51 protein-coding genes (1 of these 51 only partly in view) are annotated in these 57,671 nt (G+C 35.1%); 34 read left to right on the top strand and 17 right to left on the bottom strand.

All coding sequences use genetic code 11. The annotated features are described in order from the left end of the window. From Q3V31_RS25195 to Q3V31_RS25155, 9 genes are all read left to right on the top strand, one after another. Nucleotides 1–372, top strand: the 3' portion of a protein-coding gene (locus Q3V31_RS25195) for a response regulator transcription factor (RefSeq protein ID WP_001238606.1). Its footprint begins 300 nt before the window's first position; the window shows 372 of its 672 coding nt (coding positions 301–672); its start codon lies beyond the left edge, outside the window; its stop codon occupies nt 370–372. Then, nucleotides 369–1,619 carry a sensor histidine kinase gene (locus Q3V31_RS25190; RefSeq protein WP_080119846.1) on the top strand — a complete coding sequence of 417 codons (1,251 nt, stop codon included), beginning with the start codon at nt 369–371 and terminating at the stop codon, nt 1,617–1,619. Before Q3V31_RS25195 ends, Q3V31_RS25190 begins: the two co-directional genes overlap by 4 nt. Nucleotides 1,620–1,855: 236 nt before the next feature. Next, a complete protein-coding gene (locus Q3V31_RS25185; RefSeq protein ID WP_000728600.1) occupies nt 1,856–2,677 on the top strand; it encodes a hypothetical protein in 822 nt (273 codons plus the stop codon). A 43-nt stretch (nt 2,678–2,720) separates the two neighbouring features. After that, the gene (locus tag Q3V31_RS25180) at nt 2,721–3,449 is read left to right on the top strand and encodes a C39 family peptidase (protein ID WP_000217064.1); all 729 of its coding nucleotides are present in this window, start codon (nt 2,721–2,723) and stop codon (nt 3,447–3,449) included. Between the two features lie 18 nt (nt 3,450–3,467). After that, entirely contained in the window at nt 3,468–3,995 is a 528-nt protein-coding gene (locus Q3V31_RS25175; protein WP_016128658.1) for a GrpB family protein, read from the top strand. 310 nt (nt 3,996–4,305) lie between these two features. Further along, complete coding sequence (locus tag Q3V31_RS25170; RefSeq protein ID WP_033670025.1) at nt 4,306–5,898, top strand: sensor histidine kinase; 1,593 nt, start codon at nt 4,306–4,308, stop codon at nt 5,896–5,898. A gap of 1 nt (nt 5,899) precedes the next feature. Then, complete coding sequence (locus tag Q3V31_RS25165; protein ID WP_000598647.1) at nt 5,900–6,607, top strand: response regulator; 708 nt, start codon at nt 5,900–5,902, stop codon at nt 6,605–6,607. Between the two features lie 122 nt (nt 6,608–6,729). Beyond that, nucleotides 6,730–8,076, top strand: coding sequence for a 2-hydroxycarboxylate transporter family protein (locus tag Q3V31_RS25160; protein ID WP_000512690.1), 1,347 nt, complete (start codon nt 6,730–6,732; stop codon nt 8,074–8,076). Between the two features lie 60 nt (nt 8,077–8,136). Next, nucleotides 8,137–9,339, top strand: a complete 1,203-nt coding sequence (locus Q3V31_RS25155; protein ID WP_000892411.1) for an NAD(P)-dependent malic enzyme — start codon at nt 8,137–8,139, stop codon at nt 9,337–9,339. Nucleotides 9,340–9,633: 294 nt separating this feature from the next. On the opposite strand, the gene Q3V31_RS25150 is transcribed toward Q3V31_RS25155, so the two are convergent. Beyond that, the gene (locus Q3V31_RS25150) at nt 9,634–10,158 is read right to left on the bottom strand and encodes a DUF4871 domain-containing protein (RefSeq protein ID WP_000719661.1); all 525 of its coding nucleotides are present in this window, start codon (nt 10,156–10,158) and stop codon (nt 9,634–9,636) included. 206 nt (nt 10,159–10,364) lie between these two features. Then, nucleotides 10,365–11,291, bottom strand: coding sequence for a DMT family transporter (locus tag Q3V31_RS25145; protein ID WP_001059064.1), 927 nt, complete (start codon nt 11,289–11,291; stop codon nt 10,365–10,367). 120 nt (nt 11,292–11,411) lie between these two features. Between Q3V31_RS25145 and pdxR the strand changes: the two genes are divergently transcribed. After that, entirely contained in the window at nt 11,412–12,812 is a 1,401-nt protein-coding gene (gene pdxR / locus Q3V31_RS25140) for a MocR-like pyridoxine biosynthesis transcription factor PdxR (protein ID WP_000891863.1), read from the top strand. A gap of 33 nt (nt 12,813–12,845) precedes the next feature. Here pdxR and Q3V31_RS25135 read toward each other — a convergent pair whose 3' ends face one another. The 3 genes from Q3V31_RS25135 to Q3V31_RS25125 all read right to left on the bottom strand — a co-directional run bounded on the left by Q3V31_RS25135 (nt 12,846) and on the right by Q3V31_RS25125 (nt 15,705). Beyond that, nucleotides 12,846–13,358 (bottom strand): GNAT family N-acetyltransferase, encoded by a 513-nt coding sequence (locus Q3V31_RS25135; RefSeq protein ID WP_000351210.1) that lies wholly within the window; start codon nt 13,356–13,358, stop codon nt 12,846–12,848. 146 nt (nt 13,359–13,504) lie between these two features. Continuing rightward, nucleotides 13,505–14,968, bottom strand: coding sequence for a HAMP domain-containing sensor histidine kinase (locus Q3V31_RS25130; RefSeq protein ID WP_000041032.1), 1,464 nt, complete (start codon nt 14,966–14,968; stop codon nt 13,505–13,507). 65 nt (nt 14,969–15,033) lie between these two features. Beyond that, nucleotides 15,034–15,705 carry a response regulator transcription factor gene (locus tag Q3V31_RS25125; protein ID WP_000238947.1) on the bottom strand — a complete coding sequence of 224 codons (672 nt, stop codon included), beginning with the start codon at nt 15,703–15,705 and terminating at the stop codon, nt 15,034–15,036. A 329-nt stretch (nt 15,706–16,034) separates the two neighbouring features. On the opposite strand from Q3V31_RS25125, the gene Q3V31_RS25120 reads away from it, so the two are divergent. After that, entirely contained in the window at nt 16,035–16,157 is a 123-nt protein-coding gene (locus Q3V31_RS25120; protein ID WP_001036874.1) for a hypothetical protein, read from the top strand. 362 nt (nt 16,158–16,519) lie between these two features. Here the strand turns inward: Q3V31_RS25120 and Q3V31_RS25115 are convergent, their stop codons facing one another. Both Q3V31_RS25115 and fdhD read right to left on the bottom strand, forming a co-directional pair. After that, entirely contained in the window at nt 16,520–17,026 is a 507-nt protein-coding gene (locus tag Q3V31_RS25115; RefSeq protein WP_000405886.1) for a GNAT family N-acetyltransferase, read from the bottom strand. Between the two features lie 234 nt (nt 17,027–17,260). Then, a complete protein-coding gene (gene fdhD, locus Q3V31_RS25110) occupies nt 17,261–18,067 on the bottom strand; it encodes a formate dehydrogenase accessory sulfurtransferase FdhD (RefSeq protein WP_000529232.1) in 807 nt (268 codons plus the stop codon). Between the two features lie 300 nt (nt 18,068–18,367). On the opposite strand from fdhD, the gene fdhF reads away from it, so the two are divergent. The 8 genes from fdhF to Q3V31_RS25070 all read left to right on the top strand — a co-directional run bounded on the left by fdhF (nt 18,368) and on the right by Q3V31_RS25070 (nt 30,511). Continuing rightward, nucleotides 18,368–21,310 (top strand): formate dehydrogenase subunit alpha, encoded by a 2,943-nt coding sequence (gene fdhF / locus Q3V31_RS25105; RefSeq protein WP_000840690.1) that lies wholly within the window; start codon nt 18,368–18,370, stop codon nt 21,308–21,310. A 12-nt stretch (nt 21,311–21,322) separates the two neighbouring features. After that, a complete protein-coding gene (locus Q3V31_RS25100; protein WP_001040517.1) occupies nt 21,323–21,805 on the top strand; it encodes a helical membrane plugin domain-containing protein in 483 nt (160 codons plus the stop codon). Between the two features lie 154 nt (nt 21,806–21,959). Beyond that, complete coding sequence (locus Q3V31_RS25095) at nt 21,960–23,831, top strand: glycerophosphoryl diester phosphodiesterase membrane domain-containing protein (protein WP_001164738.1); 1,872 nt, start codon at nt 21,960–21,962, stop codon at nt 23,829–23,831. A gap of 369 nt (nt 23,832–24,200) precedes the next feature. Then, nucleotides 24,201–25,334 carry an alanine dehydrogenase gene (gene ald, locus Q3V31_RS25090; protein ID WP_001219748.1) on the top strand — a complete coding sequence of 378 codons (1,134 nt, stop codon included), beginning with the start codon at nt 24,201–24,203 and terminating at the stop codon, nt 25,332–25,334. Nucleotides 25,335–25,437: 103 nt separating this feature from the next. Then, nucleotides 25,438–26,853 carry an amino acid permease gene (locus Q3V31_RS25085; protein ID WP_001284894.1) on the top strand — a complete coding sequence of 472 codons (1,416 nt, stop codon included), beginning with the start codon at nt 25,438–25,440 and terminating at the stop codon, nt 26,851–26,853. 138 nt (nt 26,854–26,991) lie between these two features. Then, a complete protein-coding gene (locus Q3V31_RS25080; RefSeq protein WP_000853267.1) occupies nt 26,992–27,543 on the top strand; it encodes a class I SAM-dependent methyltransferase in 552 nt (183 codons plus the stop codon). 209 nt (nt 27,544–27,752) lie between these two features. Continuing rightward, nucleotides 27,753–28,130, top strand: coding sequence for an ArsR/SmtB family transcription factor (locus tag Q3V31_RS25075; RefSeq protein ID WP_000829683.1), 378 nt, complete (start codon nt 27,753–27,755; stop codon nt 28,128–28,130). A gap of 20 nt (nt 28,131–28,150) precedes the next feature. Next, a complete protein-coding gene (locus Q3V31_RS25070) occupies nt 28,151–30,511 on the top strand; it encodes a heavy metal translocating P-type ATPase (protein WP_000796612.1) in 2,361 nt (786 codons plus the stop codon). Nucleotides 30,512–30,736: 225 nt separating this feature from the next. Here Q3V31_RS25070 and Q3V31_RS25065 read toward each other — a convergent pair whose 3' ends face one another. After that, complete coding sequence (locus tag Q3V31_RS25065; RefSeq protein WP_001017141.1) at nt 30,737–32,200, bottom strand: nicotinate phosphoribosyltransferase; 1,464 nt, start codon at nt 32,198–32,200, stop codon at nt 30,737–30,739. Between the two features lie 198 nt (nt 32,201–32,398). Here Q3V31_RS25065 and Q3V31_RS25060 point away from each other — a divergent pair, with 198 nt between their 5' ends. From Q3V31_RS25060 to Q3V31_RS25050, 3 genes are all read left to right on the top strand, one after another. Continuing rightward, nucleotides 32,399–33,670, top strand: a complete 1,272-nt coding sequence (locus Q3V31_RS25060) for a tetratricopeptide repeat protein (protein WP_329767424.1) — start codon at nt 32,399–32,401, stop codon at nt 33,668–33,670. 2 nt (nt 33,671–33,672) lie between these two features. Further along, nucleotides 33,673–33,804, top strand: coding sequence for a quorum-signaling peptide NprX (gene nprX, locus Q3V31_RS25055; RefSeq protein ID WP_000758169.1), 132 nt, complete (start codon nt 33,673–33,675; stop codon nt 33,802–33,804). 164 nt (nt 33,805–33,968) lie between these two features. Continuing rightward, complete coding sequence (locus tag Q3V31_RS25050) at nt 33,969–35,669, top strand: M4 family metallopeptidase (RefSeq protein WP_016128663.1); 1,701 nt, start codon at nt 33,969–33,971, stop codon at nt 35,667–35,669. 63 nt (nt 35,670–35,732) lie between these two features. Here Q3V31_RS25050 and Q3V31_RS25045 read toward each other — a convergent pair whose 3' ends face one another. Then, entirely contained in the window at nt 35,733–36,281 is a 549-nt protein-coding gene (locus Q3V31_RS25045; RefSeq protein ID WP_000852190.1) for a TVP38/TMEM64 family protein, read from the bottom strand. 400 nt (nt 36,282–36,681) lie between these two features. Here Q3V31_RS25045 and Q3V31_RS25040 point away from each other — a divergent pair, with 400 nt between their 5' ends. Further along, on the top strand, nt 36,682–37,200 hold the full coding sequence (locus Q3V31_RS25040) for an RNase A-like domain-containing lipoprotein (protein ID WP_000822698.1): 519 nt from the start codon (nt 36,682–36,684) through the stop codon (nt 37,198–37,200). A 15-nt stretch (nt 37,201–37,215) separates the two neighbouring features. After that, a complete protein-coding gene (locus Q3V31_RS25035; RefSeq protein ID WP_000288792.1) occupies nt 37,216–37,488 on the top strand; it encodes a hypothetical protein in 273 nt (90 codons plus the stop codon). Between the two features lie 49 nt (nt 37,489–37,537). Here the strand turns inward: Q3V31_RS25035 and Q3V31_RS25030 are convergent, their stop codons facing one another. The 3 genes from Q3V31_RS25030 to Q3V31_RS25020 form a co-directional block, all read right to left on the bottom strand. Next, on the bottom strand, nt 37,538–38,800 hold the full coding sequence (locus Q3V31_RS25030; RefSeq protein WP_098388311.1) for a VanW family protein: 1,263 nt from the start codon (nt 38,798–38,800) through the stop codon (nt 37,538–37,540). A 234-nt stretch (nt 38,801–39,034) separates the two neighbouring features. Beyond that, nucleotides 39,035–40,051: an LCP family glycopolymer transferase gene (locus Q3V31_RS25025; protein ID WP_002074446.1), complete on the bottom strand. Its 1,017-nt coding sequence runs from the start codon at nt 40,049–40,051 to the stop codon at nt 39,035–39,037. Nucleotides 40,052–40,237: 186 nt separating this feature from the next. After that, entirely contained in the window at nt 40,238–41,416 is a 1,179-nt protein-coding gene (locus Q3V31_RS25020) for a NupC/NupG family nucleoside CNT transporter (protein ID WP_329767423.1), read from the bottom strand. Nucleotides 41,417–41,507: 91 nt separating this feature from the next. Here Q3V31_RS25020 and gloA2 point away from each other — a divergent pair, with 91 nt between their 5' ends. The 3 genes from gloA2 (at nt 41,508) to aspA (ending at nt 44,920) form a co-directional block, all read left to right on the top strand. Next, entirely contained in the window at nt 41,508–41,894 is a 387-nt protein-coding gene (gene gloA2, locus Q3V31_RS25015) for an SMU1112c/YaeR family gloxylase I-like metalloprotein (RefSeq protein ID WP_033656703.1), read from the top strand. Between the two features lie 108 nt (nt 41,895–42,002). Continuing rightward, nucleotides 42,003–43,301, top strand: a complete 1,299-nt coding sequence (locus Q3V31_RS25010; RefSeq protein ID WP_000353328.1) for a hemolysin family protein — start codon at nt 42,003–42,005, stop codon at nt 43,299–43,301. A 182-nt stretch (nt 43,302–43,483) separates the two neighbouring features. Beyond that, a complete protein-coding gene (gene aspA / locus Q3V31_RS25005; protein WP_000562159.1) occupies nt 43,484–44,920 on the top strand; it encodes an aspartate ammonia-lyase in 1,437 nt (478 codons plus the stop codon). 187 nt (nt 44,921–45,107) lie between these two features. Here aspA and Q3V31_RS25000 read toward each other — a convergent pair whose 3' ends face one another. Together Q3V31_RS25000 and Q3V31_RS24995 are read right to left on the bottom strand one after the other, a co-directional pair. Then, nucleotides 45,108–46,727 (bottom strand): lactate permease LctP family transporter, encoded by a 1,620-nt coding sequence (locus Q3V31_RS25000; RefSeq protein WP_000109128.1) that lies wholly within the window; start codon nt 46,725–46,727, stop codon nt 45,108–45,110. Nucleotides 46,728–46,930: 203 nt separating this feature from the next. Further along, nucleotides 46,931–47,320, bottom strand: coding sequence for a TlpA disulfide reductase family protein (locus Q3V31_RS24995; protein ID WP_206763994.1), 390 nt, complete (start codon nt 47,318–47,320; stop codon nt 46,931–46,933). Nucleotides 47,321–47,859: 539 nt separating this feature from the next. Here Q3V31_RS24995 and Q3V31_RS24990 point away from each other — a divergent pair. Next, nucleotides 47,860–48,147 carry an ArsR/SmtB family transcription factor gene (locus tag Q3V31_RS24990; RefSeq protein ID WP_001075218.1) on the top strand — a complete coding sequence of 96 codons (288 nt, stop codon included), beginning with the start codon at nt 47,860–47,862 and terminating at the stop codon, nt 48,145–48,147. A 203-nt stretch (nt 48,148–48,350) separates the two neighbouring features. Next, nucleotides 48,351–48,530, top strand: a complete 180-nt coding sequence (locus Q3V31_RS24985; protein WP_000383602.1) for an acid-soluble spore protein H — start codon at nt 48,351–48,353, stop codon at nt 48,528–48,530. A 43-nt stretch (nt 48,531–48,573) separates the two neighbouring features. Here the strand turns inward: Q3V31_RS24985 and Q3V31_RS24980 are convergent, their stop codons facing one another. Beyond that, nucleotides 48,574–49,923, bottom strand: coding sequence for a peptide MFS transporter (locus Q3V31_RS24980; RefSeq protein ID WP_000338300.1), 1,350 nt, complete (start codon nt 49,921–49,923; stop codon nt 48,574–48,576). A 381-nt stretch (nt 49,924–50,304) separates the two neighbouring features. Next, the gene (locus Q3V31_RS24975; RefSeq protein WP_000673415.1) at nt 50,305–51,270 is read right to left on the bottom strand and encodes an ABC transporter substrate-binding protein; all 966 of its coding nucleotides are present in this window, start codon (nt 51,268–51,270) and stop codon (nt 50,305–50,307) included. A 170-nt stretch (nt 51,271–51,440) separates the two neighbouring features. On the opposite strand from Q3V31_RS24975, the gene Q3V31_RS24970 reads away from it, so the two are divergent. Genes Q3V31_RS24970 through Q3V31_RS24960 form a run of 3 tightly spaced genes read left to right on the top strand, consistent with a single transcriptional unit; the run spans nt 51,441 to nt 54,334 of the window. Beyond that, nucleotides 51,441–52,445, top strand: a complete 1,005-nt coding sequence (locus tag Q3V31_RS24970) for a FecCD family ABC transporter permease (protein WP_000925214.1) — start codon at nt 51,441–51,443, stop codon at nt 52,443–52,445. Beyond that, nucleotides 52,442–53,500 (top strand): FecCD family ABC transporter permease, encoded by a 1,059-nt coding sequence (locus tag Q3V31_RS24965; RefSeq protein ID WP_000760069.1) that lies wholly within the window; start codon nt 52,442–52,444, stop codon nt 53,498–53,500. Before Q3V31_RS24970 ends, Q3V31_RS24965 begins: the two co-directional genes overlap by 4 nt. 12 nt (nt 53,501–53,512) lie before the next feature. Continuing rightward, nucleotides 53,513–54,334, top strand: a complete 822-nt coding sequence (locus tag Q3V31_RS24960; RefSeq protein WP_001167969.1) for an ABC transporter ATP-binding protein — start codon at nt 53,513–53,515, stop codon at nt 54,332–54,334. A 182-nt stretch (nt 54,335–54,516) separates the two neighbouring features. Here the strand turns inward: Q3V31_RS24960 and Q3V31_RS24955 are convergent, their stop codons facing one another. Continuing rightward, on the bottom strand, nt 54,517–55,248 hold the full coding sequence (locus Q3V31_RS24955) for a class I SAM-dependent DNA methyltransferase (protein ID WP_016128667.1): 732 nt from the start codon (nt 55,246–55,248) through the stop codon (nt 54,517–54,519). A 213-nt stretch (nt 55,249–55,461) separates the two neighbouring features. Here Q3V31_RS24955 and Q3V31_RS24950 point away from each other — a divergent pair, with 213 nt between their 5' ends. Together Q3V31_RS24950 and Q3V31_RS24945 are read left to right on the top strand one after the other, a co-directional pair. Beyond that, nucleotides 55,462–56,652, top strand: a complete 1,191-nt coding sequence (locus Q3V31_RS24950) for a glycine C-acetyltransferase (RefSeq protein ID WP_016128668.1) — start codon at nt 55,462–55,464, stop codon at nt 56,650–56,652. A gap of 44 nt (nt 56,653–56,696) precedes the next feature. Further along, on the top strand, nt 56,697–57,662 hold the full coding sequence (locus Q3V31_RS24945; RefSeq protein WP_002201803.1) for an L-threonine 3-dehydrogenase: 966 nt from the start codon (nt 56,697–56,699) through the stop codon (nt 57,660–57,662). The last annotated feature ends 9 nt before the right edge of the window (nt 57,663–57,671 follow it).

Raw genomic sequence — 57,671 nt, 5'->3', positions numbered from 1 at the left:
CCATTTCAAGCGCCGGAATTAAAAGCGAGAATTCGTGCTTTATTACGACGAAGTGGTAGTTTAACAACAAAGCAGACAATTCGTTATAAAGGGATTGAACTGTTTGGAAAAGATAAAGATGCACAAGTAGATGGACAAGCAATTAAGCTGACTTTAAAACAGTATGAACTTCTAGAGTACCTCATTCAAAATAGCGGTAAGATTTTAATGCGTGAACAAATTTTTGATCGTGTTTGGGGATTTGATTCGGATACAACAGTAGCCATAGTAGAAGTGTATGTTCATCATTTACGTAAAAAATTAGAACCATTCGGTTATCAGAAAGATATTCAAACTGTTCGTGGTATTGGATATATATTAAAAGAACAATGAAAAAGGGAAGTATGTTTCAAAAAACACGCATTCGTTTGACTATAGTAAATTCATTAGTTTTCATCGTATTAATTGGGGTATTAGGCAGTATAATTTATTTATACACATATAATCGAATTTATGGTGCAGTAGATAAATCATTTGAAAAAATAATTGAATATAAAGATGGGGTTAAATCTAAGAATCCTCCAAAGGGAGGCATGAAAAATATTCAAATTGGGGATCCAAGAGTCATGAAGTTGTTCTGGAAAGGAAATACAATCTCAATGGATGAGAAAAACCCTAGATTTTTCTCTATTTTTACAGAGAATATTCCAGCTTTTGCGCCAAAGAAATTAGGAGTTCTTCAGGATATAGAAGTAAAGGGGCATTATTTCAGAACATTAGCGTTTCAGGATGATGGACAAATTGTGCAAATCGTACGCGATACAACAGCCGAAAAAGAAATGATAAATACTTTATTTTTAATTCTCGTTATAGGTTGCAGCATAGGAAGTCTATGTGCAATAGGAATCGGCTTTTTCCTAGCGGGGAGAGCACTCATACCGATTCAAAATTCATGGGAGAAACAGCAGCAGTTCGTTTCGGATGCATCGCATGAATTAAGAACACCACTTGCGGTTATTCAATCAAAAACAGATGTATTATTCCAGTCACCATCTGCAACGATAGAAGAAAAGGCGATGGATATTTCTACAATTTCAAAGGAATGTAGACGGCTATCAAAACTAGTTAGCAATTTATTATTGTTAGCACGTTCGGATTCTAATCAAATCGAGATGGATAAGAAAACATTTGAAGTGAATAAATTGTTAGAAGAAATAGTAGATCCATATAAAGAGATTGCTTCTTATCAAGAAAAAGAGATGATATTAAAAGTAGAACGTGACATATCGTTTATTGGCGATAGAGAGAGAATTCATCAATTGATGGTCATATTGCTAGATAATGCAATGAAGTATACGAATGAAGGTGGACATATTCAAATTACTTGTATACAAACGAGTGGTTCGATTCGCATACAAGTGAAGGATAACGGGATAGGAGTTAAAGAAGTGGATATTCCAAAGTTATTTGATCGTTTTTATCAAGGAGATAAAGCAAGAAGTCCATCAGAAGGAGCGGGGTTAGGTCTTTCAATCGCTAATTGGATTGTAGAAAAGCATTATGGAAAAATATCGGTAGAGAGCAAATGGGGAGAAGGAACTTGTTTTGAAGTGATTTTCCCAAAAAATCAAAGATTATAAGTGAGAAGACGACCTTGTTTTTACAAGGTCGTCTTTTTTTAAGGGAAAGTTAAGAAACAACTTGTATCATGTATTACATCATGGAAACTTGTAATAGAAAGAGATGTTGGAGTAGATATTTTTGGATGAATTAGATGAATCATACTGTTATTTTTAACGGTGATGAAGTTGATGTATAGTATTAAAAAAATTATGGGAAAGCTGGAAAAAGAAAGTGTGAGAGGGAGGAAGAAGTCTTGAAAAAGAAAATGATGACGGTATTCACTATTGGAGTAATGAGTGTAAGTATATTAGGGGGGGCCTCTCCTTCTGGAACACCAAAAGGAAAGATCGATTACACGCAGCGTAGTAAAGAACAATTAAATGATGGGAAAATACATGCAATGCATACAGAAGAAAAAGCGGAAAAATTAGGAATTGAAACGGATGGGAAAGAACAAATTACGTTAGAAAAGGAAATTCATGAAACGGAAGTAGGAAGAGAAGCAGAAAAATTAGGTATCTCGGTAGAAGGAAAAGATGTTGGAATTCTTTCAGAAGAAATTTATGAAACAAAAGTGAGGCAAGAAGCGTTAAAACTAGGAATATCTATAGAGAATACGTCGATTGTAAGTTTAATTGATCAAATTAATAAGATTAAAATTAATAATGAAGCAGAAAAGCTTGGTGTTTCAATTGAAGGAAAAGAAGTAGAAGAAATTGAGGAAGAAATCTATGGAACGAAAGTTAGAGAAGAGGCAGAAAAGCTAGGTATTGCTCAACAAGGAAAAGAGATGGAAGAGTTAGCGCAAGAAGTGTACGAACAAAAAGTGCAGGAAGAAGCAAAAAAATATCATATTGATTTATATGGCAAAGATATATATCAAGTATTAAGAGAAATCAATGAGCAAAAGGTAATAGAAATAGCAGATGAGCTGGATATGGATAGAGCGAATTTGAATATTCAAGATTTGGCGGAGAAGATAAATCTTGAACAACCTGAAAAGGGAAAAGAGCTTAAGTTTATTCCTATGGTTCAAACAGATGCTGATGCGTTTTATTCGTATTTAACGAATTAAAAAGGGCGTGAGGGTGATACGAAAATGGAAGTGGTATATATGTATGACCGTACTTTGTATAGGGATATGGGGTGCATATACAAATGGAATTACAAAGTATGTGGAGAAAGTAAAGGGGTTACTATTTTCAAGTATACAAAGTCAAAAACGAACAGAGTTTAGTAATAACGATGAAAAAGTCATGTTATCAAATGTGCCTTTAATTCAACAATTACCAGAGTTAGATAGAGGCTGCGAAGTAACAAGTTTAGCGATGATGTTACAATATGCGGGTGTTTCTGTAGATAAGATGAAATTAGCGAGTGACATCAAAAAGGTAAATTTTTTAGACGATGGTGTAAGAGGAAATCCGAATGAAGGATTTGTGGGGAACATTTATACGTTTTCTGAATCGGGATATGGTGTATATCATGGACCACTTTTTCAATTAGCGAAAAAATATTTACCGAATGAAGCTGTGGACTTAACAGGGAAGAGTATTGAAGAACTTTATAAGAGTGTAAGTAATGGGCAACCGGTAGTAATGATTACGAATGCAACATATGCACCGCTAGATGAGGATGAATTCATTATATGGGAAACAAATGGTGGAGATGTTTCTATTACTTATAATGAACATTGTGTTGTTCTTGTTGGATATGATAAGGAGTCTGTATATATTCAAGATCCACTTAACGAAAGCCCGAATATCAGTGTATCGAGAGAAAATTTTGAAAAGGCGTGGGTACAAATGGGGAGCCAAGCGATTAGTTATGTGAAAAGCTCAAAATAAATTAGGGGGAAAAGGGGGATGGACTTAGGAATAACGGGTGACGAAATTAAGTTAGTGAGTTATACAGATGAGTGGAAAAAAGAATTTTCTAAAGTGAAACATGAAATACAAGAAAATATGCATATAGAGGCGAATCGTATTGAGCACATTGGCAGTACGACTATTGAAGGTATGGTATCCAAGCCAATTATAGACATATTAGTAGCTGTAGATGATTTAAATGCAGTAGGGAAATCTATTATAGATGGTTTTAAATCTATAGGATTTTTACGATTAAAGGTGGAGCGACCTGGTGAAATTATCTTTGCAAAGTTTACTGATCCTTCTTTTCAAAAACGTACACATTATATTCATTTAGTAGAGTATGAAAAGGGGATTTGGAATAATTTAATCTTCTTCAGAGATTATTTGAATGCCAATGAGGAAGCGAAAGTGGAGTACAAAAATTTTAAATTAGATTATGCTAAGAAGCATTCGGTCGGGATAAAGAAGTACACGGATCATAAAGAAAGTTTTGTGAAAGGTGTTTTTAAGAAGCGAAAATGATATGAAACAAGAGAACTTCTATATGGGGTTCTCTTATTTTGTAAGTTAATCTTTTTAAAAATAACTAAATATGCAAAAATGCATAATTGAGCAAAATAATACATGTTATTATTATGTATTGTTTTCTAAGTTGTTGAAATAACGAAGAGTGCAGCGGCTGTAGAAAAATAAGTTAATTTGATGGAAGAAGAAAAGAACTATAAGAAATGACTAGTACATTTAAAGTATAATAACAGCAAATATAAGTAGGGTGAAAATGATACCACCTTACTTATTATTCTATTTAATAACTAGGGGAGCTATTGAAGGAATGCGAAAAAGATTATGGAATTTATGGAAAACGATTACATTGTTAGTTTGTACAGTAGTAATTTTTTCTTTACTTGTGACAGATATATTAATTAGTCATAATGTAGAACGGACAACGGAGGAAAGCCAAGCAGAGAAAGCGAAAACAATTGCACACATTGTGGCGAATGATTCAGTTGTAATTAATGGTTTGATTGGGAAAGCAGATACTTCAGCAATCCAAACGTATACAAATAGGATATTAAAAAATACAGGTGTTCAATTTATTGTAGTTATGGATATGGATGGAATAAGAAAATCGCATCCAAACCCTCAAAAAATAGGTCATCATTTTATTGGGGGAGATGAAGGACCTGTATTGAAAGGGAAGGAACATGTATCGCTAGCAGAAGGAACTTTAGGTATTTCAATGCGAGTATTTGTACCAATATTTTCTGAAACAGGTGAACAAATTGGAGCGGTGGCTGTCGGTATTTCAGCAGATAATGTAAAAGAAAGGGTTAAGGAAAGTAGACATATTATTTATATTGGTGTCGGAGTTGGAGTACTAGTCGGAATTATAGGAGCAATATTGCTAGCTAGGCATATAAAGAAAAGCTTATTCGGTCTTGAGCCGCACAGGATAGCGAAAATTCTTGAAGAAAGAAATACGATGTTGCAATCTGTAAAGGAGGGTATTATTGCTGTAGATAAAGAGGCGAGAGTAACTTTAATCAATAATGAAGCGAAACGGATATTTAAGAAAAGTGGACTGAAAGAAGAATTTATCGGTAAAGATGTTGAATTGTATATGCCGAATTCACGTATAAAAGAAGTGTTACAAACAGGAGAGGTACAATTAAACGAAGAACAAAATATTTATGGAATTACGATTGTTACTAATCGTGTTCCTTTATATGTAAAAGGAGAAATAGTTGGTGCAATTGCAACATTTCGTGATAAAACAGAAATTAGAAAATTAGCAGAAGAGTTAACTGGTACTAGGCTATATGCGGAAGCATTACGGGCTCAATCTCATGAATTTATGAATAAAATGCATGTCGTATTAGGTTTAACACATATGAAGCAGTATGAAGAATTGCAGAAATATGTAAGTAGTATGGTATCAGAGCATCAATATGAAATGGGGGGGATTATGAAAAAAATTCAAAGCCCAGTATTTGCTGGATTTTTACTAGGTAAACTTAGTTATGCTAGAGAGAAAAATATAAAGTTAATTATAAAAGAAGATTCTTATTTACCAGAAATATATGATGAACGTATCATTCATGAACTGATCACTATTGTCGGAAATTTAATTAATAATGCATTAGACGCAGTGACGAACTGTGAGAAGAAACAGGTTGAAGTTGGAATACAATATGGGGATACATTAATTATTACAGTACAAGATACAGGGAAAGGCATAAAAGAAGATGAAATTGATGCATTATTTATAAAAGGTTATTCTACAAAAGGTGATAATCGGGGGTATGGTTTGCATCTTGTAAAGGAAAGTATACAGCGAATAAATGGTGAGATTCATGTTCATTCAGTGTTAGGAACGGGAACGACAATAACGATTGAAATACCTAAAAGTAGGGATGAGAGATAAAATGATCAAAGTTTTGATTGTAGAAGATGATCCGATGGTTGCGATGCTAAATAAGCATTACTTAGAGCAAGTGGGAGGGTTTGAACTTGTCCATGCAGTTAATTCAGTTAAAGAAGCGATAGAAGTATTAGAGAAGTCACGAGTAGACTTCATATTACTTGATATTTTTATGCCTGAGGAGACTGGATTTGAGCTGTTAATGTATATTCGAAATCAAGAAAAAGAAATTGATATTATGATGATTTCAGCTGTGCATGATATGGGAAGTATCAAAAAAGCATTACAATATGGAGTTGTAGACTATCTAATTAAACCATTTACATTTGAACGCTTTAAGGAAGCATTAACTGTGTATCGAGAAAAATTTACTTTCATGAAAGAACAACAAAAAATTAGTCAATCGGAATTAGATTCACTAATTTTACAAAAAGAAAAAAGAGAGTCCTTTGACTATAAAGAGCTTCCGAAAGGATTAACAAAGCAAACATTGCAACTCATTTGGCAGAAAATCGAATCGCTTAATGGACAAGCATTTACAACTGATGAAATGGCGCAATTAGTAGGGGTTTCGAGAGTTTCTATTCGAAAGTATGTAATGTTTTTGACTGAAGTCGGAGTATTAGAGAATGAAATGGTGTATCAAAGTGTGGGAAGACCGGTGAGTAAATTAAAGTGTATTGACCGGAATAAAATAGATTTTTACGTATAAGCGACTTATTATAAGTTGCTTATACTTTTTTTAATTACAAAAATAGTTACAAAACTTTCAAAAACTATTTTTACTATTGAAAGCGTTTTAATATTGTAACTAAGAAAACAAGGGGGTGCCATATGGGGATTCAAAAGGATATGGAAGCGGTATCATTTTCTGAGGAGAATGGGGTACAAAGAGAATCGTTCGCTTCGAAAATTATGAATGTAAAAATCGGTGTAATACCTTTACCGTTATATGTAGTATTGGCTGCTATTATTTATGGGGCATCTGTATATAATAAATTGCCAGCAGATATGATTGGTGGATTTGCAGTTATTATGATCATGGGGATTTTCTTAGGTGATATTGGGATGAGAATTCCAATTCTAAAAAACATTGGTGGTCCAGCAATTCTTTCATTATTTATTCCATCGTTACTTGTATTTTTTAACTGGATGAATCCAGCTTCAATGGAAGCTGCGACTATGTTAATGAAAAAATCGAACTTTTTATATTTATATATTTCTTGTTTAGTAGTAGGAAGTATTTTAGGAATGAACCGTAAAGTATTAGTACAAGGTTTCGTTCGCATGTTTATTCCTTTAGTAGTAGGAACGTTAGCTTCTATCGCAGTAGGCTTATTAGTAGGTTCACTATTTGGATTTGAAATGAAGCAGACATTTTTCTTTATCATCGTGCCAATTGTGAGTGGTGGTATTGGGGAAGGGATTTTACCGTTATCACTAGCTTACGGTGATATTTTAAATGAATCATCAGCAACGTTTGTATCACAGCTTATTCCAGCAGCTATTATCGGAAATATGTTTGCAATTGTGAGCGCAGGCTATATGAAGCGTTTAGGTGAGAAGAGACCTGAGCTTAGTGGGAATGGTGTATTAGTAAAAACAGATAATCAAGCAGAGTTATTAAAAGAGCAAAATACAGAAAAACCAATTGATTTTTCATTAATGGGAGCCGGGTTATTGATTGCATGTACATTCTTTATTTTCGGAGGATTTGCTTCTAAGTTTATCGGTATTCCAGGAGCAATCATTATGATTTTTTCAGCAGCACTTGTGAAATACTTTAAATTAATGCCAGCAAAAATGGAGCAAGGTGCATTCCATTTATATAAATTTATTTCAAAGAATTTAACTTGGCCGCTAATGGTCGGTTTAGGATTGCTATATATTCCGTTAAAAGACGTAGCAGCAGTTCTTTCCGTAGGATATGTTGTTGTTTGTGCATCAGTTGTTCTTACAATGGTAGCATCAGGTTTTCTTATAGGTAAAGTGATGAAAATGTATCCAGTTGAATCAGCAATTGTAACTGGATGTCATAGTGGTTTAGGTGGAACTGGAGATGTTGCTATTTTATCAGCTTCAAATCGTATGGAATTAATGCCGTTTGCGCAAATTTCAACGCGTTTAGGTGGAGCAGCAGTGGTTGTAACAGCAACAATTTTATTAAAAATGTTTTCATGATCAAAACAGGCTAGCTATATTCATATAGCTAGCTTGTCAAATTAAGGGGAGATTATAAGTATGTTAGAAAATCAGATTAATGAAAGATCATTGTTATTGCATAAAGAGTTAGTAGGAAAAATTGAGATCACAAGTAAAGTAGAAGTGAATTCAGCGGATGATTTAAGTCTGACTTATACACCAGGGGTAGCTGAGTCTTGTAAAGCAATTGCGGCAGATGAAGAAACAGCGTATGACTATACAGCAAGAGGGAACATGGTGGCAGTTGTTTCAGATGGAACAGCAGTACTTGGTTTGGGAAATATTGGACCGAAAGCGGCTATGCCTGTTATGGAAGGGAAAAGTATTTTATTTAAGAAGTTTGCGAATGTAGATGCTTTCCCGCTATGTTTAGGTACGACTGATGTGGATGAAATCGTTACCCTTGTGAAAAATCTAGAGCCTACATTTGCAGGTATTAATTTAGAGGATATTGCAGCACCACGCTGTTTTGAAATTGAAAAACGATTAAAAGAAGAAACGAATATTCCTGTATTTCATGATGATCAGCATGGGACGGCTATTGTTGTTTTAGCAGCTGTTATTAATGCATTAAAAGTTGTAAGTAAACAAATGGACGATGTTAAAATTGTTATTAACGGTGCGGGTTCGGCAGGAATTGCAATTGGAAAATTATTATTAAAAGCTGGCGCAAAACACATTACGTTAGTTAGTTTAGAAGGTATTGTTTGTGAAGGTGAAACATGGATGAACGAAGCGCAAATCGAAGTTTCAAAGAAGACAAATCGAGAATATGTACGTGGAACATTAAAGGAAGCGATTCATCAAGCTGATATTTTCATCGGTGTATCTGCTCCAAACGTATTAACGAAAGAACTTATACAGACGATGAACGAGAAACCAATTGTGTTTGCAATGGCGAATCCAATCCCAGAAATATTCCCAGAGGACGCATTAGAAGCTGGGGCAGCTGTAGTAGGAACTGGACGTTCTGATTATTCGAATCAAGTAAATAATGTATTGGCGTTCCCTGGAATATTCCGTGGTGCGTTAGATGTTCGTGCGACTGATATTACAGAAGAGATGAAATTAGCGGCAGCATATGGGATCGCTAACATAATTACGGACGAAGAACGTAATGCGAATTATGTAATTCCAAATCCATTAGATAAAAGAGTTGTTCCAAGTGTTGCAGAAGCAGTAGCAAAAGCAGCCATTGATTCAGGAGTGGCGCAAATTACGAAAATGCCAAGTTATAAATAGTCAAAAGCAGCGCCTTAAAAAGGCACTGCTTTTTTTTGAGATAAGAAATCAAAACAATGAAGAAGTATAAATTTATTCAAGCCCCTTTCATTATTTATTTAATTCCATTGCAACTTGTTTACCATTTACTAAAACCTCAGTTACTGCTACGATCACTTCTATCATTTTTTTCATCTCTCCTCTCTCCTCGCTTCATCTCTTACTTTAAGTATAAGAGAAGAGAGATGATTCAACTATCGAAGTACGGGACGTAGAAATTCCATTGTTGTAAGGAAGTGTTTCAGTTTTGTCACTTTATTCGGCGTTGATTACAAACTGATCATAATATTTTTCATTCACATATATATTTAATACCCATAATCCAGAGGAAGGTAGTGACATTACGAGAGGGAGTTCCTTTATGGTTGTATCGACTGTATTTGAAGTAGTCCAAGTTTGTTTGGAAGTTTCTTTTTGAAAGAGTACTGGAGTTGTAGTTGTAGTTCCTTGTTTTAACGCGATAATAGATAGTTTTCCAGTTGGCATTTCAGGATCTAGGAAGAACCACATTATTTCATTTTGTTCATTTGCGATAATAGAGCTATCAGCCATTGCAATTTTTCCTTCAATGCCTTTTAAGGGCATCTTCCCCTCTGTAAAGGAAGGTGCTTCTTCCCAATTTACATCTTTTAAAACACTAAGATGAAAAAAGGAAGGTGCGTTAATTTGAGAGGATGACGTTTCTAGTACTTCTTTTTTAGGTACATTTGAATCTGGTTGCACTTGCGCACAGCCAGTAATGAGGAAGGAGAAAAGTAGCATAGTTCCGATTTTTTTCATAGTGCCACACTCCTAATTTTTATTGTTAGTGTAATTGTATTTGCTAGCAGGCGGGACAATTCCTTTAAATCATAAAAAGAGGTCGTAAGTTTTGTACGACCTCTTTTGACATTTTCTATCCCGCATTAACTGCCCGTAAACGCCCGATTGGTGCGGGCTAATAATCAGTGGGGATGAACAAAACCCCCACTGATTAAAGTTTCACTTTATATTTGCTCAGTTGAAAAGGTTGGTTCTCTCTCTTTTTGAGGCATTGTTAAGAAAATAACAGAAAGAACGATACATACTCCGCCTAATAATTGATATGCTCCAAAAGACTCATTAAGCCAAGCGATTGAAACGATGGCAGCTACAAGTGGTTCAATGCTAGATAAAATACTTGTTTCTGTTGCTGCTAAATATTTAAGACTCCCGATATAAAGAAGGAAAGAAAGAGTGCCACTTATAATGATAAGAATAAGCATAGAAAAAGTTTGAAGTGTGAAAGTTTGCGAAATCTGATTCCATCCAAAAGAACGATTACAAATAAGCAGTGCAATCCCTCCAATTAACATCCCCCAGCCAATTACTATAGTTGTTCCGCATTCTTTAATGAGAGAAGCCGGATGAAGGGTATAAAACGCAAAACCAATCGCTGTTAACAGGCCGAAAGTAATAGCTGCTTTAGATAAAACAATATTTTCAATTGAACCGTTTGTAATAATAAAGTATGTCCCTGTTAGAGCAGTTATAATTGCGAGTATTTGCATAGAAGCAGGGAATTTCTTTTGCTCAAACGCAACGTAAATGGTAATAAGAACAGGACCTAGAAATTGAAATAGTGTTGCTGTGACCGCATTACTAATATGAACTGTTTCGATAAAAGCGTACTGCGCACCAAGCATGCCAAGAATAGAGAAAATTATAAGTTGTATAAAGTATTTAGGATGTTTCCAAATGTGAAATATGTTTTGTTTTTTAATAAGCAAGAAAGCCAAAATGAATATTCCTGCGAGTAACAGGCGAATTGTTAAAAAATCAATTGATGATACGTTCGTATGTTGAAATAGCCACTGAATCATGGGACCAGATAATCCCCATAGGGTGGCTCCTGTAATAATCATCATAAGTCCAATGCGTCTACCATTGTTCATTATCATGCATCTCCTCTCTAGTGTTTGATTATTAATGCGTTACATGATAAAAGGAATTATATAGAACTTCTGGTACTGTAAAAAGTATCAGTTATGTGTTTTTGAGAGGGGTCAGTTATTGTGTTAGAATTAACGCCTAATTTGAATGCAAATAGTAAGACGGCACTGTATGTACAATTGTATGAGTATATAAAAAAAGAGATTAAAGATGGAACGATTTCGGCTTTTACGAAATTACCGGCTAAGAGGAAGCTAGCAACATATTTACAAGTGAGTAAAAATACAGTTGAAGCTGCTTATGAGCAACTTCTTGCGGAAGGATATATTGAGTCGATTTCTAGAAAAGGGTATTTTGCATGTGAAATCGAGCAAATGATTCATGTGGAAGGCAGCGAAGAGGTGATAGGAGAAGCGCCTTTTCAAGATAAGGAGTATAAATTTGATTTCACTCAAACGGGTGTGGATACTAATACTTTTCCGTTTCATGTATATCGAAAAATTACGAACGAGGTATGGCAAGTTGAAAATAAAGATTTACTTTTTCTTGGACATCCGCAAGGGGAGGTAAGTTTACGAGAAGCAATCGCGAGCTATTTGTATGAATCTAGAGGTGTACGATGCGTAGCTAGTCAAATTGTAATAGGAGCGGGTACGCAAATATTAGTAAAAATGTTATTTCAGATGTTAAAGGGAAGTCGTTATGCAGTTGAGAATCCTGGGTACCATCGGAAAATGGTTGTTTTTGAGCAAGGGGAACAAAATGTCCAAATGTTATCTTTAGATCGAGATGGAATTTGTATGTCACAGTTAACTGATAGCCATGCAAATGTTGTATTTGTTACACCTTCGCATCAGTTTCCTTGCGGGATGATTATGCCAATTACGAGAAGAATGCAGCTTTTACAATGGGCGCAAAAAGAAGAAGGAAGATATATTATTGAAGATGATTATGATAGTGAATTCCGATATTCAGGAAAGCCGATTCCGGCGCTGCAAGGGTTAGATCGAGATGGGAAAGTAATTTATATGGGTACGCTGTCTAAAGCGCTATTGCCATCATTACGGATGAGTTATATGGTGTTGCCAAAACCGCTCATTAAGCAGTATCAGGAGCAATATTTATTTTATACACAAAGCGTTTCAAGAATGGATCAAGAGATCATTAAGAAATTTATAAATGATGGGCATTGGGAAAAACATATTCATAAAATGCGCGTTGTGTACCGAAAGAAGAGGGACCGCCTTGTTTCGGTAATAGAAAAATATTTTTCTATTGGGGTTGAAGTAATAGGAGAGGACTCCGGCCTACATATTTTATTAAAAGTGCATAATGGGATGGAAGAGAAAGAGTTAGTGGAAGCTGCAGCTGAAAGGAGTATTAAAGTATATCCTGTTTCGATGTATTATAAGGAAGGGACTTCTCCCGAAAATACAGTATTGCTTGGATTTGCGACTCTATTAGAGGAAGAAATTGAAGGGGCCATTCAATTATTATATACAGCATGGTTTGCAAGGAAGTAAAAAAACATCCTCATAAATGGAGGATGTTTTTTATTATTTTTCTTCATCAAGGAAAAGAACCATATGCTCTTCATCCCAATATTGTCCGTTATATTTTAATGAACGTTCCTGCACACCAAATGTTTTAAAGCCTAATGACTCATAAAGTTTTTTTGCACCATCGTTGCCAACAACCACATCAAGCATAACTTGCTCTACTTCTAGAGATTTAGCAAGTTCAAGACATTCCTTAATAAGTGCTTTTCCTGCTCCAAGTCCGCGTGCTTTTGGAGACACGTATACTGAACCAATTTTCGCTTTATGTTCTTGTTTTACATATGGTTTCGTTTCCAGTGTTGCAACTCCGATTAATTCTCCATCTTTAAATGCACCTAGTGTATAGTTCTCATCTTGTGCTAATTTTTGGGCTTTATATTCAATAGCACACTCTTTATTAATAATATCTTCATAAGAAGAGCTGAAAGCTTCCGGGTTTTGTTTTAATCCTTCTACTCGAAGTTCTAAGTAAATTTCTGCTTCGTCTTTTGTTAATACATGGATATCCAATTATATCACCCTCCAAATCTTTTACAGTTGTACCTATATTTTATATTGAAATAAAAATAATTTCAAAAGCTTAGCTTATATGAGCTGGTTTTATAAATAAAATAGCACCAGTAGTGCTGACTACCACTGGTGATTTCCCGCATATATTATTCAAAGGGTAATTCAATTATAAATTCTGTTCCGACTTCTAATTCGCTTTTTACTTCGATAGAACCATTATGAAGTTCTACAATTTCCTTTGCAACAGCCAGTCCGATACCTTTTCCACCTGTAGCTCGTGTTCTAGATTTATCGACACGGTAAAAGCGATCGAAAATGTGTGGGATATCTTCTTTTGGAATTCCTTCACCTTCATCTTGTACACTTATTGTAAAAGTATTCGTACTCGATAGTACACGTATTGTTATAGAAGTGTTTTCTGATGAATGTTGATAAGCGTTGTGTAATAAATTTAACATCACTTGTTCCATACGCCTTTCATCTATACAAACTTCTAAATCATTTTTACAGTATACATGAATTTCTATTTGTTTGTTTGTTAATGTTGTTTTTGTTTTTTCAACCATTCGTTCTAAAAATGGTCTAAGGGGCATTTTTTGTTTTTTAATAACGAATTGATGTTGCTCTAATTGTGCAAGCATAAATAAATCTTGTACGAGATCGGTTACACTATCCGTTTCGTCTTCAATGATTTGTAAGTATTCTTCACGTTCTTCTTTCGTTAGAGAATCTCTTTTTGCTACCTTTGCATAACCTTTCATATAGGTTAATGGAGTTAGTAATTCATGCGCTACACTAGCGAGAAATTCGTTTCGTTCTTTTTTCATATACGTAAGTTCACTAGATAAATCTTCAATCGTTTTTGCTAAGCTTCCAAGTTCATCATTTCGTTTAATTCCTAATTGAATCGGCTTATTTAATTTTGACATTTTTTCTGTCGCCCGCTTCATTTTTATAAGCGGTTCTGTAATAACACGAGAAAAAACAAAGACAGAAATAGTAGTTAAAATAATTGTCAAAACACTAATGATAAAAAATTGATTCATGAGTTTAAGTAACATATTTTCTAAGAAAGATGTCTTTAATAACATATATAACTTACCTTGAAATCCTTGAATTTCCAGCGGGCTTACCGTTGAGATGAATTTTGATTTTTTCCAGTTTTTTTCAACGATTAATCCACCTTCTGGGATAGTCTCTGTTTTACAAGTAAGTTGTTTTTGCATTTCTTTCGTTACGGGTTCTGAGGTAGAAATAATTTTGCCGTTATTGTCTGTTATAATGATAGCTATATCAGAGTTAGCAATTAATTCAGATTCAACTAAGTGTTCAGCCTCAGTGTTGATATCAAACTCGGGGTACACAGCACGTTTAGGCCGTTTACTGTGTTCAGCGCTTTCTGTGAGTTTCTTTTCTTTAGAATATGCACCCCACTTCGCGCGGTTTTTGATCATTTTACTATAGCGATTTCCTTTCTCTAAAAGAGCAAGAGTTTCCTCTTCAATACGTATGTTTGAAAGGTTCTTATAAAAAGATACGAAGGCAATTGTTTCAATACATAAAGCTAATATTAAAAAGTATGTCCCAACTTTAAGGGAAAGTTTGCTCATTTTCTCACCATACCTTATTTCATATAAAGGGCCAGTGGTCAACTATTGTCCACTGACCCAATTAATTATTCACTTTTCCATTTATATCCGACTTTATAGACAGTTTCTAAGTAATCTTCAACTGGAAATCCTTTTTTGCGTAACTTATCCCGTATATTACGAATATGTGAATCGATAGTTCTGTATTCGATGTCTGTTTGATAGCCCCAAATCTTTTCGATTAAATCGTCTCGGCTGTAGGCACGGTTTGTATTTTGTAAAAATAGTCCGAGCAACGAAAACTCAATAGGAGTTAGTGAGATTTTTTCATTATAAACTGTAACAGTATGTTTCGTTTTATCCCACTCAATACCATTGAAGCTAACAAAGCCATCTTTCTTTGTGCGGCGTAATATAGCCTCGATTCGCGCGACTAATACATGTTCATCGAATGGTTTTGTAATGTAGTCATCTGCTCCCATTGTTAGGCCTTTGACCATATCGTAGTTTTGGTTGCGAGCTGTTAGCATAATAATTGGAACGTTGGAAATTTGACGGATTTGATAGCAAGTATCCCACCCATCCATATTCGGCATCATAACATCTAATAAAATAATATCGAAGTCCTTCTGTTCGATTAATTCTAGCGCTTCAAGGCCAGAAGTAGCTTTCATACAAAAATAGCCGCGAGGGCTTAAGAACAGATCTAATAATCGTAACATACGTTCTTCATCGTCTACTAATAAAATTTTCACCATAATCTTGTGCACCCCAAACTATTCATTCTACTTGTATAGTTTACATGAAAATAATAAAAAACTCTTTTTATGTGATTGAATGGATGGCTGATTTTTTCAATCAGGGCAATTGACATAAAAAATGCACTAGTTTTGCACAACTATTTTTTATAATAGAAAACGTAGCGACACAAATACCCTATGTTGCGACATAACGTCATGTCATTTTATTTATAAAATGACAATTCCATTCTATTGTGTATGTGAGATAGAGAGGGTTTTCGTATTCACCTCGCATCGGATAAGAAAAATTTCCTATCTCACACTTTTTTTAAAAGGGGATTGTACACATGAATAAAAAAGTAGAGCATTTACAAAAAGAAAAGCAAGATCGTAATGCGGTTGTAATGTGTGTTGCGGTATCTATGCTTATTATGATAAGTTGTGTAAATAAATTTTTCGGGATTTTATAATAGAAAAAAAGCTTATTGCCTCTTAAGAGGCAATAAGCTTTTTTTATGTATTCTATATAATAAACCAAGGTAAAATTGCTAATCCAGAAGTTACAATTGCTGTGGCACATATTAAAAAGATAGCTCGTTTATTTTGTCTCATGTCACATTCTCCTCTACATATCAATTGCATGCTATACGTTCATGTAATAATCAGCGGGAGATGGATACTCCTTGCTGAGTAAAGTTTCACTTTATATTTTTAGTATAACAAATGGAAAGGATTGGAACGATCGATAAAGGTGACATGAAGATTACATTGTTGTAATGAAAAAAGCATCTTAATTAATAAGAAGATGCTTTTGAAAAATTATATTAAAATGTTAATTATTTAAGAATAAAACCATATGCTCTTCGTCCCAATATTGACCGTTATGCTTTAAGGAACGCTCTTGCACACCGTAAGTTTGGAAGCCGAGGGACTCATATAATTTTTTTGCAGCAGTGTTATCAGCAACAACATCAAGCATGAGCTGTTCTACATGTAATTTATCGGCATTTTCAATAATCGCTTTAATTAAAGCTCGTCCTGCACCGAGGCCGCGCGCTTTTGGAGAAACAAAAACGGAGCCGATTTTTGCCTTATGTTCTTGCTTAATAAATGGCTTTGTTTCTAAAGTAGCAATGCCAACTAAATCATTATCTTTGAAGACACCTAGAGTATACTTATCAGGATTGCTTAATCGCTTTGCCATGGCAGCGACAGGGTTTTCATGTTTAAGAACATCTTCATAAGAAGAGCTAAAAGCCTCAGGGTTTTTCGTTAAACCTTCCATACAAACTTTCAAATAAATTTCTGCGTCCTCTGTTGTTAATAAGCGAATTTCCATAGTTGTAACCTCCTAGATTGATTCAAATTTAATTCATTAACTTTGTAAGATTAAGTTTAGTTAAATGTATTCTGTGACTATTCTTTCTTAATTTGTAAAAGAATGAAAAGATTATGCTACAATATTTTGTTTTAATTATGTAATGAAATTATATATTAACTTTATTAACTATTCAAGTGTTATATATATTACATTTTTATAACTAAAAGACCTCCTCAATTGAGAAGGTATTTTTTAGTTATTCGATTGATAACCATCGATTCGTTCTGGATGTGTATAAATATTGCAAGATTCATTTCGAATGAATCCTACTACGGTAATGCCTAAATCGTGAGCGAGTTGCAATGCTAGCTTAGTTGGAGCTGATTTAGATAGGACGATTTCGCAACCGATTTTTGAAACCTTTAACAAAATTTCAGATGAGATTCGCCCGCTAAACGCGATGATTTTCCCTTGAACAGATATATTGTTCCGTAAACAATGACCGTATATTTTATCTAGTGCATTATGTCTTCCGATATCCATTCTTGATATGAGAATATTTTTTCGATCGCATAACGCGGTATTGTGCACACCACCTGTTTGGCGAAATGTAGTTGAAGATTGTTGTAAAGTATTCATTAAGTAAAAACATTCTTCAGGAGTAACTTTCACGTGTATATCATGTAAATCTTTTGCTTTTGCTGCATCGTTAACGAAAATAAAACCTTGTCTACCTTTTCCGCAGCAAGAAGTGATGTATCGCTTATTATATAAAGTTTGATAGAGCGGATTTACTTTTGATGATGTTACATGTACAATTCCGTTATCTTTTTGCACCCATAGTTCTTCAACATCTTTATAGGAAGAAATAATCCCCTCAGAAATTAAAAAACCAATTACCATATCTTCAATGTAATTTGGTGTGCATACAACTGTTACATATTCCTCACCGTTTAATTTAATAGTAATAGGAGATTCTGTAACAATCTCATCCAGTTGTTTTGAAAATGTACCAGATTGATAGCGTACAATTGTATAAGTCTCTTGCGTAGGCCCCATATTAAATTCCCCTTTTATATGTATTTCTCTCCCATATTTATCATAAAACAATGGGGAAATAAAAACATCTATTAGCAAGGAAATCACAGATTATTTTGGTTATTATTGTATATGTACGATATAATAGAACTGTAGAATAGTGATATTTTCAAGCTTTCGTAGTTATACCTTATAACATCTAGAATCGACTTCATAAGAAAAGTATTCGGGCAGAGCGTTTCAAAAATATGTACAGTAATGCAATTTTGAAAACGGATTCATAATTGTGTTGTACAGTTGGTTGTAAGGAGAGGGGAAACTATGGCAGAACAGACAGTCCGTGTAACCGTGGATGGTAAAGAATTTTCCACATCGGGTGAAAAGACGATACTACAATTATTTAACGAGAGTAATTTGGAACATCCTCAAATTTGTCATGTACCAGAAGTAGATCCAATTCAAACTTGTGATACGTGTATTGTAGAAGTAAATGGGAAGTTATTACGTGCTTGTTCAACGAAATTAGAGAACGGTATGCATATTGAAAGACAGTCCCAGCGTGCTAAAGAGGCGCAGACTGAAGCAATGGATCGAATATTAGAGAATCATTTATTGTATTGTACAGTATGTGATAACAATAATGGTAACTGTAAAGTCCATAATACAGTACATATGATGGAGATTGAAGAACAGAAATATCCGTATGAACCGAAAGTAAGTGCATGCGAAGTGGATACATCGCATCCATTCTATCGATACGATCCGAATCAATGCATTGCTTGTGGGCAGTGTGTAGAAGTATGCCAAAATTTACAAGTGAATGAAACGTTATCAATCGATTGGAGTTTAGACCGTCCACGTGTTATTTGGGACAATGGTGTAAGTATAAATGACTCATCTTGTGTGAGTTGTGGGCAATGTGTAACAGTATGTCCGTGTAATGCGTTAATGGAAAAAACAATGCTGGGTGAAGCAGGATTTATGACAGGATTAAAACCAGATGTGTTGGATCCAATGATTGATTTTGTAAAAGATGTAGAACCTGGATATAGCAGTATTTTAGCGGTTTCAGAAGTAGAGGCTGCGATGCGTAAGACGAAAGTTAATAAAACAAAAACAGTTTGTACATTTTGTGGTGTAGGTTGTTCATTTGAAGTATGGACGAAAGATCGTCAAATTTTAAAAGTACAACCTGTTTCAGATGCACCGGTTAATGGTATCTCTACATGTGTAAAAGGTAAATTTGGTTGGGATTTTGTAAACAGTGAAGATCGTATTACAAAACCGTTAATTCGCCAAGGAGATATGTTTGTTGAGGCTTCATGGGAAGAGGCTCTTGAAGTTGTTGCGTCTAATATGCAACATATTAAGTCAGAATACGGTAGCGATGCATTTGGTTTTATTTCTTCTTCTAAAGTAACAAATGAAGAAAACTACCTTATGCAAAAACTAGCCCGTCAAATATATGGAACGAATAACGTAGATAACTGCTCGCGTTATTGCCAATCTCCAGCGACAGACGGTTTATTTAAAACTGTCGGTATGGGTGGGGATGCTGGAACAGTAAAAGATATTGCTGAAGCAGGTCTTGTTATTATTGTTGGTGCAAATCCAACAGAAGGTCATCCTGTACTTGCAACTAGAGTAAAGCGTGCTCATAAATTACACGAGCAAAAATTGATTGTAGCAGACCTTCGTAAACATGAAATGGCAGAGCGTGCTGATATATTTGTTCACCCGAGTCAAGGAACGGATTATGTATGGCTTGCTGGTATTACGAAATATATTATTGATCAAGATTGGCATGATAAAAAGTTCATAGCTGAAAATGTAAAGAATTTTGATGAATATAGCAAAATGCTAGAAAAGTATACGCTCGATTATACTGAGAAAATTACAGGGATTTCTAAAGATGATCTTAAAGAGATGGCTCGTATGGTATATGAAGCAGATGGTACTTGTGTACTTTGGGGAATGGGTGTAACTCAAAATACAGGAGGAAGTACAACGTCAGCTGCAATTTCAAATTTACTTCTTGTTACGGGCAACTATCGTCGTCCTGGTGCAGGTGCGTATCCGTTACGCGGACATAATAACGTACAAGGTGCTTGTGATATGGCAACATTACCGAACTGGCTTCCAGGTTATCAAGCAGTTTCAGATGATGTGCATCGTGCGAAATTTGAAAAAGCATACGGTACTACCATTCCGAAAGAACCGGGACTAAATAATATCGCAATGTTACTAGCAGCGGAAGAAGGAAAACTGCGTGGTATGTATGTTATGGGAGAAGAAATGGCTTTAGTAGATTCAAATGCCAACCATGTACAACATATTTTAGCGAATTTAGACTTCCTAGTTGTTCAAGATATGTTTTTATCGAAAACAGCTCGTTTTGCCGATGTTATTTTACCGGCAGCACCAAGCTTAGAAAAAGAAGGAACATTTACAAATACAGAACGCCGTATTCAAAGATTGTATGAAGTATTGAAGCCACTTGGTGATTCTAAGCCAGATTGGTGGATTTTACAAAAAGTAGCTCGTGCACTGGGCGGAGACTGGAACTATGGAAGTCCAAGTGAAATTATGGATGAAATTGCATCGCTTGCTCCGTTATACTCACAAGCAACGTATGACCGTTTAGAAGGCTGGAATAGTTTATGCTGGGGTAGCCATGATGGTAGCGATACACCATTATTATATGTAGATGGATTTAACTTCCCGGATAAGCTAGCTCGTTTATCATTAGATGAATGGGTACCACCAGTAGTAGCACCAGATGAGTATGATTTACTATTAAATAATGGCCGTATGCTAGAGCATTTCCATGAAGGAAATATGACGAATAAGTCAGCTGGCATTTTATCTAAAGTGTCTGAAGTATTTGTTGAAATTTCACCTGAACTTGCTAAAGAACGTAATGTGAAAGATGGTGGTCTTGTAGAATTAGCATCACCATTTGGAAAGATTAAAGTACAAGCGCTTGTTACAGATCGTGTAACCGGAAATGAGTTATATTTGCCGATGCATGCGACAGTAAATGAAGAGGCAATTAATATTTTAACAGGAACAGCGACAGACATTTATACGTGTACACCAGCTTATAAACAAACAATGGTGAAACTGCGCGTATTACGTGAAAAAGGAAATCGTCCGTTACCATCCTCAAACCCGAGAGATAAAAAACGTCATCCGCAAAATGGTGTTGAAATCGAGCAAAAGTGGCAAAGAAAACAATACGTATCACTTGTGGACCAGAATTAGGGGGCGGAGATCATGGCAAAAGAGATTACTTTAATTAAAAAGAAGGTTGTAACAGAAGAAGAAAAGAAACAGCAAGTAACAGATGAACTGTTAAATGAGCTAGCTGAAAATAGAGAAGCAGTAGAAGAGACGATGCAGCTATTAGGACAGTTACAAAAAGCTGGAATTTTAGATGCAGCAATTAGTTTACTTGCTGCAAAAGAAGATGTTTCCCAAATAGCTGTTGAACAATTAAATCGTGAACCAGTAAAGAATGCATTAAACAATATGATGGGGGCAGGAGAGGCATTATCTTCAGTGGACCCAGAGATAACGAAACAAATAACATCTAGTTTAGTCACTGGATTACAATTTGCAACGGATGAGCTGAAAAATGGAAAGAAAACAAAAGTGATGGATTTCTTTAAAGTGTTAAAAGATCCAGATATCAATAGAGCAATTACATTCGGTTTTAGCTTCTTAAAAGCATTTGGTCAAGGGTTAGAGAAAAAATAGAGTAAATGAAAAAGTGATGGCAAGTAGCCATCACTTTTTCATTGTATGTATAAGAGTGTTCATGTTAAGCGGAATATATTATTATTAAAAAGATGGGTTGGAAATGGAAATATGGAATCCATCTCAAATATCGTTTTAGAATGTGGAGGAATATATGCAACACCGTAAAAGACTATCTATACCAGGGGTAATGGGACATTCCTTTCAAACAGTTAGATTTGCTTTTTGGAATGTATTAACCTTTCAACTTGCTTATAAATTATTAGCAGCGATTGTATTTGTCCCGCTATTTGGGATCATCTTTAATAAGTTATTGTATTTTGGTGGTTATGCAAATGCGACGAATGATGAATTATTAGCGTTTTTAAAGACACCATACGGCATTTTCGCAATCGTAATTTTATCATTGTTAGCACTGTTTCTTATCTTTACGGAATTTGCGGTGCTTATTATCATTTCGTACTTCGCTCATAAAAGACAAAAGGTGAAATTACGTCCGATTTTATATAAAACCGTAACGTATTTACCTACTCTTTTCACATATTGCTTACCAGGATTTATTTTATATGCTGTCGTATTGTTACCTCTTTTAAATATTGGATATGAAACGGCATTAATTCCGCAAATTCAAATTCCTAACTTTATTACAGGAGAACTGTTTAAGACAACGATGGGACAAGTTGGTTATTACACGTTCTTTGCTGTAGTTGCGTATTTGAACCTTCGCTGGATTTTTGTTCTACCTATTGTTGTTTTAGAGCAAAAGCCGTTTCGCACAGCAGCACGTAAAAGTGCAACGTTAGTAAAAGAAAGTTTTTTTAAAGTACTATTCTTTTTAGTTGGATTTTTTATTTCAATAGGGATTGTGTACGGTGTATTTTTTGGAATGTATTTATTGTGTCTATGGGGCATGTATGAATTTACAAATCCACAGGGAACATTTGCATTATTAGCGGAATCAACAATGTCTGTATTTTTAACGAGTACATTGTATTTATTCAGTTTTATCGTGACGCCATTTTATATTATGGCAATAACACGATTGTATTTACAAAAGGTTCCGGTTGAAGATGTTTTATTAGAAGAAGGATTAGATTATTCGAAAACAAAAGCAGATAAATGTTTCTTCCAAAAACATCGTTGGAAATTTATTGGTGTATATATTGTAGGAATTATTACTGCCGGAATGGTCGTTGCCTTCATTGTAACGTTTATTTCAAATTCATATAAAGAACCAATTATTATGGCTCATCGTGGTTATATTTCAAAAGGTGTAGAGAATACGAAAGAAGCTGTGCAGGGGGCTATTGATGCTAAAGCAGACTACGCTGAAATTGATGTACTGCAAACAAAAGACGGTGAACTAGCAGTTATACATGATTTGAAACTAAAACGTCTTGCGAATGCTAATGTTCATGTGTCAGATTTAACGATGGAGGAGTTAAGACAGCTTACCCTTAGTCAAGATGGTTTTTCAGGACAAATAAGTACACTTGATGAGATCATTAAGCTGGCAAAAGGAAAAATCAAACTTAATATTGAAGTGAAGCTTCATGGTGGCGAAAAAGATTTCGTAAACAAAGTATTAAAAGCGATTAAAGATAATGAATTTGAGAAGCAATGTGTCATTCAAACGTTACACTATCCGCTTATTAAAGAGTTTAAACGTGCAAATCCAAATATAAAAGTAGGATATATACTATATGCGAGTAGAGCTAACTTAAAGAATGTGAAGGCTGATTTTTATGTAGCAGAAGAATACATGTTAAATAAGAAATTAGTAAAAGAAGCAAGGAAGTTAAACAAGCCAATTTACGTATGGACGGTAAATGATATGGAAAGTTTAAAGGGATATTATAAGTTAAACGTAGATGGTATCATTACCGATTATCCTGAAGATGCACGTGAAACAATTAAGATGTTAAAAGAGCAAGAAGATCGTGAAAGTGATATGTTTGATAAAATTGGTGAGACGACAGAAGATCTATTTTCAAAGTTATTTATGATCTATCCAGCTGCTGGCTAAATGCTAGTAGCTGTTTTTTTTATGAAAAGAATATATTTCTAAAGTATTGTACAAAGTAATAAGTGTATATGTATACGTAACTACTTAGTTTTTTGCATTGTTACATTATTGTCAAATAATAAATAATTACTATGCGTTTTGAATAGATATAATGTAAATAGAGTGATAGATAATGCGATGGTACGAACAACCCAATAGAATCAATGTTTCGTATATTTACACTATTCTAAATATATAAACTTTAAAAAAATGGTATGTTAGCGTTTTCATAATTTTTAAGTTATGCTAGAATAAGGACATAAGTTATTAATTATTACAAAAAGAAAAAAGAATTCCTTTTTTCTGTTAATTATAAGGGGGCATTTCATTATGCGTATTGGGGTACCAGCAGAAATTAAAAATAACGAAAACCGTGTGGCAATGACACCAGCAGGTGTTGTACATTTAATTCGTAACAATCACGAAGTATTCATTCAAAAGGGTGCAGGTTTAGGATCTGGTTTCACAGATGCTCAGTATGTTGAAGCGGGAGCAAAAATTGTTGATACAGCTGAAGAAGCTTGGAACATGGAAATGGTTATGAAAGTTAAGGAACCAGTTGAAAGCGAATACAAACACTTCAGCGAAGGTTTAATCTTATTCACATACTTACACTTAGCTCCAGAACCAGAATTAACAAAAGCGTTAATCGAGAAGAAAGTTGTTGCTATCGCATATGAAACAGTACAATTAGAAAACCGTTCATTACCATTACTTGCACCTATGAGTGAAGTAGCTGGTCGTATGGCTGCACAAATCGGTGCGCAATTCCTTGAGAAAAACAAAGGCGGTAAAGGTATCTTACTTGCAGGTGTTCCAGGAGTTAAACGTGGTAAAGTAACAATTATCGGTGGTGGACAAGCTGGTACAAATGCTGCTAAAATTGCAGTTGGACTAGGTGCGGATGTAACAATCATCGACTTAAGTGCAGAACGTCTTCGTCAATTAGATGACATTTTCGGAAACCAAGTAAAAACTTTAATGTCTAATCCTTACAATATTGCAGAAGCTGTAAAAGAGTCTGATCTTGTAATCGGTGCAGTATTAATCCCAGGTGCAAAAGCACCAAAACTTGTAACAGAAGAAATGATTAAATCAATGGAACCAGGTTCTGTTGTTGTAGATATCGCGATTGACCAAGGTGGTATTTTCGAAACAACTGACCGTATTACAACTCATGATAACCCAACTTATGAAAAACACGGCGTTGTTCACTATGCAGTTGCAAACATGCCAGGTGCGGTTCCACGTACATCAACTCTTGCATTAACAAACGTAACAGTACCATATGCAGTACAAATCGCTAACAAAGGCTACAAAGCTGCTTGCCTAGGCAACACTGCATTATTAAAAGGTATTAATACATTAGAAGGCTATGTAACATTCGAAGCAGTTGCAGAAGCTCACGGTGTAGAGTACAAAGGTGCTAAAGAATTATTAGAAGCAGAAACAGTATCTTGCTAATAGAAGCATTATACAAAACAAAATCGAACAATATATAAAACAACATGATAAGAGCTAAGAGATAATACCTCTTAGCTCTTCTTGGTAAAAGGGGGCATTCATCGTGGCCAACCTATTTAAAAAGAAATCCGTTACGCAATTGTTAGGGGAAAGTAAAAGTAAAACTTTAACGAAAACGCTAGGGGCATTCGACCTAACAATGCTAGGGATTGGTGCGATAATTGGTACAGGAGTTCTAGTATTAACGGGATTAGTAGCAGCAAGAGATGCTGGTCCAGCAGTTATTTTTTCATTCATGATTGCAGCAATTGTTTGTGGATTTGCAGCTTTATGTTATGCAGAGGTTGCATCTACACTTCCTGTTTCAGGTAGTGTGTACACATATTCATATGCAACAATTGGTGAGTTTGTTGCCCATTTAATGGGATGGACATTGTTATCCGTATATGTCGTAACAACTGCCGCAGTAGCTGGCGGATGGACAGGTTATTTCAATAATTTAATGAGCGGATTGGGACTTGAAATTCCTAAAGCGTTGTTAACGATTCCATCGCAAGGTGGTATGGTAAACTTACCCGCAATTATCGTTACGTTGGTGATAACTTGGTTATTATCACGAGGTACAAAAGAAAGTAAGCGTGTGAATAACATAATGGTATTAATTAAAATTGGTATTGTTGTTTTATTCATTGCAGTTGGTGTATTCTACGTGAAACCAGAAAACTGGATACCATTTGCACCGTACGGCATAAGTGGAGTCTTCGCTGGAGGAGCAGCAGTATTCTTTGCTTTCTTAGGATTTGATGCATTAGCAACTTCTGCTGAAGAAGTAAAAAATCCACAACGTGATCTACCGATTGGTATTATTGCTTCGTTAGTTATTTGTACAATCATTTATGTTGTAGTTTGTCTCGTTATGACAGGTATGGTTTCTTATAAGGAATTAGATGTACCTGAAGCTATGGCATATGTGTTAGAAGTTGTAGGACAAGATAAAGTGGCTGGTGTAATCGCTATTGGAGCTGTAATCGGTATTATGGCTGTAATCTTCGCTTACATTTATGCGACAACACGTGTATTCTTCGCAATGAGCCGTGACGGTTTATTGCCAAAATCTTTTGCGAAAATTAACAAGAAGACTGAAGCGCCAACATTTTCAGTTTGGTTAACAGGAATTGGTAGTGCTTTAATTGCTGGATTTATCGATTTAAAAGAATTGTCGAATTTAGCGAATATTGGAGCGTTATTAACATTCGCCATGGTTGGTGTAACTGTTATCATTCTTCGTAAAACGCATCCGAAATTACAACGTGGATTTATGGTACCGCTTGTACCGATCTTACCGATTATTTCAGTTGCATGTTGTCTATTCTTAATGGTAAATTTACCATTAAAAACATGGATATACTTCGGTGTTTGGTTAGCAATCGGAGTAGTTGTATACTTTGTTTATTCGAAAAAACACAGTCATTTAAAAGAAGATGGAAGTTCGCAGGATAGTTTAGAAAAAGCTAATTAAAAGCTAATTAAAAGGGATATAAGATAGTAAGCCTTGTGCGTCTAGGGAACGCGCAAGGCTTTTTTCTTTTGGAAAAATAAAGGAGAACAATATTGTGTTGTCGAATTTTTATGTCGGAATATAGGAAGGGGTGGAAACGTGAAGACGAAAGTTGTCGTTGGAGCAGAGGGATATAATAATAACCCAGGTTGGTTACATACAAATGAGGATGAATTAAATTTATTAAGAAGAGAAATGTGGCTTGAAAAGTTTAATCCAAATTCGTTATCAATCATTTTAGCAGAACATGTATGGGAACATTTATCATATGAAGAAGGTATTGAAGCAGCCAAAGTTTGTTATGAGTTTTTAGAAGATAGTGGATATATTCGCTGTGCAGTGCCGGATGCATTTTTCCCAAATGAAGAATATCAGCGTGGTGTGCAAGTGGGAGGACCTGGCCCGTTAGATCATCCAGCTGCAAGCCATAAAATTGTACATAACTACAAAACGATTATATCTATGTTTGAAGCAGCAGGTTTTCAAGTAAAGCTTTTAGAATACTGTGATGAGAATGGCCAGTTTCATTATAGTGATTGGGAAGAGAACGGTGGATTTATTTATCGATCGAAACGTTTTGATCATAGAAATCAAGATGGTAAATTAGGATTCGCTTCGTTAATTGTGGATGCAGTAAAAGTTAATAAATAAGAAGGGATGCACGATAGTTTTCGTGCATCCTTTTTGTATGAAGAGCATGATAGATGCGGAGAATATTTATATGTTTATTTTGAAATGTGAACGAAATGTTCGAAAAAATGTATGAGAATTCATTGACACATATGAATGGACGCTCATATAATAAAAGTATAAGATATATGAATAGTTGTTCATATGTTCAAATAAAGAGGTGAGCTGTGATGGCTGAAAATAAAGTAGAAACGCAACAGGAAGCATGTTCTCAAACGATAATTCACGAGGAAATCGTGGATCAAGTAAAACAAACAATTCCGACTGATGAAAGTTTAAGCAAAGTAGCAGAATTATTTAAAGTATTAGGTGACCGTACACGTACGAGAATATTACATGCATTATTTGAAGCTGAAATGTGTGTTTGTGATTTAGCTTATTTATTAGGGATGACGCAATCTTCAATCTCACATCAGCTTCGTGTATTAAAGCAAGCAAAGCTTGTAAAGAACCGTAAAGAAGGAAAGGTAGTTTATTATTCATTAGCTGATCAACACGTAATTCATATCTTCGAGCAAGCGTTTGAACACGTAAACGAGGAAGAATAAAAACGCGAGGAGGGAGAACGATGGCAGAAGCATTAGTGAAAAAGAAACTTATGCTAGAAGGGTTAGATTGTGCGAATTGTGCAATGAAAATTGAAAAGGGTGTTGGGAATATAGAGGGAGTAACGTCTTGTTCTGTAAATTTTGCAACTAAGACGATGCTTTTAGAAACACCACAAAATAAAGAAAATCAAGTTGTTACGGAAGCGAAGCAGCTCGTTACAAAATTAGAGCCGCATATTAAGGTGCAAGAAGAGAAAAAAACAAAAGTGGCGAAAGAAGTATTTATATTAGAAGGTTTAGACTGTGCGAACTGTGCAATGAAGATTGAAAATAAGGTAAAGGAAATGCCAACAGTTTCAGAAGCGACTGTTGATTTCGTATCAAAAAAGTTAAGAGTAGAAGTTGCGAATAAAAGAGAACTTGAGTCGACTGTGCAAGATATAAAAAATGTCGTTCAAAAGTTAGAGCCAGATGTAAAAGTTGTTCGTGAAGAGGAAAAAGGACACGACCACGGCCATGATCATGGTGATGGAAATGTGAAAAAAATGATAGGAAGATTAGTAGTCGGCGGAATTTTGACAGGAATTGCTGCATTAGCCGGATTACCGCAAACGATAACAATTCCATTATTCGTTCTTGCTTATTTATTAATAGGTGGAGATATTGTTTGGAGAGCGGTAAGAAACATCACTCGCGGCCAAGTATTCGATGAAAACTTTTTAATGGCAATTGCAACTTTAGGAGCTTTCGCGATTCAACAATATCCAGAAGCAGTTGCAGTAATGTTATTCTACCAAGTAGGGGAATTGTTCCAAAGTATTGCTGTAAATCGCTCTCGAAAATCAATTACTTCATTAATGGATATTCGTCCTGATTATGCAAATGTGAAAGTTGGAAATGAAACGAAACAAGTATCACCAGAAGATGTGCAAATTGGTGAGTATATTATCGTGAAACCGGGTGAAAAAGTACCGTTAGACGGGAAAGTAGTTGAGGGAACATCAATGATGGATACTTCAGCGTTAACAGGTGAATCTGTACCGCGTGAAGTAGAAGTTGGTAATGACGTATTAAGTGGTTTTGTAAACCAAAATGGTGTATTAACAATTGAAGTTACAAAAGAATTTGGTGAATCGACTGTATCAAAAATCTTAGATTTAGTACAAAATGCAAGTAGCAAAAAAGCGCCAACAGAAAACTTTATTACGAAGTTTGCGCGTTATTATACGCCAGTCGTAGTTATTACAGCGGCGATTATGGCATTTATTCCACCACTTATTTTAGAGGGTGCTACGTTCTCTGATTGGATTTATAGAGCTTTAGTGTTCTTAGTAATCTCTTGTCCATGTGCACTCGTTGTATCGATTCCTCTTGGGTTCTTTGGAGGTATTGGTGGGGCATCTAAAAGTGGTATTTTAGTAAAAGGAAGTAACTATTTAGAAGCATTGAATGATGTGAAATATATCGTTTTTGATAAAACAGGAACATTAACAAAAGGTGTCTTTAAAGTTACGAAGATGGAGCCTAGTGAAGGTACTACAGCTGAAGAGTTATTAGAATATGCAGCATTTGCAGAAGTATATTCAAATCATCCGATTGCACAATCTATTCGAAATGCATATGGAAAATCAATCGATGAAAATAGTATTGAAGACTATAGTGAAATTTCAGGTCATGGTACGGTTGTAAAGGTACAGGGAAAAGAAATTTTCGCAGGTAATGCTAAATTAATGAGAAAAGAAAACATTACATTTAAGCAACCAAATACAGTAGGTACACTAGTTCATGTTGCTGTAGATGGTAAATATGCCGGTTATATTGTGATCTCTGATGAGGTAAAAGAGGATTCAAAACAAGCAATCCAAAAGTTAAAAGAACTAGGTATTAAGAAGACAGTCATGTTAACTGGTGATGCGAAATCAGTTGGTGAAGCTGTTGGTAAAGAATTAGGTTTAGATGAAGTGCATGCCGAATTATTACCACACCAAAAAGTAGAAGAAATCGAAAAAATTGATGCAGCAAAACACGGTAAAGAAAAGATTGCATTCGTCGGTGATGGTATTAACGATACGCCAGTATTAGCGAGAGCGGACGTTGGTATTGCGATGGGCGGTTTAGGATCAGATGCAGCAATTGAAGCTGCTGACATCGTCATTATGACTGATGAACCTTCAAAAATCGCGACAGCTGTAAAAATTGCAAAACGTACACGTAGTATTGTATGGCAAAATATTATATTTGCATTAGGTATAAAAGGGCTAGTTTTGTTACTTGGTGCCTTTGGTATTGCAACAATGTGGGAAGCGGTCTTCTCAGATGTTGGTGTTACGCTACTTGCAGTATTAAATGCAATGCGAGTACTACGAGTAAAAGATTTATAAAAAAGAGGACGCAACCTGCGTCCTCTTTTTTATTGGTTATTTTGTTGAAATTGACTCAAGAAAATAATATCAAATATTATTTTGTTTTTAAATAATTTAATATATAAATTTACAAAAATATAATATTCTTCTTATTATTTTAATATATTTTTTACAAATATCCATATAGTATTGAAAAATGGAGAAGTGGGGAAGGGACAAAACCCCACTGATTAAAGTTTCACTTTATCTTTGTATGTTTTTTTCAACTTGTTCTCGAACAGTTTGAATATAATTCATTTTATGATCCCAACATTCTTGGCTTAAATCGACAGGGTACTCTTCAGGGTTTAAAGTTCGCATATACTCTTCCCAGAATAGTGAGAGGCTGCGTTCGTTATACTTTTGAATATCTAATATATTAGGTAATTCATACGCTCTTTTACCGTTAATGAAAATATCTTGATGCAGTTCGCGTGCTTCAAAGTTTGTTACGAATTTACTTATATAGGTATGAACTGGATGAAACATTTTTAAACGTTCTTCTTTTCCGGGTTCTTCTGACTCTAAGGCAATATAATCGCCCTCTGCATGATCGTTAACACGGTTGATAATACGATAAATTCTTTTAAGTCCTGGGGTTGTAATTTTTTCAGGATTAGATGAAATCTTAATCGTATCATTTAATTTTCCGTCAGTATCTTCAATAGCGACTAGTTTATAAACAGCCCCTAATGCTGGCTGCTCAAAGGATGTAATCAGTTTTGTACCAACACCCCATACATCAATTTTTGCCCCTTGAGATTTCAAGTGCATAATCGTATATTCATCTAAATCGCTAGAAGCGATAATTTTTGTTTTTGTAAATCCAGCTGCGTCAAGTTGTTTTCTGGCTTCCTTTGATAAATATGCCATATCACCGCTATCAAGGCGAATGCCATAAAAATCGATACGATCCCCGAACTCTTTTGCAACACGAATCGCATTTGGAACACCAGATTTTAATGTGTCGTATGTATCGACAAGAAATACACATTTTTTATGTGTTTCAGCATATTTTTTAAATGCAACATATTCATCGCGATATGCTTGAACGAAAGAATGGGCATGTGTGCCAGCTACAGGGATGCCAAAGCGTTTCCCTGCACGAACGTTACTTGTAGATGAAAAACCACCAATAAAGGCAGCGCGTGTTCCCCAAAGGGCAGCATCAAACTCATGAGCGCGTCTTGTACCGAACTCTAAAAGCTCATCATTATTTGCAGCGTGCTTCATACGTGCAGCTTTTGTAGCAATTAATGTTTGGTAATTTACAATATTTAAGAGGGCGGTTTCAATTATTTGTGCCTCACCGAGTGGTGCATCAACCCGTAATAAAGGCTCGTTATTAAAAACAACTTCACCTTCTTGCATACTACGAATCGTTCCAGTAAATTTCATGTTTTGTAAATAATGAAGGAAGTCTTCTTCAAATTGCAGCTCTGCTAAATAAGCGATGTCACTTTCGGTAAAACTGAAATTTTCTATGTACTCTACAATTTTCTCAAGACCTGCAAAAACAGCATAGCCATTTTCAAATGGAAGCTTTCGAAAGTATAAATCAAAAACAGAACGGCGATTATGAATACCATCTTTCCAATATGTATAAGCCATGTTGATTTGATATAAATCTGTATGTAAGGCGTAACTATCGTCTTTATAATGATTCATTGCGAAAACACCTCCGTAATTTGGTTATAGTATACCAATTTTTCCCCTTGCGTAGCAAAGAAGTAATAGGGATTGAAGTCAAGAGAGAAAAAAATGAAATAATGCATATTTTTTAGAAAATTTACATTTATCAATTTATATTTCTCTGGATTTTATGTATTATTAGAGTAATGGGGGTAATGAGAATGGAGGAGGACAATGCAACAAACATTAGAAAAAATAGGCAAGCAAGTTTTTTATAAACGGCTACAGCAAAAAATGACACAAGAAGAATTATGTCAGGGCATTTGTTCTGTCTCATACTTAAGTAAGATCGAAAATGGAAAGATTGAAGCATCGGAAGAAATTCTACAATTGCTCTGCACAAGACTAGAAATTGCTGTGACGGATTTGAGAGATGTAGAAGAAGATGTGAAGGTGAAGTTGGATGAATGGCTGAATGCACTAGTTCATTTGGACAAGCAACAAGTAGAACGCATATACCAAGAGTTGCAAGGTGAAATAAAGCATGTTTTGGATTTTGAAATTATAAATTATTATAAACTGCTGTATACACGTTATTTAATTATGAAAAGGGATATATCTGCACTTGAAGAAGAATTAGAAAGATTAAAGAAAGTCTACAAAAAGTATTCTCCATTTCAGAAGTTATTATATACGTACAGTAGAGGGTTGTTGTGCTGTTTGCAGTATAGATGGAAGGATGGACTAGATTACTTATTAAAAACAGAAGTAATGGCCAAGGAACAAGGGTATCATGAAACGGGTATGTACTATAATATAGCGCTTGCATATACTCATTTAGATATTCATCACCTTGCAATTCATTTTGTGAATATAGCATTAGAAGGATTTCGCAGTGAATATAAGTTTAGAAATATAATTAATTGCCAGATACTTATTGCGGTAAGTTACACAGAAAAAGGTCAGTATGAAGAGGCTTTAAAAATGTATGAGAGTATATTGAGGGAGGCCACCTCTTTTGCGGATAAGGATGTACTTTTAGCTATTACTTTAAGCAATATGGGAAGCATATATTATAAAAAAAGCAAATATCAGCAGGCGAAGAAATATTATTTGGATAGTCTGCAACTTCAAAAACAAGTAGATTTAAACTATCTAGATACAATATATGAACTGGCATTAGTATGCATTAAATTAGAGGAATTAGAAGAGGCAAAGGAATGGATTGATAAGGGAATTGTTGCAGCAAAACAAGAAGAGAGATTTAATGCAAAGTTATATTTGCTTTTAATTCTTAGATATAAACATTTTGAAGAAGCAAAAGATTATAAAGTATTTTTGGAAAATGAGGCTATTCCTTTGTATAAATCTGCGGGAAATAAAATAGAATTAAAGAAAGTATACGTTGAACTCGCAGAACATTTCGCTAGTTTATCGAGATTTGAGGAAAGTAATCGATATTATAGGTTAGTTATTGATTTGATGAATGATAATAAGGAGGAGTGAAAATGAAAAAGGTGGTATTTGGAGTATTGGCGTTTATAGTGACTCTTACAGTTGCTGGAGGAATACATCAGTATAGTAGTAAACCTGATATCGTTGGTCAACAAGCTAAAACAGTTGAACAAATTAATTTATAAAAAAACCCCTTTCCAAATGGAAAGGGGTTTTTCAATATTTGTTCCTCAAAATTCTACAACACTTGAGAAAGAAATTAATTGAATTTTTAGTATATTAATAGTGGAAACATAATGCTAATATGAAACTACTCTTTTCAAAAATTTTTTATTAGGGGGAAGGTTATATGAAAAGAAAGAGTTTAGCGTTAGTGTTAGCGACAGGAATGGCAGTTACTACGTTCGGAGGGACAGGCTCTGCGTTTGCGGATTCTAAAAATGTGCTCTCTACGAAAAAGTACAATGAGACGGTACAGTCACCTGAGTTTATTTCTGGTGATCTAACTGGAGCAACTGGTAAGAAAGCGGAATCTGTTGTGTTTGATTACTTAAACGCGGCAAAAGTTGATTATAAGTTAGGGGAAAAGAGTGCGCAAGATTCTTTCAAAGTGAAACAAGTGAAAAAAGACGCTGTGACTGATTCAACAGTAGTACGTATGCAACAAGTTTACGAGGGAGTACCTGTATGGGGATCTACTCAAGTAGCTCACGTAAGTAAAGATGGCTCTTTAAAGGTATTGTCTGGAACAGTTGCGCCTGATTTAGACAAGAAGGAAAAGTTGAAAAATAAAAATAAGATTGAAGGCGCAAAAGCAATTGAAATCGCGCAACAAGATTTAGGAGTAACACCTAAATATGAGGTGGAACCAAAAGCGGACTTATATGTATATCAAAATGGTGAAGAAACGACATATGCATACGTTGTGAATTTAAACTTCTTAGAGCCAAATCCAGGAAACTATTATTATTTCATTGAAGCAGAAAGCGGTAAAGTATTAAATAAATATAATAAAATTGATCATGTAACAAATGATGATAAGTCACCAGTTAAACAAGATGCTCCTAAACAGGATGCGAAAGCGGTTGTAAAACCTGTAACAGGAACGAATAAGGTGGGAACTGGTAAAGGTGTATTAGGAGATACAAAATCGCTTAATACAACGTTATCTGGATCGTCTTACTATTTACAGGATAATACACGTGGAGCAACGATTTTTACATATGATGCGAAAAATCGTTCGACGTTACCAGGAACATTATGGGCAGATGCAGATAATGCTTTCAATGCGGCATATGATGCAGCAGCAGTAGATGCTCATTACTATGCAGGTAAAACATATGATTATTATAAAGCTACATTTAACAGAAACTCTATTAATGATGCAGGAGCACCATTAAAATCAACAGTTCATTACGGAAGTAAGTATAATAACGCGTTCTGGAATGGCTCTCAAATGGTATACGGAGATGGTGATGGTGTAACATTTACTTCATTATCTGGCGGTATTGATGTAATTGGTCACGAATTAACACATGCTGTTACGGAGAACAGTTCAGATTTAATTTATCAAAATGAATCAGGAGCGCTAAATGAAGCAATTTCTGATATCTTTGGTACTTTAGTAGAATTCTATGATAACCGTAACCCGGATTGGGAGATTGGTGAAGATATTTATACACCTGGTAAAGCGGGAGATGCACTTCGTTCTATGAGTGATCCAGCGAAATATGGTGACCCAGACCACTATTCTAAGCGTTACACTGGTTCAAGTGATAACGGTGGTGTTCATACAAATAGCGGTATTATTAACAAACAAGCGTATTTATTAGCAAATGGTGGTACGCATTCTGGTGTAACTGTAACTGGTATCGGTAAAGATAAATTAGGTGCGATTTACTACCGTGCAAATACACAGTATTTCACGCAATCTACTACATTTAGTCAAGCTCGTGCTGGTGCAGTACAAGCTGCAGCGGATTTATATGGTGCTAGCTCTGCAGAAGTAAATGCAGTGAAGCAATCATTTAGTGCTGTTGGTGTAAACTAAGGCTTTAAAGGATAGTTATTAATAAAATACTTCAAAAATAAAGAAGGAGCATAGGCTCCTTCTTTATTTTTTTCTCCATTTTTTCCACAAATAAAACAATCCAACACACCCCGCGATTGCTACAATCCACTTCGCTTCATTCGTTCCATTCATGACATGATAGGCAGAATATACTTCAATTAACAAAGCCGGTATTTTACCTATTGTACTGGCAATACTGAAGGGTAGTAATGACATTTTGCCTAGAGCTGCAAATAAAGTAACGATACTGGACGGAATGAAAGGGATAAAGCGAAAAGATAGGACGAGTAGAAATGCCTCTCTGCCTTCTACGTAAAGAAGACGCTCTACCTTTGGATACTTATTTACTTTATCGTGAGTGAACTTTTGAAGGCCTATACGATAAATATAAAACGAGATAATAGCCCCTAATGCCTCACCTGCGATCGAAATAATGGTTCCGTTTGTTACACCAAAGAGCTGTATGTTAATAGCGGTCAAAAAAATACTAGGGATAAAACCTAAAAGACTGATGATGATGTTGATTAAGATACTAAGTGGAATTGCGATTGAATAATAGTCTGTTAAGAAGTTTTGAATTGTTTCAGCCATTCTTTAAAATCCTTTATCTTTTTTTGCATTACACCATATTTCCATTGTATAGGCAAGGGGGAATTTACATAATGTAGAAAAGTGTTGATAAAACGACTTTTATATACATTATACAGGTATTGGGTATATAAAATAAGGGGTATATTTTAATTTATCGAAAAACACTCCATAAATCCTGTTACTAAAGGATTTATGGAGTGTTTCAAATGGTGTTTTAATCCGGGAAATAATTATAAAATCATAGGGGTATATTTTAAAGTGGGTGAAAAACAGTGGTTTGATGAAAATAGAGTGGTAAATATAACAAAATAGCTGAAGGATTTAAAAAATGTATGTGTTTTTTCTTTGTGAAATTGACTTTTAGTGGAGTTACGATAATAATCATGGAAGAGGTGATATGATGAAACGAATAAGTAGTCTTTTCTTCAGTAGTTTACTGGCATTAATGCTGATCTTAAGTGGATGTGCAGGAAAAGAACAAAAAACAGAGAAACAAACAGGGAATCAATCGACATCAGTAGAAAAAATTAGTGATAATATTTTAGATGAAATGGAAGGGCCACCTAAAAATGGTCATACGATTGAAAGACATGTAGGTAAATCAGAAGAGGATTTGAAGAATCGTTTGAAGACAGATAAAGTATCAGCGGCAAGTACATACTATGATAAGGAAACAGCCACGAAAGCTGTAAAAGATAGTTTGAAGCAACATGATAAGGAAATTCAAGATTGGTTAAAAAATTCTAAAGAGGCTCGTCTCGTATTAAATACAACTCATTCATTCCCCGTTGGAAAAACGGTAATAAAGAAAAATATGAATGTAAAAGACAAGTTAGTAAAAACTGTTACTGTTTTAGCGAGAGATAAGTCAGGAGATTTAGGATATAAGATTATTACTTCTTATCCATCTGACAAATAAGAAGGGGGAGTACATATGTATACGACATTACAATACTTTCTTAAATCATACTGTACGTTAAGTATTCATGAGGATGAAATAATAAGCGTGATGGAAGAGTTTATAGAGCAAGAAGATGAAGAGATTGTTTTGAAATTACGCGATGAATTATTATATATGAAGAAAAAGGATACTTGGGAAGAGGCGTGCGTATTAGCTGCGAAGCAAGGGAATCGTATGTGGTCGTTAGAAGAAACGAAAGACCATCTTGCAACCTTTTTAGTATTATTGCAAAAGAAAAAGGCGTGAGTAGATCACGCCTTTTTTGTTTTTTGAAATTTTCCTGTTTATTAGCACCTCATTGTTTTGGAGCGCTTTTATATACGCTTTTTGAAATTTGTCCATTTGAGATTACTTCACCGTTTTGTGTTACTTTTTTATACGTTACCGCTGTTATTTTGTCATTAGCTCTACTAATTACTTGAGAAGAAACTTCAACATTTTTACCAGTATTTGTGCCGAAAATACGAGTAGTAATACTACCTCCATTTGAAAATGCTTGAATATAAATATGATTGCCTGTATTGTTTTTAAATTTTAAATCCGGACCATAATCTGCCACTGCTGCATCTTGCCCAAGTGGTAAATAATTTACGGGCATGGAATGATTGCTTCGAGAAACAATTCCTAAATCTGCCCTTAAAGCGGCGCTATATAAAGTACTACTAACTTGGCAAACACCTCCACCTGCACTTTGTATAACTTTACCTTCTGAAAATACTGCTGCGGACTTATAACCATGTGCAGCATCCGTTACGCCAACGCGGCCATTAAAACTAAACGTTTCATCAGGTGCGACAATAACTCCACTTAAAGTATTAGCTGACTTATTTACGTTATAGGATTGGTTTCCATTACGACCAGCCATTGGAGTTGAATATTCAGCAATCACTTCTTTAATTCCTATTTTCTGTATATCTTCTGTAGAACGCTCAGGTTTTAAAAGTGTAACTGGTAACGTAACGTCTGATGTGCCAGAAGTAATGGCCTGTTTCGTTAGATCAGTTAACTTTCCTTTATCAATTTTTTCTCCATTTTGACTTTGGCTAATATTTACTGTAGAGCCTTCAACATTTAATTCTGCATTAACAGGATTTTTTAATGTTTCATTATATTTATCCTTTATAAAGGTTTCATAAGTTGTTGTATTTAATTGTGGTTTTAATTTATAGTTACGCTTTAATTCACCGTTTTCAGCTTGCTTACGCATGTTGTAACGATTCATTACGTTCCCTTCTTGTTCTTTGAAGATATTGTCGACAATATCCTTCTCTTTATAATCTACTCCTAAATCTTTCCACGTATAATTTTGTTTTTCATTTTGGAATACGTAGTTAAGAGACTTTTGATTGAATTCATTCACCTTTTGATTAACAATGGCTTGAATATCTGCTTTATTTTTTCCCTCAAGAGAAATACCTTCAAATGTAGTGTTTGGTAATGCAGTTGTATTTAGTTGATTATTTAATTTAGATACATATTGATATCCACCAACACCACCAACACAAAGTAATATGCCACCAGCGATAGCGGAACCGATCAGTATTTTGCGTAGCTTCATTTATTTCCCCCCAGAAAAATTTGTATAAATATATGTATTACATTTTTTGTATAAAAATGATGAAAATAACATTATGTAGGTACTAGTATACTATTATTTTCACTATGTGTGTAATGTTTTTATAAAAAATGTTACACTGCTGTAATAATTGTCTCTTTTTGTCACAATATGTACGAGAAATATGTTGAAAATTATAATAAAAAGGCTGCTTAGAAAAATCTAGCAGCCTTTTTATTATAATTTTTTATGCTCATTTTTATTCGTAACACCGAGATGTTCTTGAAGTGTTGTCGATATATCATTAACACTTTTTTCGTTTGGAACGTAATAATAAATACCACCTATATATTTATCAGTACCTTCTACTTGCATTTTGTCCATTTTTAAATTGGAATCCATTGAATTTTTGGCAATGGTCATCATATCGTCAAAAGTTAAATTTGTTTTTAAGTCTTTATCGACAGCGTCGAGTAGACCACCGATTTTATTAATGGAATTGAGAGATAGGGCTTTTTCAGCAATAGCCTCTAAAACAAGTTGTTGTCGTTGACCACGCATATAATCACTATCAATATGACGAGTTCTAGCTAGTGCAAGTGCTTCTTCTCCATTTAAATGTTGACGTCCTTTTTCTAGATGAATTGCATTTGCTTCGTCTTTACTATTTTGTTCTGTAAACTCAACCGGAACATCGACAGTAATACCACCAAGGGAATCAACGATTTTGATAAAGGATTTAAAGTTAAATTTTACATAGTAGTCAACTGGAACGTCTAAAAAGGTCTCTACTGTATCAATCGTGCTATCTACACCACCGAATACATGCGCATGTGTAATTTTATCGTATTTATCACGTGATTTAATGTAGACGCGTGAATCACGTGGAATGCTGACAAGTTTAACGGATTTATCGTTTTTATTAATTGTTGCAAGTAATAAGGCATCCGTACGAGTCGCTTTTCCATAACCTTTTTCCCTAATATCACTTTCATCAACGCCCATAATAAGGACAGAAATATTGTCAGTCATAGGTTTAACGGCTTTTTCACGTTTGCTGGATTTATCTCCTCGGCCGAGTTCAGAATAGGCGTTGCTTAAGACGGATTTTGCTTTACTGTATATATGGAAGGAGTAACCTCCTGCTCCCATTGCTACAATAAGTAAGGGAATAAGAATGAACCAAAGTAGGCGCTTTTTCTTTGAACGTCCTTTTTTGGCTCGAGTTTCTTTGTTAATGTCGGATTTCATCATTTTTTCTCCTTTAAAACAATCGAAGTGTATACATCTAGAAGCGTATTAAAACACATAAAAAATATTGTACGCTAAATAAAGGGTATTGTACATGTATAAAAAATAGATGTCTTGATTATTTATAAGACACCTATTCGTTATTGTATACAAAAGACAGGGATAAGAAAATGATAAAAATTTACCTAATTACAGCATAATACTTACAATAATTGCAGATAAAATGCTAACAAGAGTAGCTCCGTATAGTAATTTTAGGCCGAAGCGGGCAACAACATTTCCTTGTTCTTCGTTTAACCCTTTTACCGCACCGGAAATAATTCCAATGGAAGAAAAGTTAGCAAAAGAAACGAGGAAGACAGAAATAATACCAACTGTACGGATAGAGAGTGTGCTGGAAATTTTACTAAGATCCATCATTGCTACAAATTCATTTGTTACAAGCTTTGTTGCCATAATGCTACCTGCTGTGACAATTTCAGAACTTGGTACGCCGATAAGAAATGCAATAGGGGCGAATACATAGCCTATTAGTTGTTGGAAAGTAATGCCGAATATAATGAGGAATAGGTCATTAATGCAACTCATTAATGCGACGAATCCAATGAGCATAGCGCCGACGACAATTGCTACACGAAAACCATCAAGAATGTATTCTCCAAGCATTTCAAAGAAACTTTGTTTTTCCCCTTTTATTACCAAAATGTCTTCATCATCGTTAACGTCGTAAGGGTTAATAATGAGTACGATAATAAAACCACTAAATAAATTGAGAACGAGTGCGGTTACTACATATTTTGGTTCAATCATTGTCATATAGGCACCGACAATGGACATAGATACTGTTGACATAGCAGAGGCGCAAAGTGTATATAGTCGATGTTGTGGAATTTGGGCTAATTGTTTTTTAACCGTAATAAAAACTTCTGATTGGCCGACAATAGCGGAAGCGATGGCGTTGTAAGATTCTAATTTCCCAAGACCGTTTATTTTACTAAGAAAGAAACCAATCCAGCGAATAAAGAATGGTAGTATTTTGAAATATTGTAATATACCAATTAAGACGGAGATAAAGACAATCGGTAATAATACGTTAAGGAAAAATGGCATTTCCCCTTTATTTGCAAGACCGCCAAATACAAAGTTTATACCACTGGCAGCATACTCAAGTAGCCTCGTAAACAGGCTGGAAATTACCGTAATAAGTATGAGACCGATTTCTGTATTTAATAATAAATAGGTTAAAATTAATTGTATAATAAGCATGATAAAAATTGGTTTGAATTTAATATGTTTTTTATTGTTGCTAGCAATGTAGGCAAGGAAAAAAACAACGATAAGTCCAACGAAAAAAGTAATAAATTTCATCATAAGCCCCCTAAAAGAGATATTCTGCTATATATGTTTTTCATTTAAAAGGAGAATATGCATGTTTGATAAAGAGAGGAATAGAGGAATCATGAATATATGTAGAGTACATCACGTTGCAATTATTTGTTCAAATTATGAAGTGTCAAAGGATTTTTATACACGAATATTAGGTTTCAAAGTGATGAATGAAGTATACAGAAAGGAACGAAATTCTTATAAGTTAGATTTATGTGTAGGGGAAGAGTATCAAATTGAATTATTTTCATTTCCAAGTCCGCCTGAGCGCCCAAGTTTTCCAGAAGCAGCCGGGCTTAGACATTTAGCATTTGCTGTTACAAATATAGAAGAAGCTGTAAAGCATTTAAAACAATGCGGTGTGGAGACTGAAGCGATACGTATTGATGAAATTACGGAGAAAAAATTTGTCTTTTTCCAAGATCCTGATGGCTTGCCTTTAGAATTGTATGAGGCTTGAAATTGGTGAATTTTATATAGGGTTGCTTTCAAATAAATGAAGAAACTAAAGTGAAACTTCTTTTTAAAAGGAGGTGTAACTTTAGCTTAAGAAAGCTAAAGGACATATGTGGATATTTTAAAATTATTGATGGTAGTTCTTCTTATTGGTTTAACAGCATTTTTTGTGGCTGTTGAGTTTGCAATTATTAAGGTACGTAGCAGCCGTATTGATCAACTCGTTAGTGAAAAACGACGAGGAGCATTGGCAGCAAAAAAAGTAACTTCGAATTTAGATGAGTATTTATCAGCATGTCAGTTAGGTATTACAATCACTGCTTTAGGGCTTGGGTGGTTGGGCGAGCCGACTATAAAACATTTACTCGAGCCGTTGTTTTTAAAACTACACCTATCTCCTGCAATTGCAAGTACAGTTTCATTTATTATTGCCTTTGCAGTGATTACGTTTTTACATGTTGTCATTGGTGAACTTGCTCCGAAGACGTTGGCTATACAAAGAGCAGAGCAAGTTAGCTTATTATTATCGAAGCCAATTATTTACTTTTACCGAGTAATGTATCCCTTTATTTGGGCTTTAAATGGTTCTGCAAGGCTTGTAACAGGGTTATTCGGATTACATCCAGCTTCTGAACATGAAGTAGCTCATTCGGAGGAAGAATTACGATTAATCTTATCTGAGAGTTATGAGAGCGGAGAGATTAATCAAAGGGAATTTAAATATGTAAATAATATTTTTGAATTCGATAATAGAGTCGCAAAGGAAATTATGGTGCCTCGTACGGAAGTTGTAGGTTTATATGAGGACGAACCATTTGAAACACATATTAAAATAATCGCACAAGAAAAATATACGAGGTATCCTGTATTTGGTGAAGATAAAGATGAAATTATTGGGATGGTTAATGTAAAGGATTTATTTATTCGTTATATGGATGATAATCGAGATGAGGAGTGCTCGATTACACCGTATACAAGGCCAGTTATTGAAGTGTTAGAAAATATTCCTATACATGATTTACTATTGCAAATGCAAAGAAAACGAATTCCATTAGCGGTATTATATGATGAATATGGCGGTACAGCAGGGATTGTTACACTAGAAGATATTTTAGAAGAAATTGTTGGAGAAATCCGAGATGAATACGATGAAGATGAACACCCGCCTATAGAGCATATAAGTGAAGGTTATAAAATCGTAGAGGGAAAAGTGCTTATTAGTGAAGTAAATGATTTATTGGGCATACACTTAATCGCTGATGATGTAGATACAATCGGTGGCTGGATTATGGTACAAAAACAAATCGTTGCTGAGGGAGACATTATTGAGAAACACGGCTTTTCTTTTAAAGTTCTTGAAAAGGATATGCATCAAATTAAGCGAGTTGAAATAAAGGCAGTAGAAGAATGATTGGATTTTCTATTATATAAACTTTAATAAAAAGGATATATAGAAAAATAAATGTTTGCGCTTTCAAAAGCGGTGCTTTATAGTGAAGGTGGATACTGAAGAATTCTTTTTAATGATACTCGTATTTTATAGGGCGAATTCTTTGGATAAGGATTTAGAATGAAAAGTATAGGTGATGAAAAATGATAGCAACGAAGGATATACGTATAGAAAAAGATTTTTTAGGTGAAAAGGAAGTACCGAGTGTAGCTTATTATGGTGTACAAACATTACGTGCCGTAGAAAACTTTCCGATTACAGGATATCGCATTCATCCGTCACTCATTACGGCAATGGCAATTGTAAAAAAAGCGGCAGCGCTTGCGAATATAGATACAGGTTACTTGGCTAAAGATATCGGACAAGAAATTGTAGAAGCTGCACAAGAGATTATAGATGGAAAGTTCCATGATCAATTTATCGTAGACCCAATTCAGGGCGGAGCAGGGACTTCAATTAATATGAATACTAATGAAGTAATTGCTAATAGAGCACTAGAACGTATGGGATACGAAAAAGGTGAGTATGCGAAAATTAGTCCAAACACTCATGTGAACATGGCTCAATCAACAAATGATGCGTTTCCAACGGGAATTCATATTGCTACTCTGATGATGTTAGAAGAGCTTCTTATTACAATGGAAGAACTTCATTCTGCTTTCCGTACAAAGGCAAAAGAGTTCGATCATGTTATTAAAATGGGACGCACACATTTACAAGATGCGGTGCCAATTCGACTTGGACAAGAATTTGAAGCGTATAGCCGTGTGCTAGAGCGTGATATAAAAAGAATTAAACAGTCTCGTCAACATTTATATGAAGTAAATATGGGGGCGACAGCTGTTGGTACGGGATTAAATGCAAATCCTACGTACATTGAACAAGTGGTAAAACATTTACGAACATTTAGCGGATTCCCACTTGTCGGCGCAGAGCATTTAGTTGATGCAACGCAAAATACAGATGCATACACAGAAGTATCTGCAGCATTAAAAGTATGTATGATGAATATGTCTAAAATTGCAAATGACCTTCGTATTATGGCATCTGGTCCACGTGTCGGATTAGCTGAAATTCAATTGCCTGCACGTCAACCAGGTTCATCCATTATGCCAGGTAAAGTAAATCCAGTTATGGCAGAAGTAATTAACCAAGTCGCTTTCCAAGTAATCGGAAATGACCATACAATTTGCTTAGCATCAGAAGCAGGGCAATTAGAGTTAAACGTAATGGAGCCTGTACTTGTATTTAATTTAATTCAATCTATCAGTATTATGAATAACGGATTCCGTGTATTCCGTGAATACTGTATTAAAGGAATTACAGCAAATGAAGAATTGCTGAAGCAATATGTTGAGAAAAGTGTTGGAATTATTACAGCGGTGAACCCTCATATTGGTTATGAAGCAGCATCTCGCATCGCACGTGAAGCAATTGAAACAGGAAAATCTGTTAGGGAGCTATGCTTAGAACATGGTGTACTTACAGCAGAAGAGCTTGATATTATTTTAGATCCATATGAAATGACGCATCCTGAAATTGCTGGTGCTTCTTTATTAAAGAATAAAGTGAAACTTTAATCAGTGGGGGGGGGGGGATCCCCCACTGATTATTAGCCCGCACCAATCGGGCTTTTACGGGCAGTTGATCTCCCATCTAACTCCCTCGCATTCGCCGAATTTTGGGGTGGGAGTTTTACTGCCCACAAATAGCGGGATAAAAAAATGTAATAAAAAAAGCACCGATCCATTTGGATCGGTGCTTTTTTTAGAAGATATTAAATACCGAGTTAAGTTGAAGTAAGCTAATAATAGCTAAGAAGATTAAACTATATTTCATCACTATTTTAAATAGAGCAGATTCTTTACCAACTAGTCCAACTGCTGCACAAGCAACTGCTATAGATTGTGGTGAAACCATTTTTGCGATTGTACCACCAACTACGTTTAATGAAACGAGAGTAGATGGAACGATGTTTAACTGATCGGCAGTTACTGCTTGAAGTGGTGCGAATAATGAGCCACTTGATACGACTGAACCTGTAATGAATACGCCAATCCATCCTAAAATTGGAGAAAGAACTGGGAATGCATTTCCTGTAGAAGAGAATGCAAGTCCAAGTGTAGATGACATACCAGAGTAGTTCTCTACGTAAGCTAAAGCGATAACGCTACAAATTGTATATACTGGAACTTTTAGTTCTTTTATTGTTTCGATCATTAATTCTTTAATCATTTTGCCGTTTACACGGTAGACGATAAGTGAAACGATAATTGCTAATACAATCGCAGTAGTTGTAGAAGAGAATACATCTAGTTTGAAAATCGCTGCGAAAGGTGTATCAGCCTTTGTAATTGGTGCAGTTTTCATAACCGCATTATGAAGACCAGGGAATTGAATGTTAAATACTAAGTTTGCCAATGGACCATCCGGAGCAAATAAAGCTTTAATTGGTTTTAAATTAAAGATTGTTACAAATGCAGTTAAGAATACGAATGGAGACCAAGCATATAAAATTTGATTGAATGTATGAGATTCTTTTTCTTCTTGTTTTTCTTCTTTAGCAGAAGATTTTGGTTGCCAAACACGTAAGAATAATGCAAGAGCGACCATACTTACGACTGCTGCGAAAATATTAGTAAGTTCAGCGCCTAAGAAGTAAGTCACAAGGAACTGAGTAATTGCGAAAGAAACACCACTTACAAGAATACCTTGCCAAGTTTCTTTAATTCCTTTAATTCCATCGACCATTGAAACAAGTAAGAACGGTAAAACAATGCTAATGAATGGCAAAATGTAAACAGCTTGACGACCGACAGTTAATGCATCTAGCCCAGTTAATTGTGCAGGTACTGTAACTGGAATACCCATAGCACCCATAGCACCACCAGCGATGTTAGCTACTAAGCAAATACCTGCTGCTTTTAATGGATTAAAGCCCATACCTACAAGTAATGCAGCTGTAATAGCAACTGGAACACCGAAACCAGCTGCGCCTTCTAAGAAAGCACCGAAAGAATAAGCGATTAATAATACTTGTAAACGCTGATCATTTGTAATACTTGAAATGCTATCACGAATGACATTGAATTGTTCTGTTTTAACAGTTAATTTGTAAAGGAAGATAGCTGCGATAACGATAGTACAAATTGGATAAAATCCAGATAAAACACCGAATCCGGCAGATGCTACTGCTGCAGTTGCAGGCATTTTATAAACAAATATTGCAAGGATAATAGCAACAATCACACTGTAAAGACCAGCCATGTAACCTTTCATTTTGAATCCCACTAAACAAATAATGAAGCAAAAAATTGGGAGTGCTGCGATTAGTGCAGATAACCAAATGTTGTTTAATGGGTCATAAATTTGTGTCCAAGTACTCATAATAATGACAACTCCTATCTATTTTATGTGAAGAAATTCACATTATTTGTGAAACTATTCACAATCAACTTACATGCTTAGTATATTCTCCTTCAACACTATTGTCAACGTGAAAAAGTATAATTATTCCATAATAGTATTAAAAGTAACATTTTGTTCATAAAGTAGACAAAAAGCGTAATCAAATTAATTTGATTACGCTTTTATAAATTATTGACATATTCTTTCATTTTTTCATATGTCATTGGTCCTACATGCTTATATTGAATGACACCGTTTGAATCGATGACAAAAGATGTTGGAATACTGATAATTTGATATGCGGCACTTGCCTGTCCTTTCTGATCTAATAGGACGGGGAAGGTATATTTGTTTTCTTCAAGAAATTGTTTTACATTGTTCGGGTCTTTTTCAGTAGCTGTCGCATTTACAGCAACAATTTCAATCCCCATATCTTTAGTATCGTGATAAAACTTTTCCATATCAGGCATTTCTATTTTGCATGGACCACACCAGCTTGCCCAAAAATTCAATATTACTTTTTTTCCTTTATAGTCTGTAAGACGAACTTCTTGACCAGTGGTTGTTTCCAGAAGGAAATCGAGGGCAACATTGCCAACTTCAGTTCCAATGGGGATGTTTGACTTTGAAGCTATATCTTTTTTTTTGTCTAATAGGAAGTGATTGATAATAGTCCAACCGACCGCAATACTAAGTAACGCAATAATAAACCATTTTTTAATACTACATCCTCCTCCTTACTTAAATTTCCTTTTTTATCGTAACAAATTGGTTAAATATGGTCAAATTACTTTACGATAGGTTATCAATTATGGACGATATTTTACAATATCATTACTGTACATTTCAGTAAGGTGAAAATATAACAAAAAGCCTGATAAAACAACGTTTGTAAGCAAAGTATCACTAGCCCTTTATTTTGCTTTTTCGTTGTATCATATAGTATAATATTCAGAATCAGGAGGGATTTTTTCCTGAACTGTGTGCTGATAAAAGGAGGAAAAATTTTTCAGCATTATAGGTTGATAAAGTTATGTCGTGACAGGAAATATAAGAACAGATATATAAATAAATAATAAAGAAAATAAAAAACGAAAATGAGGGGAACTTTATGAACCAAAATCAATTTGACTGTCGTATTTCAGAAGAAGACGTACAGATGTTAAGAGCATTAGCTCATCCACTTCGTCTACGTTTAGTAATGGAACTAATGCAGCGTGGAACATGTAATGTAACACAATTACAAGAGGTATTAGAAATTCCACAATCAACTGTTTCACAGCATTTAACGAAATTAAAACAAAATAAAGTAGTACGCTTTGAGAGACGCGGGTTAGAAGTATACTATCAAGTTCATAACGATAAAGTAAGTGAAGTAGTAAAAACATTATTTTCTTAATTTTTGAATATTATGGAAAAAAGACGGATGAAATATACGTCTTTTTTTATTTGGAAAAGATGTAATAATAGGAAGAATTGAGAACGTATATAGTAGTGCGTCAGAAAGAAACAAACTATTGAAGTGCTAAATTGATGGAATATATTCTGAAGGGATATGAAAAGATAGAAAGGAGTGTAGTAAGCAAAAGGAGGGATAGTAGTATGGATGTGACACGTGTGAAACAAATCTTATCTTCTTCAAGTAGAATTGACGTTACATATGAAGGCGTACCAGTATGGATTGAGAGCTGTGATGAGCAGAGCGGAGTTGCTCAAGTATATGATGTATCTAATCCTGGAGAAAGCGTTCACGTGAACGTGACGGCTTTAGAGGAGAAGTAATAGAAAAGACGCTTCTAAATGTTTAGAAGCGTCTTTTTATTTCTTATTCCATCATATGTGCAATTTTCTTAGAGAACATAAGAAGTACTAATCCTAGCACGATTACGATAACACCAATGCTTGCGAATACTTCTAAATATCCTAAAGATTGAGTGAAAGCAGCTAATTGTCCTGCTAATAAGTTTGCAAATCCAGTACCAGCTAACCAAACACCCATTAATAATGATGCTAATTTAAGAGGAGCGATTGCACTTACCATAGATAATCCGATTGGTGATAAGAATAATTCACCAATTGTATGGAACATGTAAGTGAAGATAATGAAGAATAAGTTTGCTTTCATTGCAATATTACCTTCATCGCTACCAGTTTTTAAAACAGCTAAAGTTAGAACTAAATATCCAACCCCTAGTAAAATCATACCTAATGCCATTTTTGTTGGGATTTTTAAGTCACCATTTTTTGTTTTTGAAAGTTTAATCCATAATGCAGAAACCGGTAATGCTAGTAAGATAATGAACAATGGGTTTATAGATTGGAACCAAGGTGTTGGAATTGTAAATCCACCAATTGTACGATCCACGAACTTATCTGTGTAAAGTGTTAAAGAACTACCAGCTTGTTCAAATCCTGCCCAGAAGAATACAACGAAACAAGTTAAAATTAAAATTGCAGCTGTACGTTTTTTCTCTTGTGCTGTTAAAGGTTTTTTCTCAATTACTTTTGCATTGTTTTCTTTAGATTTCTTTCCGACAACAGTTGTTCCGATTGATCCTAAGTAACGAGGTGCTAATGTATTAAATGCAATCTGACCAATAATCATACCGATACAAGCTGTTAAGAATCCGTATTTATAATCTGTGAAATAACCGCAAATGAATGGAGCGATAAAAGCTCCTAAGTTAATTCCCATGTAGAAGATAGTGAAAGCACTATCACGACGAGAATCGTTGTCGCTATATAATTGACCTAGTAAAGTCGAGATATTTGGTTTGAAGAATCCGTTACCGATAACTAATAATCCTAATCCTAAAAATAGTCCGGTTTTCGTGTTCATTGAAAATAGTACGAAGTTACCAATTGCCATAATGATACCGCCGATGGTAATGGCATGTCGTTTCGTAATGAAATGGTCAGTTAACCAACCACCGATAATCGGTGTGAAGTATACTAACATTGTGAAAATACCGTAAATTTGTACAGCAACTGCTTTATCAAATCCTAAACCGCCACTTACTAAGCTCGTTGTTAAATAAAGAACTAATAAGCCACGCATTCCGTAATAACTAAATCTTTCCCATGCCTCTGTAAAGAACAACAAATATAATCCTGGTGGATGTTTTTTTGGTGATTGTTGCTCTCCAGCTTTGTCTAATTTTAAAGCTGCATCCATGTTTGTTTCCCCCTAATCCTGTATAACGGATATTTATGTAATTATTTTAATTCACAAAATATTTAGAAGTCAATAGAATTATATGGAAATAGAAAGAAAATTTCTAAAAAAGTTCTATTTTTCTTCAACCGTTACTCTATTTTGCCCTGAAAACGAGATAAAAAGCGTTTTCAAATGTAATAATTGAATTCTAAAAGAAAATAAAATAGTGATTAATCAGAAAATTTAGATTAAAATATTTATTCTGATATAGAGAAAATATATTTTATTTACTTTTATAATATAACATATTGGGAATAAAAATACAAAATGAAATAATGTGACATTTAAGTGAATTGAAAAATAACCAGCTCCATAGAAAGGGAGCTGGTTAGGGAAATATTATTTAACAAAGCGTTTTTCAATATCATCTAATAGTAGGTTAGCAGCCATTACACCGCCAGCTGTATTCCAAATAACATCGTCAACTTTGTATGCTTTACCATTTTTCACTGCATTTAAATTTTTAAATAGAGGATCATTGATATATTCTTTTTCTAATTCAGAGCCTTTTTTCTCGTTTCCTTTATCGAATGTGAAGTAGAATAATACATCGCCATCCATTGCTGAAATACGTTCTTTAGAAACGTTACGCTCTGCAAAATCAGCTTTGTTTTGATCTCCAGGACGTTTAAATCCAAGTTCTTTTAAAATAACACCAGAGAATGTATCACCATGATAAATACGAACATCACCAGGCATAAAGCGTACCATAGAAATTTCTTGATTTACTTTATCGCCGAGTTTGCCTTTTAAATCTTTCATACGTTTATCGTAATCAGCTAAAACCTTTTGACCTTCTTTTTCTTTATTCAATGCTTTTGCATAAAATTTGAAGTTATCTTTCCATTCACCACGTAATGTTTCTGAGAAAACAGTAGGTGCGATTGCTTTTAGTTGCTCATATACTTTTTCGTGACGCATTTTATTACCGATAATTAAGTCTGGTTTTAAAGAAGCAATCGTTTCAACGTTAACTTGTCCTTCATCACCAACAACTTTTACATCTTTCATCTCATCCTTAATATGTGGATACCATGGATCTCCAGTCCAAGACTTTACAGCTCCAACTGGTTTCACACCTAACTCAAGTAAGGCTTCAGTTCCTTCATTTGTTAAAATAACTACACGTTTTGGATTAGCAGGAACTTCTGTTTTACCCATTGCATGTTCAACCGTAATCATTTCTTTTTTCGTATCTTCTTTTGTTTCTTCTTTCGTATTTGATTTTCCACAAGCACTTAAAAGCATTGAAAATGCTAGTAAAAATACAAATAATGTAAACGATTTCTTTCGCGTGAATTTCATTATGTACCCCCTACATACTGAGAAGTTTTTTCAATAGCAAGCATGATATTAATCCTTTATCTTTTGATTGTCAATATATTAATGAAAATAATTCTCAATATCGTTGACAATGCGAATTAAGTTGAAATAAACTAACAACGTATCATTATACATTGAAGGGGAAACGCTGCATGTTATTAAAAACAAATCGAGCAAAATGGATTGGATTATTTGTTGGAATCATTGCAGTCATTATTTGTATTTGGGCAAGTATTATTTTCGGATATACAAATACGAGTTGGAAATTAGCATTGGATGCTTTTTTCCATTTTAATGGTTCCAATGAACATATTATTATTCAAAATGTGCGTCTACCAAGGGCGTTAATTGCAGCTAGTGTTGGAGCTAGTTTAGCCATTGCAGGTTGTCTTATGCAAACTTTAACTAAAAATCCACTTGCTTCTCCAGATTTTATTGGATTAAATTCAGGTGCCGCATTCTTCATAGTTGTAGCAATTGTGGTTTTTTCTGTTACATCATTGTCAGCTTTTACTTGGATCGCCTTTTTAGGAGCAGCAATTGCTGCTGTACTTGTATTTGCTTCTAGTTCTTTAGGAAAAGAAGGGACAACGCCACTTAAGTTAACGTTAGCAGGGGTCGCAATTAGTGCGTTATTTTCATCATTAACACAAGGATTACTTGTGTTAAATGAAAAAGCGCTTGAAGAGGTATTATTTTGGCTTGCCGGATCTGTGCAAGGAAGAAAGTTAGAAATTTTACAATCTGTATTCCCATATTTATTAATAGGCTGGATTGCATCTCTTATGATGGCAGGGAAAGTAAATACATTAATGATGGGGGAAGACGTTGCGAAAGGGCTTGGACAACGAACAATTTTAATGAAATCATTCGTACTACTCATTATTGTATTGCTGTCTGGTGGTTCAGTTGCGGTCGCTGGTCCAATTGGATTTATTGGTATTGTTACTCCGTATTTTGCCAGATTCCTTGTTGGAGTAGATCACAGGTGGAGAGTACCATATAGCGGCTTGTTAGGTGCAATACTATTACTCTTAGCTGATATAGCAGCTAGATATGTCATTATGCCACAAGAAGTACCAGTAGGGGTTATGACAGCATTTATCGGGGCCCCATTCTTTATTTATATTGCACGTAAGAGAGGGCTTAGCAAATGAAGAAGTATATTCCGTTTCGTATAGGAAAAGGTGGGCTCTCGTTTTTAATGTATAAACGAGCTGTTCTAGTCTTACTTAGTTTACTAGTTGTTTTAATAGGATTATTCTTTGCGAGTGCAGGTATGGGAGATATGAAAATTGCTCCTTATGATGTATGGCAAGCGATTACGGGAAATGGCGATGCGATGTCAAATATGGTTGTAAATAAATTTCGTATGCCACGTATTTTAATTGCCATCCTTGTAGGAATCGCACTTGCTGTAGCGGGCTGTATTTTACAAGGGCTTGTTCGAAATCCGCTGGCTTCTCCTGATATCATCGGGATTACGGGCGGGGCAAGTGTTGCAGTAGTACTATTTTTAGCTATATTTAGTGATAAAAATAATGCGCTAACAGTAAGCATTCATTATATGCCATTAGCAGCTTTTGCTGGTGCAACGATTGTAGCGTTATTTGTATATTTATTTGCATGGAGAAATGACGGGTTATCACCGATTAGTCTGGTTTTAATTGGTGTTGGATTCTGGGCGTTAACGAAAGCGGCAACTACTTTATTTATGTTGTTAGCACCAATTTATCAAGCGAGTCAAGCAAATGTATGGATTACAGGTACTGTTTACGGCTCTTCGTGGCAAAACGTTATGGTACTTGCGCCGTGGGTTCTTATTTTAACGGTAATATCATTTATAGCGGCTAGACATTTAAATGCCCAAGAGTTAGGGGATGATATTGCGGTAGGACTGGGTGTTCCTTTAACGAAGTCACGCGTATTTATGTTACTACTTAGTACAGCTTTAATTGGTGGCGCGGTTGCCTTTGCAGGAGGAATTGGATTTGTCGGTTTAATGGCACCTCATATTTCACGAAGACTAGTTGGTTCTTTATATGGTGCATTACTCCCAGTTGCGGCTATTGTCGGTGCAATTTTAGTACTTGCTGCAGATTTAATTGGGCGTACAGTTTTCACGCCACTCGAAATTCCAGCAGGGGTATTTACATCAGCAATTGGTGCACCTTATTTTATTTATTTACTTTATAAAAGTCGGAATTCATAAAGGGAGATGAATATGCAAAAAGCATTGGAGACGAAACGCTTAACGTTGTCTTACGGTGAAACAATCATTATTGATGAGCTGAATTTAGAAATTCCAAAAGGGAAAATTACAATCTTCATCGGTTCTAACGGTTGTGGGAAATCAACTTTATTACGTTCACTAGCTAGGTTATTAAAGCCAGCATCCGGTGATATTTTATTAGATAATCAAGCAATTCAAAGTATGCAAACGAAGCAAATTGCTCGCCAAATGGCAATTTTACCGCAAGGACCACAAGCTCCAGAAGGACTTACAGTATTGCAACTTGTAAAGCAAGGACGTTATCCATATCAAACATGGCTGAAGCAATGGTCCGAAAAAGATGAGGAAATGGTACAAAAAGCGCTTGCTGCAACGGGTATGACAGAATTTGCTGAGCGTGATGTTCATGCCCTTTCAGGTGGACAACGTCAACGTGCTTGGATTGCAATGACCCTTGCACAAGATACAGATATTATTTTGCTTGATGAGCCGACTACATATTTAGATATGACTCACCAAATTGAAGTGTTAGATTTATTATTCGAATTAAATGAAACAGAGCAAAGAACGATTGTTATGGTATTGCACGATTTGAATTTGGCATGTCGTTATGCAGACAACATTGTAGCTATTCAAGATAAACAAATATATGCGCAAGGTAAACCAGAAGAAGTTATTGACCAGAAGTTAGTTCGGGATGTATTCCGTATGGAGTGTCAAATAAGCGCTGATCCGTTATTTGGGACACCGCTCTGTATCCCACATGGAAGAGGAAGACGTGTACGTAAAGAGGCTGTTCAGGCGATGAGATAACGAAAAAAGACGATGAGGATTCATCGTCTTTTTTACCCCGCATTAACGGGCAGTAAGATCCCCATCTCAAAATCCAGCGAAAGCAAAGAAGCTGGTTGGGGGATCAACTGCCCGTAAAAGCCCGATTGGTTCAACTAATAATCAGTGGGGGATGAACATCCCCCACTGATTAAAGTTTCACTTTATTTTCGGCAAGAAAATAATAGAAAAAGGGGAATACGTAAACGTCGTTCATATTCTTCTTCATCCTGAAAACAGTTTCGATTTGGTGTAGCTTCTTTTAAGTTTGTAATCGTAAATCCGGCTTGTTGTAATAATGTAAAATATTCTTCCGTAGTCCGATGATATTTAATAACCTCTTGATCAATCCACGGCTCAACTCGTTTCCCTGTTTTGAAATAATCATCGACGAGCCAGCTAGTTCTTTTACCACTTGTTTGTAAGCTTTCAAACGAAGAGGTAATAACGGGATGTTGAACGCTAAAGGTGAAGGTTCCGTTTGTTTTTAAAGTTTGAAACACATTTTGAAAAATGATATCAAGGTGTTCAATATAATGTAAGGCGAGTCTAGATGTTACTAAATCAAAAGTAGAAGGAGGGTATGTGTAGTCTTTGAGGTTTAAAAAATGAACGGTGCCATTTTTATGTTCTAGTTGTTTTTTAGCCTTTTCATACATAAGCTCGGAGCCTTCAATGCCAGTGTAAGAGTGGCAGTCATTTTCTAATAATTCCACACCAAATTTAGCGTCACCACAACCTAAATCGAGAACATTCTTTCCTTGCACATTACCAATGAGCTGAAAGAATGCCGGCTTTTCAATCGATTCATTCGGGCTATTTTCGCGGTATCTTCGTTTCATATATTGCTCAAAAAATGCTTCGTTATTATATACATCAGATTCTGTAAATGCCATGTTTGAAGCCTCCCTAAATATTTTTTTAATTCTATCAAATATGAAAAGTAAATAATAGATTTCTTGTAATGAATCGTATATAATCTAAAATTGTAAACGGTTTCTTTAAACTATTTTTCTATAATAAATTCTGAAAACGTGTTAAGCTAGTAGAGGGATTATTAGAACTATTAAGACAATAATCCGCTTACATGAACGATGGGAGGCTTCACGATGTCTAGTAAAACACTTGCAAACTTTTTAGAAGAAAATTTAGAGGATTTAAAATCAAAGGGGCTTTATAACGTAATTGATCCGCTTGAAAGTCCAAATGGACCGATTATTACAATTGGCGGAAAAGAATATATTAACTTATCTTCAAACAACTATCTTGGATTAGCGACTGATAATCGCTTACAAGAAGCAGCAGTTGGTGCAATTCGTAAGTACGGCGTTGGAGCAGGAGCTGTTCGTACAATTAACGGTACTTTAGATTTGCATATCAAATTAGAAGAAACAATTGCAAAGTTTAAACATACAGAAGCAGCAATTGCTTACCAATCAGGATTTAACTGTAATATGGCAGCGATTTCAGCCGTTATGGATAAAAATGATGCGATTCTTTCAGATGAATTAAACCACGCATCTATTATTGATGGTAGTCGTCTATCAAGAGCGAAAATCATCGTTTATAAGCATTCTGATATGGAAGATTTACGTAAAAAAGCAATCGAGGCAAAAGAATCAGGTCTTTACAATAAATTAATGGTTATTACAGACGGTGTCTTCTCAATGGATGGGGATATTGCAAAATTACCAGAAATTGTTGAAATTGCAGAAGAGCTGGATTTGATGACATACGTAGATGATGCACACGGTTCAGGTGTACTTGGAAAAGGTGCAGGTACTGTAAAACATTTTGGTCTGTCTGATAAAGTTGATTTCCAAATTGGTACATTATCAAAAGCAATTGGGGTAATTGGTGGATATGTAGCAGGGAAACAAAACTTAATTGACTGGTTAAAAGTTCGTTCACGTCCATTCTTATTCTCTACAGCATTAACACCAGCTGATGCGGCAGCTTGCATGAGATCAATTGAAATCTTAATGGAAAGCACAGAGTTACACGATCGCTTATGGGAAAATGGTCGCTATTTAAAACAAGGGTTAAAAGAACTTGGTTTTAACATTGGAGAAAGTGAAACGCCAATTACACCTTGTATTATTGGTGATGAAGTATTAACACAAGAATTTAGTAAACGTCTAAATGAAGAAGGCGTATACGCAAAATCTATCGTATTCCCAACTGTAGCAAAAGGAATGGGGCGCGTTCGTAATATGCCTACAGCAGCTCATACGAAAGAAATGTTAGATGAAGCAATTCGTAAGTATGAAAAAGTAGGGAAAGAAATGGGTATCATTTAATTAACGACATCTTTTGAATAGCTTGCAAATGAGGAGTGGGGAAAATGAAAAAAATTCTAGTAACCGGTTCTTTAGGGCAAATTGGTTCTGAACTAGTAATGAAACTTCGTGATGTATACGGTGCATCAAATGTTATTGCAACAGATATTCGTGAAACAGATAGTGAAGTAGTAACGTCTGGTCCGTTTGAAACGTTAGATGTAACAGATGGACAAAAACTACATGATATCGCAAAGCGTAATGAAGTAGATACAATTATTCATTTAGCAGCTTTACTTTCAGCAACAGCAGAAAAAAATCCGTTATTTGCTTGGAATTTAAATATGGGTGGACTTGTAAATGCATTAGAAGCAGCTCGTGAATTAAACTGTAAGTTCTTCACGCCAAGTTCTATCGGTGCATTCGGTCCATCAACGCCGAAAGATAATACGCCACAAGATACAATTCAGCGTCCTACTACGATGTATGGGGTAAACAAAGTAGCAGGAGAATTACTATGTGATTATTATCATCAAAAGTTTGGCGTTGATACGCGCGGTGTACGTTTCCCTGGTTTAATTTCTTACGTAGCTCCTCCAGGAGGCGGAACAACTGACTATGCAGTTGAAATTTATTATGAGGCGATTAAAAAAGGCACATACACCTCATACATTGCAGAAGGAACATACATGGATATGATGTATATGCCAGATGCTTTACAAGCGATCATTTCATTAATGGAAGCTGATCCAAGTAAACTTGTGCATAGAAATGCGTTCAACATTACAGCAATGAGCTTCGAGCCAGAGCAAATCGCAGCATCAATTCGTAAACACATTCCGAACTTTACAATGGATTACGCAGTAGATCCAGCTCGTCAAACAATCGCTGATAGCTGGCCAAACTCTATTGATGCGACAGCAGCAATGAAAGAGTGGGGCTTTAAAGCAGAATACGATTTAGACAAAATGACAACTGATATGTTGGCTAAGTTAAAAAAAAAGCTTGCAGCTGAGTTAGTAATGAATTAATAGGAAGAG

Source organism: Bacillus nitratireducens (genome assembly GCF_036320425.1).
Lineage (GTDB): Bacteria > Bacillota > Bacilli > Bacillales > Bacillaceae_G > Bacillus_A > Bacillus_A nitratireducens.
The sequence above is the reverse complement of the archived record's forward strand: the minus strand, read 5'-3'. Positions and strand labels throughout refer to the sequence as shown.

Excerpts from the sequence above, each read along its gene's own strand:
- Q3V31_RS25040 (WP_000822698.1), top strand. The coding sequence starts at position 36,682 with ATGAAACGAATAAGTAGTCTTTTCTTCAGTAGTTTACTGGCATTAATG.
- Q3V31_RS25045 (WP_000852190.1), bottom strand. The coding sequence starts at position 36,281 with ATGGCTGAAACAATTCAAAACTTCTTAACAGACTATTATTCAATCGCA.
- Q3V31_RS24945 (WP_002201803.1), top strand. The coding sequence starts at position 56,697 with ATGAAAAAAATTCTAGTAACCGGTTCTTTAGGGCAAATTGGTTCTGAA.
- Q3V31_RS25125 (WP_000238947.1), bottom strand. The coding sequence starts at position 15,705 with ATGGTGAAAATTTTATTAGTAGACGATGAAGAACGTATGTTACGATTA.
- Q3V31_RS24990 (WP_001075218.1), top strand. The coding sequence starts at position 47,860 with ATGAACCAAAATCAATTTGACTGTCGTATTTCAGAAGAAGACGTACAG.
- gloA2 (WP_033656703.1), top strand. The coding sequence starts at position 41,508 with ATGAATATATGTAGAGTACATCACGTTGCAATTATTTGTTCAAATTAT.
- Q3V31_RS25160 (WP_000512690.1), top strand. The coding sequence starts at position 6,730 with ATGGGGATTCAAAAGGATATGGAAGCGGTATCATTTTCTGAGGAGAAT.
- Q3V31_RS25145 (WP_001059064.1), bottom strand. The coding sequence starts at position 11,291 with ATGAACAATGGTAGACGCATTGGACTTATGATGATTATTACAGGAGCC.
- Q3V31_RS25075 (WP_000829683.1), top strand. The coding sequence starts at position 27,753 with ATGGCTGAAAATAAAGTAGAAACGCAACAGGAAGCATGTTCTCAAACG.
- Q3V31_RS25025 (WP_002074446.1), bottom strand. The coding sequence starts at position 40,051 with ATGATGAAATCCGACATTAACAAAGAAACTCGAGCCAAAAAAGGACGT.
- Q3V31_RS24980 (WP_000338300.1), bottom strand. The coding sequence starts at position 49,923 with ATGGATGCAGCTTTAAAATTAGACAAAGCTGGAGAGCAACAATCACCA.
- Q3V31_RS25000 (WP_000109128.1), bottom strand. The coding sequence starts at position 46,727 with ATGAGTACTTGGACACAAATTTATGACCCATTAAACAACATTTGGTTA.
- Q3V31_RS25020 (WP_329767423.1), bottom strand. The coding sequence starts at position 41,416 with ATGAAATTTATTACTTTTTTCGTTGGACTTATCGTTGTTTTTTTCCTT.
- Q3V31_RS25130 (WP_000041032.1), bottom strand. The coding sequence starts at position 14,968 with ATGAGCAAACTTTCCCTTAAAGTTGGGACATACTTTTTAATATTAGCT.
- Q3V31_RS25165 (WP_000598647.1), top strand. The coding sequence starts at position 5,900 with ATGATCAAAGTTTTGATTGTAGAAGATGATCCGATGGTTGCGATGCTA.
- Q3V31_RS24965 (WP_000760069.1), top strand. The coding sequence starts at position 52,442 with ATGAAGAAGTATATTCCGTTTCGTATAGGAAAAGGTGGGCTCTCGTTT.
- nprX (WP_000758169.1), top strand. The coding sequence starts at position 33,673 with ATGAAAAAGGTGGTATTTGGAGTATTGGCGTTTATAGTGACTCTTACA.
- Q3V31_RS25150 (WP_000719661.1), bottom strand. The coding sequence starts at position 10,158 with ATGAAAAAAATCGGAACTATGCTACTTTTCTCCTTCCTCATTACTGGC.
- Q3V31_RS25030 (WP_098388311.1), bottom strand. The coding sequence starts at position 38,800 with ATGAAGCTACGCAAAATACTGATCGGTTCCGCTATCGCTGGTGGCATA.
- fdhD (WP_000529232.1), bottom strand. The coding sequence starts at position 18,067 with ATGGGGCCTACGCAAGAGACTTATACAATTGTACGCTATCAATCTGGT.
- Q3V31_RS25115 (WP_000405886.1), bottom strand. The coding sequence starts at position 17,026 with ATGGAAATTCGCTTATTAACAACAGAGGACGCAGAAATTTATTTGAAA.
- Q3V31_RS24985 (WP_000383602.1), top strand. The coding sequence starts at position 48,351 with ATGGATGTGACACGTGTGAAACAAATCTTATCTTCTTCAAGTAGAATT.
- Q3V31_RS24950 (WP_016128668.1), top strand. The coding sequence starts at position 55,462 with ATGTCTAGTAAAACACTTGCAAACTTTTTAGAAGAAAATTTAGAGGAT.
- Q3V31_RS24960 (WP_001167969.1), top strand. The coding sequence starts at position 53,513 with ATGCAAAAAGCATTGGAGACGAAACGCTTAACGTTGTCTTACGGTGAA.
- Q3V31_RS25180 (WP_000217064.1), top strand. The coding sequence starts at position 2,721 with ATGACCGTACTTTGTATAGGGATATGGGGTGCATATACAAATGGAATT.
- Q3V31_RS25065 (WP_001017141.1), bottom strand. The coding sequence starts at position 32,200 with ATGAATCATTATAAAGACGATAGTTACGCCTTACATACAGATTTATAT.
- Q3V31_RS25175 (WP_016128658.1), top strand. The coding sequence starts at position 3,468 with ATGGACTTAGGAATAACGGGTGACGAAATTAAGTTAGTGAGTTATACA.
- Q3V31_RS25190 (WP_080119846.1), top strand. The coding sequence starts at position 369 with ATGAAAAAGGGAAGTATGTTTCAAAAAACACGCATTCGTTTGACTATA.
- Q3V31_RS24970 (WP_000925214.1), top strand. The coding sequence starts at position 51,441 with ATGTTATTAAAAACAAATCGAGCAAAATGGATTGGATTATTTGTTGGA.
- fdhF (WP_000840690.1), top strand. The coding sequence starts at position 18,368 with ATGGCAGAACAGACAGTCCGTGTAACCGTGGATGGTAAAGAATTTTCC.
- Q3V31_RS25035 (WP_000288792.1), top strand. The coding sequence starts at position 37,216 with ATGTATACGACATTACAATACTTTCTTAAATCATACTGTACGTTAAGT.
- Q3V31_RS24955 (WP_016128667.1), bottom strand. The coding sequence starts at position 55,248 with ATGGCATTTACAGAATCTGATGTATATAATAACGAAGCATTTTTTGAG.
- Q3V31_RS25070 (WP_000796612.1), top strand. The coding sequence starts at position 28,151 with ATGGCAGAAGCATTAGTGAAAAAGAAACTTATGCTAGAAGGGTTAGAT.
- Q3V31_RS25100 (WP_001040517.1), top strand. The coding sequence starts at position 21,323 with ATGGCAAAAGAGATTACTTTAATTAAAAAGAAGGTTGTAACAGAAGAA.
- Q3V31_RS25095 (WP_001164738.1), top strand. The coding sequence starts at position 21,960 with ATGCAACACCGTAAAAGACTATCTATACCAGGGGTAATGGGACATTCC.
- Q3V31_RS25155 (WP_000892411.1), top strand. The coding sequence starts at position 8,137 with ATGTTAGAAAATCAGATTAATGAAAGATCATTGTTATTGCATAAAGAG.
- Q3V31_RS25050 (WP_016128663.1), top strand. The coding sequence starts at position 33,969 with ATGAAAAGAAAGAGTTTAGCGTTAGTGTTAGCGACAGGAATGGCAGTT.
- Q3V31_RS25060 (WP_329767424.1), top strand. The coding sequence starts at position 32,399 with ATGCAACAAACATTAGAAAAAATAGGCAAGCAAGTTTTTTATAAACGG.
- ald (WP_001219748.1), top strand. The coding sequence starts at position 24,201 with ATGCGTATTGGGGTACCAGCAGAAATTAAAAATAACGAAAACCGTGTG.
- Q3V31_RS24975 (WP_000673415.1), bottom strand. The coding sequence starts at position 51,270 with ATGAAATTCACGCGAAAGAAATCGTTTACATTATTTGTATTTTTACTA.
- Q3V31_RS25170 (WP_033670025.1), top strand. The coding sequence starts at position 4,306 with ATGCGAAAAAGATTATGGAATTTATGGAAAACGATTACATTGTTAGTT.
- Q3V31_RS25120 (WP_001036874.1), top strand. The coding sequence starts at position 16,035 with ATGAATAAAAAAGTAGAGCATTTACAAAAAGAAAAGCAAGATCGTAAT.
- aspA (WP_000562159.1), top strand. The coding sequence starts at position 43,484 with ATGATAGCAACGAAGGATATACGTATAGAAAAAGATTTTTTAGGTGAA.